General features: G+C 73.0%; 60 protein-coding genes and 2 pseudogenes (2 of these 62 only partly in view). 25 read left to right on the top strand and 37 right to left on the bottom strand.

Annotated elements, in window-relative coordinates; translation table 11 throughout:
* Positions 1-142 carry the 3' portion of a serine hydrolase domain-containing protein gene (locus ABZW30_RS11495; RefSeq protein WP_355670851.1) on the top strand. Its footprint begins 1,157 nt before the window's first position, so the window shows 142 of its 1,299 coding nt (coding positions 1,158-1,299); the start codon falls outside the window, past its left edge; its stop codon occupies positions 140-142.
* A gap of 54 nt (positions 143-196) precedes the next feature.
* Positions 197-715 (top strand): gamma carbonic anhydrase family protein, encoded by a 519-nt coding sequence (locus tag ABZW30_RS11490; RefSeq protein WP_355670850.1) that lies wholly within the window; start codon positions 197-199, stop codon positions 713-715.
* Here the strand turns inward: ABZW30_RS11490 and ABZW30_RS11485 are convergent.
* The gene (locus ABZW30_RS11485) at positions 712-1,905 is read right to left on the bottom strand and encodes an MFS transporter (RefSeq protein ID WP_355670849.1); all 1,194 of its coding nucleotides are present in this window, start codon (positions 1,903-1,905) and stop codon (positions 712-714) included. The genes ABZW30_RS11490 and ABZW30_RS11485 overlap by 4 nt on opposite strands.
* Positions 1,906-2,059: 154 nt before the next feature.
* On the opposite strand from ABZW30_RS11485, the gene ABZW30_RS11480 reads away from it, so the two are divergent.
* From ABZW30_RS11480 to ABZW30_RS11465, 4 genes are all read left to right on the top strand, one after another.
* Positions 2,060-2,296 carry a DUF2277 domain-containing protein gene (locus tag ABZW30_RS11480; protein ID WP_355670848.1) on the top strand — a complete coding sequence of 79 codons (237 nt, stop codon included), beginning with the start codon at positions 2,060-2,062 and terminating at the stop codon, positions 2,294-2,296.
* Between the two features lie 37 nt (positions 2,297-2,333).
* Positions 2,334-2,570, top strand: coding sequence for a DUF6296 family protein (locus ABZW30_RS11475; RefSeq protein ID WP_355670847.1), 237 nt, complete (start codon positions 2,334-2,336; stop codon positions 2,568-2,570).
* A 61-nt stretch (positions 2,571-2,631) separates the two neighbouring features.
* Positions 2,632-2,916 carry a DUF427 domain-containing protein gene (locus tag ABZW30_RS11470; RefSeq protein WP_355670846.1) on the top strand — a complete coding sequence of 95 codons (285 nt, stop codon included), beginning with the start codon at positions 2,632-2,634 and terminating at the stop codon, positions 2,914-2,916.
* Positions 2,917-2,952: 36 nt separating this feature from the next.
* A complete protein-coding gene (locus ABZW30_RS11465) occupies positions 2,953-3,909 on the top strand; it encodes a hypothetical protein (protein WP_355670845.1) in 957 nt (318 codons plus the stop codon).
* Between the two features lie 19 nt (positions 3,910-3,928).
* Here ABZW30_RS11465 and ABZW30_RS11460 read toward each other — a convergent pair whose 3' ends face one another.
* The 7 genes and pseudogenes from ABZW30_RS11460 to ABZW30_RS11430 all read right to left on the bottom strand — a co-directional run bounded on the left by ABZW30_RS11460 (position 3,929) and on the right by ABZW30_RS11430 (position 7,834).
* Complete coding sequence (locus ABZW30_RS11460; protein ID WP_355670844.1) at positions 3,929-4,267, bottom strand: hypothetical protein; 339 nt, start codon at positions 4,265-4,267, stop codon at positions 3,929-3,931.
* A gap of 103 nt (positions 4,268-4,370) precedes the next feature.
* A complete protein-coding gene (locus ABZW30_RS11455) occupies positions 4,371-4,535 on the bottom strand; it encodes a hypothetical protein (protein WP_355670843.1) in 165 nt (54 codons plus the stop codon).
* 149 nt (positions 4,536-4,684) lie between these two features.
* Entirely contained in the window at positions 4,685-5,899 is a 1,215-nt protein-coding gene (locus ABZW30_RS11450) for a cytochrome P450 (RefSeq protein WP_355670842.1), read from the bottom strand.
* An 82-nt stretch (positions 5,900-5,981) separates the two neighbouring features.
* Positions 5,982-6,194, bottom strand: coding sequence for a ferredoxin (locus ABZW30_RS11445; RefSeq protein ID WP_355670841.1), 213 nt, complete (start codon positions 6,192-6,194; stop codon positions 5,982-5,984).
* 196 nt (positions 6,195-6,390) lie between these two features.
* A pseudogene (locus ABZW30_RS11440) lies at positions 6,391-6,681 on the bottom strand (ATP-dependent DNA ligase); the annotation flags it as partial.
* A gap of 37 nt (positions 6,682-6,718) precedes the next feature.
* Positions 6,719-7,375, bottom strand: coding sequence for a DJ-1/PfpI family protein (locus tag ABZW30_RS11435; protein ID WP_355670840.1), 657 nt, complete (start codon positions 7,373-7,375; stop codon positions 6,719-6,721).
* A gap of 228 nt (positions 7,376-7,603) precedes the next feature.
* A complete protein-coding gene (locus tag ABZW30_RS11430) occupies positions 7,604-7,834 on the bottom strand; it encodes a hypothetical protein (protein WP_355670839.1) in 231 nt (76 codons plus the stop codon).
* Positions 7,835-8,052: 218 nt separating this feature from the next.
* Here ABZW30_RS11430 and ABZW30_RS11425 point away from each other — a divergent pair, with 218 nt between their 5' ends.
* The 3 genes from ABZW30_RS11425 to ABZW30_RS11415 all read left to right on the top strand — a co-directional run bounded on the left by ABZW30_RS11425 (position 8,053) and on the right by ABZW30_RS11415 (position 11,440).
* The gene (locus tag ABZW30_RS11425) at positions 8,053-8,532 is read left to right on the top strand and encodes a GNAT family N-acetyltransferase (protein WP_355670838.1); all 480 of its coding nucleotides are present in this window, start codon (positions 8,053-8,055) and stop codon (positions 8,530-8,532) included.
* A gap of 116 nt (positions 8,533-8,648) precedes the next feature.
* Complete coding sequence (locus ABZW30_RS11420) at positions 8,649-9,641, top strand: CAP domain-containing protein (RefSeq protein ID WP_355670837.1); 993 nt, start codon at positions 8,649-8,651, stop codon at positions 9,639-9,641.
* Positions 9,642-9,820: 179 nt separating this feature from the next.
* Positions 9,821-11,440: a sigma-70 family RNA polymerase sigma factor gene (locus ABZW30_RS11415; protein ID WP_355670836.1), complete on the top strand. Its 1,620-nt coding sequence runs from the start codon at positions 9,821-9,823 to the stop codon at positions 11,438-11,440.
* 29 nt (positions 11,441-11,469) lie between these two features.
* Here ABZW30_RS11415 and ABZW30_RS11410 read toward each other — a convergent pair whose 3' ends face one another.
* The 5 genes from ABZW30_RS11410 to ABZW30_RS11390 form a co-directional block, all read right to left on the bottom strand.
* The gene (locus ABZW30_RS11410; protein ID WP_355670835.1) at positions 11,470-11,706 is read right to left on the bottom strand and encodes a hypothetical protein; all 237 of its coding nucleotides are present in this window, start codon (positions 11,704-11,706) and stop codon (positions 11,470-11,472) included.
* An 84-nt stretch (positions 11,707-11,790) separates the two neighbouring features.
* Entirely contained in the window at positions 11,791-12,348 is a 558-nt protein-coding gene (locus tag ABZW30_RS11405; RefSeq protein ID WP_355670834.1) for a L,D-transpeptidase family protein, read from the bottom strand.
* 253 nt (positions 12,349-12,601) lie between these two features.
* On the bottom strand, positions 12,602-13,381 hold the full coding sequence (locus ABZW30_RS11400) for a hypothetical protein (protein ID WP_355670833.1): 780 nt from the start codon (positions 13,379-13,381) through the stop codon (positions 12,602-12,604).
* A complete protein-coding gene (locus tag ABZW30_RS11395; RefSeq protein ID WP_355670832.1) occupies positions 13,368-13,892 on the bottom strand; it encodes a SigE family RNA polymerase sigma factor in 525 nt (174 codons plus the stop codon). The genes ABZW30_RS11400 and ABZW30_RS11395 overlap by 14 nt, the downstream gene beginning before the upstream one ends.
* Positions 13,893-14,272: 380 nt before the next feature.
* Entirely contained in the window at positions 14,273-15,733 is a 1,461-nt protein-coding gene (locus ABZW30_RS11390) for a M1 family metallopeptidase (RefSeq protein ID WP_355670879.1), read from the bottom strand.
* A gap of 406 nt (positions 15,734-16,139) precedes the next feature.
* Here ABZW30_RS11390 and ABZW30_RS11385 point away from each other — a divergent pair, with 406 nt between their 5' ends.
* Entirely contained in the window at positions 16,140-17,045 is a 906-nt protein-coding gene (locus ABZW30_RS11385; RefSeq protein WP_355670831.1) for a carbohydrate kinase, read from the top strand.
* 29 nt (positions 17,046-17,074) lie between these two features.
* Here the strand turns inward: ABZW30_RS11385 and ABZW30_RS11380 are convergent, their stop codons facing one another.
* The gene (locus ABZW30_RS11380; protein WP_355670830.1) at positions 17,075-17,605 is read right to left on the bottom strand and encodes a GNAT family N-acetyltransferase; all 531 of its coding nucleotides are present in this window, start codon (positions 17,603-17,605) and stop codon (positions 17,075-17,077) included.
* 263 nt (positions 17,606-17,868) lie between these two features.
* On the opposite strand from ABZW30_RS11380, the gene ABZW30_RS11375 reads away from it, so the two are divergent.
* On the top strand, positions 17,869-18,780 hold the full coding sequence (locus ABZW30_RS11375; protein WP_355670829.1) for a polysaccharide deacetylase family protein: 912 nt from the start codon (positions 17,869-17,871) through the stop codon (positions 18,778-18,780).
* 21 nt (positions 18,781-18,801) lie between these two features.
* Here the strand turns inward: ABZW30_RS11375 and ABZW30_RS11370 are convergent, their stop codons facing one another.
* The 6 genes and pseudogenes from ABZW30_RS11370 to ABZW30_RS11345 form a co-directional block, all read right to left on the bottom strand.
* Positions 18,802-19,233: a YchJ family metal-binding protein gene (locus ABZW30_RS11370; protein ID WP_355670828.1), complete on the bottom strand. Its 432-nt coding sequence runs from the start codon at positions 19,231-19,233 to the stop codon at positions 18,802-18,804.
* A 78-nt stretch (positions 19,234-19,311) separates the two neighbouring features.
* A complete protein-coding gene (locus ABZW30_RS11365) occupies positions 19,312-19,968 on the bottom strand; it encodes an NAD(P)-binding domain-containing protein (RefSeq protein WP_355670827.1) in 657 nt (218 codons plus the stop codon).
* Between the two features lie 92 nt (positions 19,969-20,060).
* The gene (locus ABZW30_RS11360) at positions 20,061-20,405 is read right to left on the bottom strand and encodes a hypothetical protein (protein ID WP_355670826.1); all 345 of its coding nucleotides are present in this window, start codon (positions 20,403-20,405) and stop codon (positions 20,061-20,063) included.
* Between the two features lie 72 nt (positions 20,406-20,477).
* Entirely contained in the window at positions 20,478-21,263 is a 786-nt protein-coding gene (locus ABZW30_RS11355) for an FAD-dependent monooxygenase (RefSeq protein ID WP_355670825.1), read from the bottom strand.
* A gap of 289 nt (positions 21,264-21,552) precedes the next feature.
* Positions 21,553-22,023 (bottom strand): annotated as a pseudogene (locus ABZW30_RS11350) (FAD-dependent monooxygenase); the annotation flags it as partial.
* Positions 22,024-22,050: 27 nt separating this feature from the next.
* A complete protein-coding gene (locus tag ABZW30_RS11345) occupies positions 22,051-22,665 on the bottom strand; it encodes a TetR family transcriptional regulator (RefSeq protein ID WP_355670824.1) in 615 nt (204 codons plus the stop codon).
* Positions 22,666-22,868: 203 nt separating this feature from the next.
* Here ABZW30_RS11345 and ABZW30_RS11340 point away from each other — a divergent pair, with 203 nt between their 5' ends.
* Positions 22,869-23,273, top strand: a complete 405-nt coding sequence (locus tag ABZW30_RS11340) for a hypothetical protein (RefSeq protein ID WP_355670823.1) — start codon at positions 22,869-22,871, stop codon at positions 23,271-23,273.
* A gap of 74 nt (positions 23,274-23,347) precedes the next feature.
* On the opposite strand, the gene ABZW30_RS11335 is transcribed toward ABZW30_RS11340, so the two are convergent.
* Entirely contained in the window at positions 23,348-24,970 is a 1,623-nt protein-coding gene (locus tag ABZW30_RS11335) for a cytochrome bc complex cytochrome b subunit (protein WP_355670878.1), read from the bottom strand.
* Positions 24,971-25,377: 407 nt separating this feature from the next.
* Between ABZW30_RS11335 and ABZW30_RS11330 the strand changes: the two genes are divergently transcribed.
* From ABZW30_RS11330 to efeB, 3 genes are all read left to right on the top strand, one after another.
* Positions 25,378-25,695 carry a hypothetical protein gene (locus ABZW30_RS11330; protein WP_355670822.1) on the top strand — a complete coding sequence of 106 codons (318 nt, stop codon included), beginning with the start codon at positions 25,378-25,380 and terminating at the stop codon, positions 25,693-25,695.
* 239 nt (positions 25,696-25,934) lie between these two features.
* Complete coding sequence (efeU, locus tag ABZW30_RS11325; protein WP_355670821.1) at positions 25,935-28,013, top strand: iron uptake transporter permease EfeU; 2,079 nt, start codon at positions 25,935-25,937, stop codon at positions 28,011-28,013.
* Entirely contained in the window at positions 28,013-29,338 is a 1,326-nt protein-coding gene (gene efeB / locus ABZW30_RS11320; RefSeq protein ID WP_355670820.1) for an iron uptake transporter deferrochelatase/peroxidase subunit, read from the top strand. The genes efeU and efeB overlap by 1 nt, the downstream gene beginning before the upstream one ends.
* Positions 29,339-29,440: 102 nt before the next feature.
* Here efeB and ABZW30_RS11315 read toward each other — a convergent pair whose 3' ends face one another.
* Both ABZW30_RS11315 and ABZW30_RS11310 read right to left on the bottom strand, forming a co-directional pair.
* Positions 29,441-30,826, bottom strand: coding sequence for an ATP-binding protein (locus ABZW30_RS11315; RefSeq protein ID WP_355670819.1), 1,386 nt, complete (start codon positions 30,824-30,826; stop codon positions 29,441-29,443).
* On the bottom strand, positions 30,823-31,503 hold the full coding sequence (locus ABZW30_RS11310; RefSeq protein ID WP_355670818.1) for a response regulator transcription factor: 681 nt from the start codon (positions 31,501-31,503) through the stop codon (positions 30,823-30,825). The genes ABZW30_RS11315 and ABZW30_RS11310 overlap by 4 nt, the downstream gene beginning before the upstream one ends.
* Positions 31,504-31,666: 163 nt before the next feature.
* On the opposite strand from ABZW30_RS11310, the gene ABZW30_RS11305 reads away from it, so the two are divergent.
* On the top strand, positions 31,667-33,130 hold the full coding sequence (locus ABZW30_RS11305) for a glutamate synthase subunit beta (RefSeq protein WP_355670817.1): 1,464 nt from the start codon (positions 31,667-31,669) through the stop codon (positions 33,128-33,130).
* Between the two features lie 69 nt (positions 33,131-33,199).
* Here the strand turns inward: ABZW30_RS11305 and ABZW30_RS11300 are convergent, their stop codons facing one another.
* From ABZW30_RS11300 to ABZW30_RS11290, 3 genes are all read right to left on the bottom strand, one after another.
* The gene (locus ABZW30_RS11300; protein ID WP_355670816.1) at positions 33,200-33,766 is read right to left on the bottom strand and encodes a hypothetical protein; all 567 of its coding nucleotides are present in this window, start codon (positions 33,764-33,766) and stop codon (positions 33,200-33,202) included.
* A gap of 215 nt (positions 33,767-33,981) precedes the next feature.
* Positions 33,982-35,448, bottom strand: coding sequence for a hypothetical protein (locus ABZW30_RS11295; protein WP_355670815.1), 1,467 nt, complete (start codon positions 35,446-35,448; stop codon positions 33,982-33,984).
* Positions 35,449-35,864: 416 nt separating this feature from the next.
* Entirely contained in the window at positions 35,865-37,184 is a 1,320-nt protein-coding gene (locus ABZW30_RS11290) for an MFS transporter (protein WP_355670814.1), read from the bottom strand.
* A gap of 171 nt (positions 37,185-37,355) precedes the next feature.
* Here ABZW30_RS11290 and ABZW30_RS11285 point away from each other — a divergent pair, with 171 nt between their 5' ends.
* The 3 genes from ABZW30_RS11285 to ABZW30_RS11275 all read left to right on the top strand — a co-directional run bounded on the left by ABZW30_RS11285 (position 37,356) and on the right by ABZW30_RS11275 (position 38,995).
* Positions 37,356-38,075, top strand: a complete 720-nt coding sequence (locus ABZW30_RS11285) for a TetR/AcrR family transcriptional regulator C-terminal domain-containing protein (RefSeq protein ID WP_355670813.1) — start codon at positions 37,356-37,358, stop codon at positions 38,073-38,075.
* A 5-nt stretch (positions 38,076-38,080) separates the two neighbouring features.
* A complete protein-coding gene (locus ABZW30_RS11280) occupies positions 38,081-38,593 on the top strand; it encodes an isochorismatase family protein (protein ID WP_355670812.1) in 513 nt (170 codons plus the stop codon).
* A 201-nt stretch (positions 38,594-38,794) separates the two neighbouring features.
* The gene (locus ABZW30_RS11275; RefSeq protein ID WP_355670811.1) at positions 38,795-38,995 is read left to right on the top strand and encodes a hypothetical protein; all 201 of its coding nucleotides are present in this window, start codon (positions 38,795-38,797) and stop codon (positions 38,993-38,995) included.
* A 32-nt stretch (positions 38,996-39,027) separates the two neighbouring features.
* On the opposite strand, the gene ABZW30_RS11270 is transcribed toward ABZW30_RS11275, so the two are convergent.
* From ABZW30_RS11270 to murQ, 6 genes are all read right to left on the bottom strand, one after another.
* Positions 39,028-40,002 (bottom strand): IS630 family transposase, encoded by a 975-nt coding sequence (locus ABZW30_RS11270; RefSeq protein WP_355670810.1) that lies wholly within the window; start codon positions 40,000-40,002, stop codon positions 39,028-39,030.
* Between the two features lie 203 nt (positions 40,003-40,205).
* Complete coding sequence (locus ABZW30_RS11265) at positions 40,206-41,117, bottom strand: SDR family oxidoreductase (protein WP_355670809.1); 912 nt, start codon at positions 41,115-41,117, stop codon at positions 40,206-40,208.
* The gene (locus tag ABZW30_RS11260; RefSeq protein ID WP_355670877.1) at positions 41,114-41,677 is read right to left on the bottom strand and encodes a TetR/AcrR family transcriptional regulator; all 564 of its coding nucleotides are present in this window, start codon (positions 41,675-41,677) and stop codon (positions 41,114-41,116) included. The genes ABZW30_RS11265 and ABZW30_RS11260 overlap by 4 nt, the downstream gene beginning before the upstream one ends.
* Positions 41,678-42,085: 408 nt before the next feature.
* Entirely contained in the window at positions 42,086-42,994 is a 909-nt protein-coding gene (locus ABZW30_RS11255; RefSeq protein WP_355670808.1) for a hypothetical protein, read from the bottom strand.
* Positions 42,991-44,007, bottom strand: coding sequence for an SPFH domain-containing protein (locus tag ABZW30_RS11250; protein ID WP_355670807.1), 1,017 nt, complete (start codon positions 44,005-44,007; stop codon positions 42,991-42,993). The genes ABZW30_RS11255 and ABZW30_RS11250 overlap by 4 nt, the downstream gene beginning before the upstream one ends.
* A 497-nt stretch (positions 44,008-44,504) precedes the next feature.
* Entirely contained in the window at positions 44,505-45,410 is a 906-nt protein-coding gene (murQ, locus tag ABZW30_RS11245; protein WP_355670806.1) for an N-acetylmuramic acid 6-phosphate etherase, read from the bottom strand.
* A 67-nt stretch (positions 45,411-45,477) separates the two neighbouring features.
* On the opposite strand from murQ, the gene ABZW30_RS11240 reads away from it, so the two are divergent.
* Positions 45,478-46,101, top strand: coding sequence for an endonuclease (locus ABZW30_RS11240; protein WP_355670805.1), 624 nt, complete (start codon positions 45,478-45,480; stop codon positions 46,099-46,101).
* A 73-nt stretch (positions 46,102-46,174) separates the two neighbouring features.
* On the opposite strand, the gene ABZW30_RS11235 is transcribed toward ABZW30_RS11240, so the two are convergent.
* A complete protein-coding gene (locus ABZW30_RS11235) occupies positions 46,175-46,855 on the bottom strand; it encodes a DUF6445 family protein (RefSeq protein ID WP_355670804.1) in 681 nt (226 codons plus the stop codon).
* Positions 46,856-46,939: 84 nt separating this feature from the next.
* Positions 46,940-47,656: a helix-turn-helix domain-containing protein gene (locus ABZW30_RS11230; protein WP_355670803.1), complete on the bottom strand. Its 717-nt coding sequence runs from the start codon at positions 47,654-47,656 to the stop codon at positions 46,940-46,942.
* A gap of 126 nt (positions 47,657-47,782) precedes the next feature.
* Here ABZW30_RS11230 and ABZW30_RS11225 point away from each other — a divergent pair, with 126 nt between their 5' ends.
* The 4 genes from ABZW30_RS11225 to ABZW30_RS11210 all read left to right on the top strand — a co-directional run bounded on the left by ABZW30_RS11225 (position 47,783) and on the right by ABZW30_RS11210 (position 51,003).
* Positions 47,783-49,267, top strand: coding sequence for a DHA2 family efflux MFS transporter permease subunit (locus ABZW30_RS11225; RefSeq protein ID WP_355670802.1), 1,485 nt, complete (start codon positions 47,783-47,785; stop codon positions 49,265-49,267).
* 101 nt (positions 49,268-49,368) lie between these two features.
* Positions 49,369-50,298, top strand: coding sequence for a mycothiol conjugate amidase Mca (gene mca / locus ABZW30_RS11220; protein WP_355670801.1), 930 nt, complete (start codon positions 49,369-49,371; stop codon positions 50,296-50,298).
* A gap of 136 nt (positions 50,299-50,434) precedes the next feature.
* Positions 50,435-50,704 (top strand): PaaI family thioesterase, encoded by a 270-nt coding sequence (locus tag ABZW30_RS11215; protein ID WP_355670800.1) that lies wholly within the window; start codon positions 50,435-50,437, stop codon positions 50,702-50,704.
* A complete protein-coding gene (locus tag ABZW30_RS11210) occupies positions 50,701-51,003 on the top strand; it encodes a PaaI family thioesterase (RefSeq protein ID WP_355670799.1) in 303 nt (100 codons plus the stop codon). Before ABZW30_RS11215 ends, ABZW30_RS11210 begins: the two co-directional genes overlap by 4 nt.
* Before the next feature lie 72 nt (positions 51,004-51,075).
* Here ABZW30_RS11210 and ABZW30_RS11205 read toward each other — a convergent pair whose 3' ends face one another.
* From ABZW30_RS11205 to ABZW30_RS11195, 3 genes are all read right to left on the bottom strand, one after another.
* The gene (locus ABZW30_RS11205) at positions 51,076-52,074 is read right to left on the bottom strand and encodes a YdcF family protein (RefSeq protein ID WP_355670798.1); all 999 of its coding nucleotides are present in this window, start codon (positions 52,072-52,074) and stop codon (positions 51,076-51,078) included.
* Positions 52,075-52,137: 63 nt separating this feature from the next.
* A complete protein-coding gene (pip, locus tag ABZW30_RS11200) occupies positions 52,138-53,100 on the bottom strand; it encodes a prolyl aminopeptidase (protein ID WP_355670797.1) in 963 nt (320 codons plus the stop codon).
* A 64-nt stretch (positions 53,101-53,164) separates the two neighbouring features.
* Positions 53,165-53,863 (bottom strand): TetR/AcrR family transcriptional regulator, encoded by a 699-nt coding sequence (locus ABZW30_RS11195; RefSeq protein ID WP_355670796.1) that lies wholly within the window; start codon positions 53,861-53,863, stop codon positions 53,165-53,167.
* Positions 53,864-53,989: 126 nt separating this feature from the next.
* On the opposite strand from ABZW30_RS11195, the gene ABZW30_RS11190 reads away from it, so the two are divergent.
* On the top strand, positions 53,990-54,175 hold the 5' portion of the coding sequence (locus tag ABZW30_RS11190) for an MFS transporter (protein WP_355670795.1). 1,380 nt of this gene lie beyond the right edge of the window; only the first 186 of its 1,566 coding nucleotides appear in the window; the start codon lies at positions 53,990-53,992; its stop codon lies beyond the right edge, outside the window.

The following is a 54,175-nucleotide window of genomic DNA, read 5'->3' as shown; positions in this document are numbered from 1 at the left end:
CGACATCACGGTCTACGACGTCGCGGACGTGAACGCCGCCAACGCCGCCTGGAACCGGCTGACCGTCACCGCCCTGTGCGGCGCCCAGGCCCCGGCGATGGCCCCCGAGGCCGTACCCGACCTCGCGCGGCCGGCTCCGTGACCGACCCCCTACGCTGACCGCGACAACGGCCGAGCGTCAACAGGAGGACGAGACATGGCAGAGCCGATGATCGCCGCAGTCGGGGGCAAGGTGCCCGCCGTCGATCCGAGCGCCTTCCTCGCGCCCAATGCCGTCGTGGTCGGGGACGTGACGGTGGGCCCCGGCGCGAGCATCTGGTACGGGGCGGTGCTGCGCGGCGACGCCGAGTCGATCACCGTCGGCGCGGGCAGCAACATCCAGGACAACTGCACCCTGCACGCCGACCCCGGCTTCCCGCTGGTGGTCGGCGAGCGGATCTCGGTCGGCCACAACGCGGTGCTGCACGGCTGCACGGTCGAGGACGAGTCCCTGGTCGGGATGAACGCCACGGTGCTCAACGGTGCCCGGATCGGCGCCGGTTCGCTGGTCGCCGCGGGCGCGGTGGTGCCGCAGGGCATGACCGTCCCGCCCGGCTCGCTGGTCGCCGGCGTCCCGGCCAAGGTGCGGCGGGAGCTTACCGAGGAGGAGCGGGCGGGCATCAAGCTCAACGGCGAGGGCTACCTGCTGCTGGCCGACGCCCACAAGGAGATCTAGACGGTCGCCATCGCGGCGGCGGCCGGCTCGGGAACCGGGGGCACCGGCCGGCGCGGGTCGGCCGCCCAGGCGAGGACCGCGATCGCCGCGCCGGAGGCGGCCAGGCCCGCGCCCACCAGGGTCGGCGAGGTCCAGCCGAACCCGGCGTCCAGAGCCAGCCCGCCGAAGTAGGCACCCTGGGCGTTGGCCAGGTTGAAGGCGCCCTGCACCGTCGCCGAGGCCAGCGTGGGCGCGCTGCGCGCCTTCTGCAGCACCAGGGTCTGCACCGCCGGGACGATCGCGAAGCCGAACAGCCCGATCAGCACCACCGTGACCGCGGCCGACCAGCGGGCGTGCGCGGTCACCGCGAACAGCGCGAGCGTCGCCGAGAGCAACACGAAGGCCGCGCAGACCGTCGGGCGCAGCGCCCGGTCGGCGGCGAACCCGCCGAGCACGTTGCCGATCGTCATGCCCGCCCCGAACAGCGCCAGCACCAGGGTCACCGAGCCGGCCGCGTACCCGGAGACCTCCGTGAGCAGCGGCGCGATATAGGTGTAGCAGGCGAACATGCCGCCGCAGCCGAAGACCACGGTGGCCAGCGCCAGCCAGAGCTGCCCGCTGCGGAAGGCCCGCAGCTCGTGCCGGAGCCCGACCTGGCCGGGGGAGGGGAGGGCCGGCACCAGCCGGGCGATGGCGAGCGTCCCGGCGGCGGCGATCAGCACCACCACCAGCATGGTCGCCCGCCAGCCCAGGTGCTGGCCGAGCAGGGTGGCGGCCGGGACGCCGACGATGTTGGCGACGGTCAGCCCGGAGAACATCACCGCCACCGCCCGGGCCCGGCGGTCCGGCGCCACCAGCTCGGCGGCAGCCACCGCCCCGGCCCCGAAGAAGGCGCCGTGCGGCAGCCCGGTGATCAGCCGGGCGGCGGCCAGCGTCCAGAAGTCCGGCGCCACCGCGCACAGCAGGTTGCCGGTCGCGAACAGCGCGGCCAGCGCCACCAGCACCGCCTTGCGCGGCTTTCCGGCGGCCAGTGCGGTGAGCAGCGGCGCGCCGACCACGACCCCCAGCGCGTAGGCAGAGATCAGCCAGCCGGCCTGCGGGACGGAGACGTGGAGGCTGTCGGCGACCTGGGGGAGCAGCCCCATGGCGGCGAACTCGGTGGTGCCGATGGCGAACGCGGTGACGGCCAGCGCGAACAGCGCGAGAGGCAAGGGAGCGACTCCGGGGTGATGCCCGCGCCGGGTACGGGCGCGCGGCGGGGCGATTCGTTCGTCCGGCATCCTAATCCGGCCGGATGACGCCCCTGTGAGGCGGATGTGACGAAAGGGGGTCGCCGACGCGGCGCCCGCGCGCGAGACTGGGGGCATGTGCCGCAACATCAAGACACTGCGACCGCCCGTGACGCCCGACGCCGACGAGGACGACTTCCGCGCCGCCGCGCTGCAGTACGTCCGCAAGGTGTCCGGGTTCCGCGCCCCGGCGGCGCACAACCGCGAGGCCTTCGACCGGGCCGTGGAGGCGGTGGTCGAGGCCACCGCCCGGCTGCTCGCCGAGCTGGAGGTCCGCGGCTCGCACGCCCGGACCGTCGAGGCCACCGCCTAGCAGTCCACGGGGGGCCGACAGGGAGCAGGAGCCGGTGATGAAGCCCGTCGACCGTTACGCCCTCACCTTCCCCGGTACCCCGGGCACCCACGCCCCGCAGGACGTGGTCGAGGTCACCCGCACCGACGCGAGGGGCCCGGGTGGTCATCCCGTGTACGAGGACGCCAGCGGGATCATCCGGGCCGAGATCAGCGACGCGAGCGAGGTCCGGATGCTCGCCAGCGGCGGCCACCAGAGCCATCACCAGCCGGTCCACGCCGAGCCGTTGCCGTAGGGGGTGTCCGGGTTTCCCCGAACCTCCCGGTGCGTGATCGGCCGTGGGGCACAATCGCGGTATGACCACAGCGAGTTGGCAGGGAGTCGTCGTCGCCGAGAGCGAGGACACCATCGTCGTCGAGGGCAACCACTACTTTCCGGCCGAGTCGGTCCGGGCCGAGTTCCTCCGGCCCTCCGGGACCACCACGGTGTGCGGGTGGAAGGGCACCGCCGGCTACCACACCTTGGAGGTGGCCGGGCGGACCAACCCGGACGCCGCTTGGTTCTACGCCGACCCGAAGCCCGAGGCCGAGCACGTGCGCGGCCGGGTGGCGTTCTGGCGCGGGGTGGAGATCACCGAGTAGCGCGTACCGGCTGGGCGGAGGGGGTACCGGAACTGCATGGCAGTCTTCCGCAAGCCGGGCCGTTCGAAGCAGCCGGGCCGTTCGAAGCAGCCGGGCCGTTCGAAGCGGCCGGGCCGTTCGAAGCCCGCCCCGGAGACCGTCACCGCCGCCGGCACCGCTCGCTCCGCCGGCCCGGCGGCCCCCGGGGCCGGCCTGGCCGAGGAGCTCGCAGTGCTGGTCGAGCAAGCCGAGGGGCCCCTCGGGGACCGGCAGGTCGCCGAGTACCGCGCCGGGCGCGGCCGGGGCCGGGCCCTGGTGGCGAAGGTGGCGCGGCGGCTCGCCAAGGGCGGCCTGGTCGCCGCCAGGGGAGCGGTGCTCGGCGGCAAGGCCCTCACCGAGCAGTTGATGCGGATCGCCCCCAGGATCCCGGTCCGTGACCTCGCCGCTCTGCGGGCCCAGCACCCGGGCGCGGCCGACCCGGAGCAACTGGCCGACCTGCTGGTCGCCGGCGCCACCCGCGCTTCTGGCGCGCTCGGCGCGGGCGTCGGCGCGGCGGCGATGCTGCCGGTGCCGCCCGCGCTGCCGGTGGAGATCGCGGCCGAGACGTTGGCCGTGGCGGCCGTGGAGGTCAAACTGATCGCCGAGCTGCACGAGGTCTACGGCGTCCCGGCGCCGGGCGGCACCGCCCAGCGGGCCGGGGCCTATCTGGGCGCCTGGGCCAGCCGCCGGGGGATCGACGCGACGCTGTTGGTCCGGCCCGCCGGCTTCGCGGCGCTCGCGCTCGGCGCCGAGGTGCGCCAGCGGGTGCGCCGCCGGCTCACCCGCAGTTGGCTGCGCCGACTGCCGTCGGTGGTCCCGCTGCTGTTCGGCGTGGGCATCGGAGCGACCGTCAACCGGCGCGACACCGGGCGGCTGGCCAACCAGGTCCGCGCGGACCTGCGCACACGCCCGCCGGCCGACCGCGGCTACTGGGCCGCGGCCGGGCCGGCGGTCGAGGGCGAGGTCATCCGCTAGCGGGCCCCTGGTGGACGTGCTAGCCGGTGGGTGACGGCGGGGCCATCGCTCCGCGCCCCGCCTTGACGCCGTTCACCATCGCCTGGTGGATCGCCCGCGCGGTGGTCTCGTCCGCCGCGGGCACCGGGCTGCCGGAGACCGTGTACCAGTCCAGCGCGCCGGTGTACTGGACGGTCAGCCGCGCCTCGCCGTCCACCCACGTGGTGTGCACGGTGAGGTCGCCGGAGATCGGGCCGACCTCGGTGGTGGAGACCCCGCCGGGGCCGCTGATGATCGACTGGGTGGTCCAGGTCGCCCATGGGGTGCGCGGATCCACGCCAGGCCGGGCCTGTCGACCGGTTCGATCGTGTTCGGTCATGCGCTTATCCTCCCCCGCCGGTGAACCGCCGCCCGGGCAGCGACACCTGCGGTCGCAGAGACCGCCCGGTTCCGCCGGGCGGTCGATTCGGTGTGGCGGACGGTCAGCCGGTGGAGCCGGGTTCGTCCAGCATGGGGTCGCCCTCCGCCTGGGAGGTGTCCTGCGCGTGCAGGTTCTGCATCGAGGTGATGCCCTCCTCGGGGTCGGCGGCGCGGACGTCCTCCTCGCGGTCGCTGCTCACTTCGGAGCGTTCGCTCATGTCGGTCATCGCGGGCTCCGTCTCCTCAGCCGGCCCGACGCGCCAAACCGGAAGCGCGACAGGGCCGGGTCTGTCCTCGCCCTTCCAGCCTGCCCCCGCCCCGGCGCTGGGGCCAGCCGAGTGACCTGCCGGGCCGCTCGCACCTCGACGGCACGGGCTCACCAGGTCACGGGCAGCGACCGCATCCCGTAGATGAACGAGTCGGTGCGAAACTCCCGCTCGCCTTCGGTGACCGCCAGTCGCAGACCGGGCAGTCGGCGGAACAGGCTCTCCAGGGCGATCTGGAGCTCGGCGCGGGCCAGCGGCTGGCCCAGGCACTGGTGTACGCCGAAGCCGAAGGCCATGTGCCGCCGGGCGTCCCGATCCAGGTCCAGTTCGTCCGTCGGCCGCCGGTCGACGCCGCCGAACACCTCCGCGTCCCGATTGGCGGTGGAGAGCATCGCGATCACGCCCTCTCCGGCCCTGATCGTCTCGCCGCCCAGCTCCACGTCCTCCAGCGCCACCCGGGGCAGCCCGGTGTGCACGATGGTCAGCAGGCGCAGCAGCTCCTCCACCGCGCCGGGCAGCGCGGCCGGGTCGGCCAGCCTGGCGATCTGCTCGGGCTGCTCCAGCAGCAGGGCGGTGGAGAGCGAGATCATGTTCGCGGTCGTCTCGTGCCCGGCGACCAGCAGCAGGACCCCCGTGCTGGCGACGTCGTCCAGGGTCAGGTCGTCCCGGACGACGAGCCGGCTGAGGATGTCGTCCTCCGGCCGCGCCCGTTTGCGGGCCGCCAGATCGCGCAGGTAGTCCAGGATCTCGTCCTGGGCCGCGGTGAGCTGCTCCAGGGTGCTCTTGTTGTTCAGCAGTGTCCGGCTCAGCGCCTGGAAGCGGTCGCGGTCGTCGTACGGCACACCGAGCAGCAGGCAGATCACCAGCGAGGGCACCGGCAGCGCGAACTCGGCGACCAGGTCGGCCTCGGTCCGGCCCGCGGTCATCGCGTCCAGCGCCTCGTCCACGATCCGCTGGATACCCGGGCGCAGCGCCGCCACCCGCTTGACCAGGAAGTCCCCGGTGACCATCCGGCGCAGCCGGGCGTGTTCCGGGTCGTCGAGCCGCAGGAAGCTCGGGTTGGCGGCGATCAACTCCCGGCGGCCGGGGACCAGCAGCGGGAAGGTCGGGTGGCGCACGTCCGAGCTGAACCGGCGGTCGGACAGGATGGTGCGGACCTCGGCGTAGCCGGTGGCCAGCCAGCAGGACTCGCCGCCGGGCAGGTGGGCGCGGGTGAGCGGGGCGGTGGCGGCGGCGTCGGTGTACGCGGGCGGCGGGCCGAACGGGCAGCCGCTGGAGTGCGGGGCCGGGATGGGGACGGCCCGGGTGGTGGGCGTGCTGGTCAAGGCGGGGTCTCCTTGCGTCGCGGTGTCCTCGGGTGGGGGTGTGGTGACGTGTCGTCAAGTCGACGTATCGATAAGGGAATTGTCAGTCGTCGGCGGGCTCGCCCTCGGTGACGGTGATCGCACCGCCCGGACAGAGCTCGGCGGCCAGTCTGACGTCGGCGAACTGGTCGGGCCGGATGTCGGCCTGACGGAGTCTCACCAGACTGTCCCCGTCGTCCTGGTCGAAGACCTCGGGGACGTTCATGACGCACATCCCGGAGCTGCAGCAGCGGCTCCGGTCGACGCTCACCTGCATGGTCGGGCACCTCTCGCCAGTGCGCCGCCGGCTGCCCGGCGGCCGCCTCTCGTTGTCATTGCCAACCTAACCGCCGCTACTCCCTCCACGGAGGGTGCGGTGGTCGGATCGCCGGGAATGGCCGATTCGCCCCCGTCCCGGCTTCCTTGCCGCGCGGCAGGTTTGAAATTGACGTTACTCCGCCAAACGGCGTTCGTCACAGCCCCTCGGCGGCGGCGAGTCCTCGGACGGTGGCCACGGTGTCGGCCTCGGCGGCGCGCTCGTCCGGCCGGTGGCGCACCACTCGGGCGAACCGCAGCGCCGGACCGGCAGGGTGGCGGGGGTTGTGCTGGAGACCGTCGAAGGCGATCCCGACGACCGGTTCCGGACGGACCCGCACCGCCCGGTCGTCCCGCTCAGTCTCCCGGGCCAACAGCTCGCCCGTCTGCCAGGCGAGCGTCTCGTCGGTCAGACCCTTGTACGTCTTGCCGGGCATCACCCACTCGCCCGGGCCCGGCTCACCCGCCCGCTGCCCACACCCGGCATCACCGTGCGGATCCCGGATCCGACGCTGACGCGTCCCGTCGGGCCGCCAGGTAGTCCTTCGCCTCCTGGGGCGCCTTCCCGTACGAGCCGGAGTCGAAGGGCGGCTGGGGGTCGTACTCGATGGCGAGCTGGAAGGCCTCGGCGGCGACCCTTCCCTCGACGAGTTCGGCCAGGCGAAGGGCCATGTCGATGCCCGACGACACGCCGGCGGCGGTGATGATGCCGCCGGGCTGCTCCACGACGCGCCGTGCCGTGTACCTCGCGCCGAACGACTCCAGGAGATCGACGGCTCCCCAGTGGGTGGTGGCTTCCAGGCCGTCGAGGAGGCCGGCCGCGGCCAGCAGCAGCGAGCCGGTGCAGACCGATGTGGTCCACCGCGTGGTGGCGTGGATGCGACGGATCCAGTCGAGCAGCGGCTCCTCGGCAAGGAGGCGGCGGGTCCCCGGACCGCCCGGCACCACCAGGATGTCGGCCTCCCCGACGTCCTGGAAGGGAGCCGTCGCGAGGAGGCGGAGCCGCCGCTCGCCATCGGCACGCGCGCCCGGGGCGGCGGCGGCGAAGACGACGTCGGCGTGGGGCAGCATCCGGAGGACCTCGTAGGGCCCGACGACGTCGAGTGCGGTGAACCCGTCGAAGAGCGGGATGACGATACGCACGGGCGTGCCTTTCAGGGGGTGTGCGCAAAGAAGTGCCTGCGGTACTCATGGCGGCGCGGGAGGCGAGAGCGGGGTCGCCGAGGTCGGCGTCGGGGTGGTCGGCGATCCAGTCGAGGATGTCGCGCACCGGCGCCCGGTCGGGGTGTCGGGTCGTCGGCCCGGTGCTGAACCGGGCCTGTCTTCAGGGGCGTTGGACGAACATCGCCAGCTGAAGGGCGAGGTCCCCCGTCAGAAGTCCTCGTCGCGCACCAGCCGCAGGGCGGGCCTCCCGGTCCCCCGCTCCGCTTCCGCCTCCTCCTCGGCCCGGAGGAGTTCCGCCTCCCGGGCGCCCATCGCGCGGAACCGGGCCTTGCGCTCCTCGTCGGCTTCCTCGGTGCCCGGGTAGAGCACCACGTAGCGGCCGCCCTCCCCGTCCTCCCATGCGTAGCTGCGGTACTGCGTCGTCGGCTCGTCCGCCACGGTGAATCTCCGGTCGTCGCCCTCGGGGTGACCCACCGTAGGCGATGCGCGCGGACCGGGGAAGGCACGTCACTCGTCCGTGGCAGCCCGGTCCGGCCGTGGGGAAGCCGCCGGAGTGGCGTACGGGCCCCCCGGTGCTGGCCGCCGTGGTGATCGGCGCCGGTCCGACGGGGCGTCATGCTGGGGCTCCTCAGCCCACCCGATCGAGGGAGACCGAGTTGAACACCACCGCCGTGCACCGTTGGACCGTCGGCGTGCCGGAGGCCGGCGACTATCCGGCCTGGCGCGAACTCTTCCGTGGCTACTGTGAGTTCTACCGGGTGCCGATGCCGGAGGAGAAGGCCGAGCTGGTGTGGTCCTGGTTGACCGACCCGGCGCGCGAGTTGGAGGGCCTGCTGGTCCGGGACACGGACGGGACGCCGGTCGGGCTCGCGCACTTCCGGCCCTTCTCCAGGCCGCTGCACGGCGCGGTCGGCGGGTTTCTGGACGACCTGTTCGTCGCCCCCGGGGTGCGCGGCGGCGGCGCGGTGGACCTGCTGCTGGCCCGGCTGCGGGAGATCGCCGCCGAGCGCGGCTGGAACACCGTGCGCTGGATCACCGCCGACGACAACCACCGGGCACGCGGCAAGTACGACCAGGTCGCCGTCCGGACCATGTTCGTCACCTACGACATGGCCCCGGAGACCACGGCCCGCTGAGTCCGGGGCCGGGTTGACGGACATTCGTTCGGACTTTCTGTTATCGGCCCTCCGCCGGGAGGTCTCCCAGGTGTCGGCACCCGACCCCGCCGACCCGGACAGAAAGCAGTGGCCGCGTGAACAGCGACGACAGGACGACGATCATCCCGGCGACCGGCGGCGCCGAGGGCCGCCCGAGCGGTCGGGCCGCCGCTCGGCGGGCCGCCAAGCGACACCATGGTCGCGGCCGTCGGACACGAAGGCGCGGCGGGTTGGTGCCGCTCACCACGGTCGTCGCCGCCGTGGCCGGGACGGGGCTGCTCGCCGCGCTGGCCGGAGCGGGGTACGCGGCGTACGGCGGCAAGCAGAGCGACCGGGACCTCGCCGGGCAGGCGGTCGCCGCCGACTCGCTGATCGCGGCCGAGCTCGGTACGCACGAGGGCATCCAGGTGCCGGGCGCCGGGGGCGCGGTCCCCGCGCCCGGGGGCGGCGTGCCGGGCAGCCCGTCGGCCACCGACGCTTCGGCCGTCCCGAGCGCGACGGCCAGCCCGACGGCCACCGCCACGGCCTCCCCGACCGCCCAGCCCACCGCGACGCCGACCGCGACCGCCCAGCCCACCAGCACCGCCAAGGCCGGCCCGACCGCGACCCGCACCGCGGCGAGCACCGCCGGGACCGCCGCCGCGGCCACCGCCCAGCGGGCCCTCGCCAGTTCGGCGCCCACCGCGGTCGGCGGCGGCCCGTCCTCCTCCTACGCCCAGCAGGTCGTGGACCTGGTCAACGCCGAGCGGGCCAAGGCCGGCTGCGACCCGGTCACCGCCGAGCCGCGGCTGGCCAGCGCGGCCCAGTCGCACAGCGACGACATGGCCGACCGTAACTACTTCGACCACGCCAGCCCCGAGGGCTACCACGCCGACCACCGGATCGAGGCCACCGGCTACCGCTGGAGCACCTGGGGCGAGAACATAGCCCGCGGCCAGAAGGACCCGGCGGCCGTGATGGACGCCTGGATGAACAGCCCCGGCCACCGCGCCAACATCCTGAACTGCGCGTTCAAGCAGCTCGGGGTGGGTGTGCGGACCGGTTCCGGTGGCCCGTGGTGGACCCAGGTGTTCGCCGCCCCGGCCTGATCGCCCCCGGCGACGGCCCCCACGACGGCCCCGGCACCGCCACCGGGGGAGGCTCCGGCGCCGACCCCCGACCGGGCCGATTTTCCGATTCCGCGCACATTGTTGTTATCTGATCACTCCCCACGGGTCTCCGAGGAGGCAGCGGCGGACGGACAACACGGCAAGACGGAGTGCGGACCATGAACGCTGATGTGCAGAACAGGGCCGGGACGACCCTGGTACTCGCGGCGCAGGCAGGCGACCGGCAAGCCCAGGAGGCGCTGGTCGCCGCCTGGCTGCCGCTCGTCTACAACGTGGCCGGTCGTGCCCTCGGCGGCCACGCCGATGTGGACGACGTGGCCCAGGAGACGATGATCCGCGCCCTCGACGGTCTGGACGGGCTCCGCGACCCGGAGTCCTTCCGGTCCTGGCTGGTCGCGATCACCATGAACCAGGTGCGCCGCCGCCATGCCGCCGGGCAGCAACAGCCCACCGTCGGCGGCCTGGACGAGACCTGGGAAGTCCCGGACCCCAGGGCCGACTTCACCGATCTGACCATCCTGCGCCTCGGCCTCTCCGGCCAACGCCGCGAGGTGGCCGAGGCCACCCGCTGGCTGGACCCGGACGACCGCGAGCTGCTCTCCCTGTGGTGGCTGGAGGCCGGCGGCGAACTCACCCGCGCCGAGCTCGCCGAGGCGCTCGACCTGCCCGCGCAGCACACCGCCGTCCGCGTCCAGCGGATGAAGAAGCAGCTCGAAGTCGGCCGGATGGTGGTCCGCGCCCTCAGCGCCTACCCGCGCTGCCCGGGACTCGCCGAGACCACCATCGGGTTCGACGGCACCCCGAACTCGGTCTGGCGCAAGCGCATAGCCCGGCACATCCGCAGCTGCGCCTCCTGTGACGGCCTCGGTCGCGACCTCTTCCCCGCGGAGGGGCTGCTGGCCGGTCTCGTCCTGGTCCCGATCCCGCTGGACTCGCCCGTCCTGCTGCACTTCCAGCACACGGCGGCCACCGTCGCGACGACCGCCGCACACTCGGCCGCCGCCGGAAGCGGCGGTGCGGGGGCGGGCAGTGCGGGAGCCGGTGGGGGCACGGGAGCGGGCGGCGGTACGGCCGGCGGCTCCGGCACGCACGGCGGTTGGGCCGGCACCGCCGCCCGCAAGGCCGTCCTGGCGAGCGGCGCGGCCGCCGCGGTGGCCGTCACCACTCTTGCCCTGGTCTGGCCGAACCACAGCGACCCGCCGAGCATCGCCGCACCCGAACCCAGCACCCCGGCCGCCGCCCTGGCGGCCCTGCCTGCCCTGGTCGCGACGCCGACGGTCAGCCCGACGCCCACGCCGACGCCCACCGAGACCCCGACACCCACGGAGACCCCGACGCCCACGCCCACGCCCACGCCGACCGCGACCCGGCCGACCACTGCCGCGCCGTCACCCAACCCGGAGCGGCAGCTGGTGGACCTGGTGAACGCCGAACGCGCCAAGGCGGGTTGCGCCCCGCTGCGGATCGACCCCCGGCTGCACAGCGCGGCCCAGAAGCACGCCGACGACATGGCCGCCCGCAACTTCTTCGACCACGTCAACCCCGACGGTGTCCACGCGGACGCCCGGATCACCGCCGCCGGCTACCGCTGGTCCCAGTGGGGCGAGAACCTCGACCGGGGCCCGACCGCCCCGGCGAGCGTCTTCTCCCGCTGGATGGACGGCGGCATCCACCAGTCCAACATGCTCGACTGCGGCTTCAAGGACGTCGGTGTCGGCGTGGCCATTAGTCCCGCCGGTACCCTGTGGACCCAGGACCTCGGCGCCCCGCTGTCCTGACCCACCTCTTGCCTGACCGGCCCCGACTACTACGCGGGCGTGACCGGGACGAGCCCGTCCGCCGACCCGGTCACGAACCCGGTGGGGTGACCGACCACGCCGCCCGCGTCCCCGACCTGCCCGGGCAGCGCGTCCGGCGCGCTGGTCAGCGGAGCAGGCAGGCCCTCCTGACCGCCGATGGCACTGGCGTGCGCACTCGGCGCGGTGAGGGAGGCCACGACACCCACGGCGAGCGAGGCGACGGCGAGCATGCTGCGCTTCTTCATGGCCGGTCCAACGACACTGCGCCACAAGGGTTACGGGTGGTTCCGGATCCACCGGTTCACCCGACTCGCACGGCGCAGGCCCCCTCAGCGCGCCAGCGCTTCGCCGTCCCCCATCACCACCACCGGGTGCAGCGCCGGATCCAGCGCCAGCAGCAGTTCGCGCATGAGGTCCTCGCTCATGCTCACGCAGCCGTGGGTCGGCCCGCCGTGGTCGACGTGCAGCCAGATGCCGCCGCCGTACGCGCCACCGCGCGGGCGGCGCGGGTCGAGTGGGGAGGACCCGGGGACGCGGTTGTAGTCGACGGCGACGACGTAGTCGAAGGACCCGGCGAGCGGCTCGTCCTCGAACCCGGTGCCGGAGATCGAGAAGGCGCCGGAGCGGCTGTACGGCAGCCGGCTGCCCGGGTCGGGCCGGCTGCCGCCCGCGTCGCTGAGGGTGAACACCCCGACGGGGCTACGCAGGTCGTTCGCGTGGTGGTCGGTGGTCCAGCCGCGCAAGGCGTTGCGGGTCGGCCAGGTGGGCCCGGCGAGCCAGCCGTCACCGTCGTTGCGGTAGAGGACGGCGTGACCGGTGGAGGAGTCGGGACCGTCACCGGTGACGACCAGCGCCTGCCGTGCCGCGGGCGGAATCGATTCCGCCAACTTCGCTCCGACACCCGGTAGTCGGCGTGGGAGCTCGGGCGGCGCCGGCCGCGCCGCCACGACCGGTGGCGGGGTGGGGGGCGACGGCGCGGCGGCGGAGGGCGCGGCCCGCGCGTCGAGGGCCGGGCCGGACGGCGGGCCTGCGGGCGCGCAGCCCGTCAGGAGAAGCGCCGCCAACCCCACGAGGGCGTGACGGGGTAGGGACATGGCGAATCCGTTTCGTCGACGAGTGGTCAGGAGGAGGGGTGGAAGGTCAGCGGGCGACCCGGATCGATTCGAGTACCTGCTGCACCTGCTGCAGCGTCCGGTCCGAGGGCACCCGGACACAGGCCGTCAGCTCGATCCGCACGGTGGTGTTCCGGAGGGAGACGCCCCGGTGGCCGACGAGCTCCCGGCTGCCGTTCTGGCTGGCGCAGTCCTTGTCGATTGCGATGTCGACCATGCCCGCGCTCTCCCCGTTGGCCGTCCCGACCGAGTCCGCAAACCCGACCTTCTTCACGGTGAGGAGGGCCCGGTCCGAGGTCAGCGCTCCGATCGGCGGGCAGAAGACGGCCTCCTGGGGACAGGGGACCTTCGTGTCGAACTGCCGGTTGGCCAGGTAGCCGAGGTGGTCGCTCGGGCCGTCCACGCCCGAGACCTGTACGTACCAGCCCGGCGGCAGGGCCGCGGTGAGACCTTCGGCCTGCGGGAAGCGCACGAGGCTCCCGGCCTGCGTGGGCGAGACGGACGGCGTCGGCGCGTTCGAGGGCGAAGAGGTGCCCGCCGGGCGCTCCGCTGCCGGCCCGACCGCGCCCCGGTCCGGCGCCGGGGCGATCGCCGGCGCGGCGGCCAGCACAGCGGCGAGCAGCCCGCCGGTGAGGCCGAGTCCGAGCCCGGTGGCCCGCCGCCGTCGCCTGCTCCGGTCGGCGCGTTCGAGCACCCGCTCCATCCGGTCCTCCGGCGTGGCCAGGGCGGGGACGGCCCGGTGCAGCAGGACGCGCAGCTCCTCCTCCTCGGTCTCCCGGCCGCCGCGCCTCGGTTCAGACCAGCTCACGGCTTCCCCCGTCCAGCAGCAGTTCCCGGGCCGGGAGCCGTCCGCGCAGGGAGGCCAGGGCCCGGTGCGTCTGGCTCTTCACCGTGCCGGTGGTGCAGCGCAGCACCTCGGCGGTCTCCTCCACACTGAGGTCCTCGAAGAAGCGCAGCACCACCACGGCGCGCTGACGCGGCGGCAGTGCCCGGACCGCCTCGGCGACCACCTGGCCGAGCACCACCCCCTCGAAGGGGTCGGCGGCCGCCGGCGGCGGCTCCGGCAGTTCGCCGTGCGGTAGTTCCCCGGTCCAGCGCCGCCGCCACCAGGAGACGTGGCAGTTGACCAGCACCTTCCGCAGATAGGCCTCGGGCCGGTCGGGCGCGATCCGCTCCCAGCGGGGCCAGACCTTGGCCAGCGCGGTCTGCAGCAGGTCCTCGGCCTGGTGCGGGTCGCCGGTCAGCAGCCAGGCCGTGCGCAACAGTTTCGGACTGCAGGCGGCGACGAACTCTGCGAAGTCCGGTGTTGCGTCCCTCATCCTGCTGCCGTCCCCGCCATGGTCCCCGCACCGTTCCTGTCAGCCGTGGCGGCCGGTTGGGCCGCGTCCTCGATGGTGTCGTTCTCACGGCTGCTGAACGCGGTGGGCGGCGGTGCGGGTTGCCTGCATACGGCGGATATTTTCTCACGGCGGGCAGACGGGCGGACGGGCAGGCGGGCAGGGTGGGCAGGCGCGAGGGTGGCGGGCCGCAGACCTTGGACGGCCCGCGAGCCGGCCGGGACTCGGCCGGGCGGCGGGCGGGCCGTGGGAACCACCATGGCCCGCCCGGCCCCGACCGGTCAGGGGCGCGCGGGGAGCGCCCGGACGCACTTCCCCGCGCGACCGGGCGGGCGAAAGCCATCAGACCGTTCGAAAGCAGATCAGAGCGTCCCCGACCCCTGCGCCGCCTCGGTTTCGAGCCGCCGGGCGGCGGCGGGCGGCGTCGAGGACACCGGTCCCACCGTCCAGTCCGGGTGCCCCGGCATCGGCGGCGTACGCAGCCCGTACAGCCAATCGGTGAGGAACCCGCCGAGGTCCTGCCCCGACACCGCGGAGGCCGTGCGGACGTAGTCCTCGGTGGTCGCGGTGCCGTACCGGTGCTCGCGCAGGAAGGTGCGCTCGATCCGGTCGAAGGTGTCCGCGCCGACCTTCTCCCGCAGCGCGAACAGCACCAGCGCGCCGCCGGTGTAGCGCTGGTTGTCGAAGAGGTGGTCGGCGGTGGGGGAGGCGACCGCCCCGGCGTCGTGCCGCCACTGGTCTCCGAGGCCGTACAGGTAGCGCATCCGGTCCGCCAGGGTGGTGTAGCCCCAGGCGTCCGGCCAGCCGCGCTCGTAGCGGTAGGTGAGGCCGTAGAAGTCGGCGTGCCCCTCGTTGAGCCACAGGTCGGCCCAGGTCGCGGGGGAGACGCTGTCGCCGAACCAGGAGTGCACCAGCTCGTGCATCATGTGCGAGCCGATCGCCGACTCGCTCTGGCGCAGGAAGTTCGGCTTGTAGAGGGTGAGGGTCTGGGTTTCCAGGCCGGTGAAGGCGAAGGCCGCCGGGTCGTCGGTGTTGGCGGGCATCAGGCCGTAGGACTCGAACGGGAACGCTCCCAAGTGCTGTTCGGCCCAGCTGAGTTGGTCGGCAGTGAGGTTCAGGGCCGGTTCCAGCCCGGCGGCTCGGGCGGTCGGGACGACATCGCGCAGCGGCAGCCCGTGCGGGCCGGTGCGCTCCCGGACGGTGTAGTCGCCGACCGAGACCTGGACCAGCTCGGTGGCCATCGGCTCGCGGGAGACGTACCGCCGGGTGGTACGGCCGTCGCCCAGCCGCTCGGTATCCGCCAACTCCCCGTTGGCCACGCCCAGCAGGCTGTCCGGCGCGGTCACCGCGATGGTGAAGCGGGCCTTGTCGCTGGGGTGGTCATTGCACGGGAACACGGTGTGGGCGGTGGCCGGCTGGCCGGCCACCGCGAAGCCGTCCGGGGTCGGGACCCAGCCGGTGTGCGGCAGCTTGGCGCGAGGGTCGGCCGTGTACTCGACGGTCAGCCGCACGGTGGTGCCGCGGGGCAGCCGCTTCGCCGGGGTGACGGTCAGCTTCTCGTCGTGGGTGGTGAACTCGGCCGGCCGCCCGTCGACCCGGACGGCCCGCACCTTCAGGCCGAGCGCGTCCAGCGACAGGTCGGCGAGCGTCCGGGACGTCCGGGCGGTGATCACCGCGGTGGCGTCCACCGTGCGGGTGTCGGCCCGGTACTCGAACGCGAGGTCGTACGCGAGCGCCCGGTAGCCGGTGTTGCCGAGCGAGGGGAAGACCGGATCGCCCAGCCCGTCCGCGGCGGTGGCCGACGGGACACTGGCGGACAGCAGCGCCGCGCTGAGCGCGAGCGTCAGGGCGAGACCGGCACGGGGCCTGAGCAGGGTGATCACCGCACTTCGGGAGCCGAACGATCGGGGCCGTGCAGCGGTACGCGCGCGACGCACCGGACACGGATGCTAGTGGACCGTCCGGCCCGCGCGGCCGGGACCGGCCCGGATCGTGACGCCACCCGGACATCCCCCGGACGGCTCAGCGCGATGGCGGGGCGCCCGGACGGGGTCTAGCGTTCGAAGTGCTCCGCCCCCTGACGGACGGGGCCACGGCCGTCGGAGAACCTGGCCAGGTCCGGCGGCCGTACTCCATGCCCTGGCGGCTCCCGGAAGCACCCCGTAGGCGGCCGCACCCCTTAGGCTGGCGCCCGAGACGACGCCCGCGTACCGGATGCCAGGAGCCGCAGTGACCAGCCCTGATTCACACGTTCTGGTGATCGGCGAGTGCGTCGCCGACATCGTCCGCACGGACGGGGCCCCGGACGTCGTGCACCCCGGCGGAAGTCCCGCGAACCTCGCCTACGGCCTGGCCCGGCTGGGCCGGCCCGCCGCGCTGCTCACCGAACTGGGGGCGGACGACAACGGGCGGCTGATCCGCGAACACCTGGAGTCCGTCGGGGTGGAGGTCCGGGCCGCCGAGGTGGCGCGGACGCCCTCGGCGGTGGTCCGGCTGGACGGGCAGGGGCGGGCGCGGTACACCTTCGACATCGGCTGGACCCTCCCGCGGACCGACCTCGCCACCGCCCCCGGGGCGATCCACCTCGGCTCGATCGGCGCGGTCACCGAACCGGGCGCGGCCTCGGTGCTGGCCCTGGTGGAACGGTGGCGCGGCCGGGCGCAGGTCAGCTACGACCCGAACGTGCGCCCCGCGCTGATGGGCGAGCGGGCGGAGGCCGTCCGCCGGGTCGAGCGCTGCGTGGCGCTGAGCGACCTGGTCAAGGCCAGCGACGAGGACCTGGCCTGGCTCTACCCGGGCGAGCCCGCGGAGGCCGCCGCCGAGCGCTGGCTCACCCTCGGTCCCGCCCTGGTCGCCGTCACCCTCGGCGCCGAGGGCGCCTTCGCCCTCAGCTCCGACGGCGGCCGCGAGCAGGCGCCGGCCGTCCCGGTCCCGGTCGCGGACACCGTCGGCGCCGGGGACTCCTTCATGGCCGCCCTCCTGCACGCCCGCGCCTGCGGCACCGACCTGGCCGGCTGCCTCGCCCAGGCCGTAACGGCCGCCGCCCTCACCGTCTCCCGCCCCGGCGCCAACCCGCCCTCGGCCGCCGAACTGGAGGCGGCCCTGGACTGCTGCTCGGAGGCGGGTGCGCGGTAGGCCCGGCCGTCGGTGAGGAGTCAACTCGGCTACTGCACAGCCACGGTGAGGTCCTTGCCGTACCAGACCTGGGCGTACGGCCCGCTGTTGTAGGCGGGGATCTCCCGGTAGCCGTTCCGCAGGTACAGCGCGCGGGCTTCGACCAGGTCGAGGCGGGTGTCGAGGATGATCCGGCCGGCGCCCATGGTGCGGGCGGCCTCGTCGACGGCGGCGAGGAGGCGGGCGCCGCCGCCGGTGCCGCGGACGGTGGCGCGGACGAAGACGCGGGTGAGCTCCACCGTGGTGGCGTCGTAACGGCGCAGGCCGGCGCAGGAGTGGGCGGTGCCGTTGTAGCGGCCGAGCAGGAAGAGGCCGGTCGGCGCGGCGAGGTCGTCGCTGGGGGAGTGGGCGAGGCCGGTCTCCAGCTCCTCCGGGGTGCAATCCCGGCCGAGGTGGAGGCGGTAGTAGCGGTTGGCCACGTCGTAGTAGTACTCGCGCAGCAGCTCCAGGGCCTCGGGTGTGGTCACGTCGGCCGTGGCGACGGCCCAGAGGTCGGGGCGGCGGGGCGCGTTGTTCGTCATGCGCGCATGATCCGTTCCCGGTCGCCGGCGCCGCAAAGGGTTTTCGTCCCGGGTCCGGCTGCTTCGGCAAAGGAACGGCAAGGCGACCGGTGCGCCGTTGCCCCGGACGGGTGATGGGGGGATTGGCGGTGGTGCGCGACGGGGGAGCACTTGCAGCTATGAACGGACCATCAGTTTGTCGCACTAGCGCAGGTCTGAGGGGGAGTCAGGGGAAGCGGGGCGGTGCGCGGGCCGGCCTGCTGGCCGCCGTCTGCCTCTCCGCCGTGGTCGCCGGCTGCGCCGGGCCCGCCGCCCCCGCCCAGCCGAAGGCGGCCCCGGCCGGGGCGGGTTCGGTACCCGCTGCCGGAGCCGCCACAGCGGGCCGAGGGGCGGCCGGCCCGCCCGCCGCGCCGCACCCGCTGCCGGGGCTGGCCCACCAGGAGGAGGAGACCAGCGGCGAGGTGGTGGCCCGCCGGGAGTCGGTCGCCCGCGCCGCTCTGGAGACCGCACAGCGCTGGGGCCTGGACCGCCCGCCGCTGAAGGCACCGCCCCGCCCGGCGACCAGGGTCGCGCTCACCCCGGTGCAGGGCGTCAAGCTGAAGGACGGCCGCCCGCCCGTGGTGTTCCGGGTGCCGACCGACGACAAGGTGGTCTTCCTGACCGTCGACGACGGCTTTGAGAAGGACCCGGCGTTCTCCAGGATGGCCGGGGAACTGGGGATCCCGCTCAGCGCCTTCCTCTCCGACTACCTCGTCCGCGACAACTACGGCTACTACCGGGACCTGCACAAGCAGGGCGTGGAGATCAACAACCACACGATCAACCACCGCAACCTCAAGGTCCTCGACTACGAGACCCAGCGCCAGGAGATCTGCAACCAGCAGGACCAGCTGGAGCAGCAGATCGGTGTCCGCCCCCGGCTCTTCCGGCCCCCGTACGGCGAGTACAACGACGACACCCTGCGCGCGGCCGCGTCCTGCGGCGTGCAGGCGGTGCCGATGTGGAACGAGGAGGCCTTCCCGGACCACATGGAGTGGCGCTACGACGACCGGAAGCTGCACCCGGGCGACATCATCCTCACCCACTTCCGGGGCACCGCCGACTGGAAGGCCACCATGCCGGACCTGCTGCGCAAGGTGGTCAACGACGTCACCGCGGCCGGCTTCTCGCTGGGCCGCCTGGACGACTACCTGTAGGCGGCACCCGTCGGCGGAGCCTCAGCCGAGCGAGAGGGCGTCCAGGTACACCCAGGCGCCCTCGTGCCGGACGAACCGGCTGTGCTCGGTGAGCACACCCTCCTCGCCACCCTCGGTCCAGTGCGCCCGGAAGGCGACCGTGCCCTCGGCGTGGAAGGCGCCGCCCTCGGTGGTGGAGACCACCTCCAGCCGGGTCCAGCGCAGCGCCGGGTCGAAGTCCACCTCGGCGGGGCGGGTGTCCGGGTGCCAGGTGCGCAGCAGGTAGGCCTCGTCCTGGGCGGCGAAGGCGCTGAACCGGGAGCGCATCAGCGACTCGGCGGTGGTGGCCGCCGCCTGGCCGCGGTGCAGTCGGCCGCAACAGTCGCCGTAGGCGGCGGGCAGGCCGCACGGGCACGGGGAGGAGGGCAGCAGCCGGGGAGCGGCGGTGCGGGGCGCGGAACGACGTCGGGACATGTGGTCCATTGTCCCCCACCGCCGGAACGCTTCCGCCGGGCCCGCCCCCTCGCCGGACGAGGGGGCGGGCCCGCCGGTCTACTTGCCCCGCTGGAAGGAGTAGTTGAACTCGGCGCTGCCGAAGTGGCCCATCATCCGGAGCCAGAACGGCATCATCATCTCGGTCGCCCGGGCGCCGGAGATGTCCCCGAGGTCGACGATCCACTCGGCGGGCCAGCCGAACTCGCCCAGCAGCGCGACCGTCTCGGCCTTGGCGGTCGCGTCGTTCCCGGCGATGAACAGGTTGTGCTCACCGGCCAGCCGGCCCGGGTCGACCATCAGGTCGCAGTTCAGCGTGTTGAGCGCCTTCACCACCCGGGCCCCGGGGAACTCGCGCTGGATCTGCTCGCCGACGCTGTCGGTGTTCACCGGGTCGAGGGTCACCGCGCCGTCGGGGCCGAACACCAGCGGGTTGGAGACGTCGATCAGCAGCTTCCCGGCCAGCTGCTCGGCCCCGGCCGCGCGCAGCGCCGCGAGCGAGACCGTCCCGCCGGTGGCGTTCAGCACCACCTCGCCGAAGGCCGCGGCCTCGGCGAAGGTCCCGGTGTGTCCGTCGGGGCCGGCCTGCTGGGCCCAGGCCAGCCCCTTCTCGTTGTCCTTGCCGCGCGAGCCCAGTGTCACCCGGTGGCCGAGCGAGACCAGCTTGCTGCCCAGGGTCTGCCCGACCGTGCCCGTGCCGATGATTCCGATGCGCACAGTGTCCCCGTCGTTTCGAAGTCGTCCGCTCCTCCTGGAACGGCCGCGACGACGATAGTTGAGTTTTCGTCAGAAGTGCGGGGCCGTCCGGGTCACGTTCCCGCTTCGATGCCGAACATCGCGACCACCAGCGCGGGCATCGGGAGCATCGCGGCCGCCGGCCGCGCTCTGGGCAGCAGATAGGCCACCGGCCACTGGAGGGCGGTCAGGCAGGCCAGGGCGAGCAGTGAGTGGTCCGCCAGCGCCGGCCGGGCGTGGGTCGCGGGGCAGGGGCCCGGCCCGTAACAGGAATCGGTCATCATCTCGGGGAGGCCCCGGAGGACCCCGGCCGGCAACAGCAGGACCAGGTACACCGCGGTGGCGTTCTGCGGCACCGTCCACCACTCGCCGCGGGCGGCAGCGGTCGGGCGGCCGGTGGTGCATGCGAATCGGTTCATGCCGTCCGTGCTCCGGCCGCACCGACCTGCCCCGGCAGAGGTGGTGTACTCAGTCCGCCCGGGTACGGGTACTCAGACGCGCGGCTCGCCGAACCAGGTGCGCAGCGCCCGTTCCAGTCCGGCCTGGTCCGGCTCGCCGGCCGCCGACACCCAGGCGACGTACCCGTCCGGGCGCAGCAGCAGCGCCCCGGCGGGCGGTTCGGCGCACTCCGCCGCCACCACGTCCACCCGGTCTTTCCATCCGGCCGCCCGGTTCGTCAGGCCGAGCGAGCCGCCGGTGAGGTCGAGCAGCAATGCCCGTCCGCCGCGGGTGAGTTCGGCGAGCCGGACCGCGCCGTCGGCGGTGGTCAGCGCGAGTTCCGGGGCGAAGCCGCCGGCTGCGGGGTGCGGGCAGCCGGTGTCGTAGCGGATGTCACTGCCCGCCATCAGGGCGGCGATCCGGGCGAGGTTGTCCTCGTGCGAGAGCAGTTCGCCGACCAGGGCACGCAGCGCGGTGGTCCCGTGGCCGGGGGCCATCAGCGCGATCTGGGCCTGGGAGTGCATGAACACCCGCTCGCCGATCGGGTGGCGCTCGCGGTGGTAGCTGTCCAGTAGGCCGGGCGGGGCCCAGCCTTGGAGCTCGGCGGCCAGCTTCCAGGCGAGGTCGGCGGCGTCCTGCAGGCCGAGGTTGAGGCCGGGTCCGCCGGTCGCGGCGTGCACGTGGGCGGCGTCGCCGACCAATAGGACGCGGCCGTCGCGGTAGCGCTCGGCGAGCCGGGTGTTGTGGCCGACGGTGCGGCGCGGGGTGAACGGTCCTGCGGTACGGGCCGGGGCGAGGGGCAGGTCGGCGCCGGTCACCCGGCGCACGCTGGCGCGCATTTCGTCCAGGGTGAGCGGGGTCCGCTCGTCCACCGGGGGGGCGGCCCCACTCCATGGTGGCGATCATGACGGCGTCAGGGTCGAAGGGGGCGATGACGATCACGCCGTGGTCGGTGCGGGTGTGGGTGTACGTGCGGAACGGGGTCGGGCAGCCGGGCAGCAGCACCTCGCTGTTGTCGGTGGTGCGGAGCCCCTCGGGAGGCAGCACGTGCGCGACGCGGGAGACCGGGTCGGACGAGGTGACGCCGGGGAAGCCGATTCCGGCGAGCTTGCGGACGGTGCTGCGGCCGCCGTCCGCGCCGACCAGGTAGCGGGTGCGCAACTGCCCGGCGCCGTCGGGGCCGTGGACGTCGACGGTCACCCCGGTCGCGTCCTGTCCGAAGTCGGTGACCTCGCAGCCGCGACGCACGGTGATGCCCAGTTCGCGGGCGCGCTCCTCCAGGACCTCCTCGATCCGGTGCTGGGGCACGGGCACGGCGTGCAGCGGGTTCCGGTCGAGCCGGTGCAGTTCCAGCGGGAAGGCGCCGAACACGAAGCGTGGCACGGGCTGCGGTGCGCCCGGGACGCCGCTGAGCTGCCGGTGCAGGCCGCGGTGGTCGAGCAGCCCGAGCACCTGGCCGACCAGGCCGTTGGCCTTCTGTTCGCCCGAGCGCGCGGGCAGCCGGTCCAGCACCACCGGCCGGACCCCGGCCAGCGCCAGTTCGCCGGCCAGGAACAGTCCGACCGGGCCGGCACCGACGATGACGACATCGTTGATCATTTCAGATCCACCTCGGATACGGTGAGTTCACCGGGATGGCGGATCGGGCAGCCCGGCCGCCAGCTGCCGCAGCGCCTCGGCGAACAGCGGCTGGAACGGCACCACCGGGTCGGCGGCCAGGTAGTGCTCGTTGGCGACCTGCAGCGCGGAGAGCGCGGCCGAGGCGACCAGCTTCGGGTAGAGGTCCCGGTCGGCGTCGGTCCCGGTCCGGGCGGCCACCGCCGCCGCCAGCTCGGCCCGGATCGCCGCGCCGCCGCGGAACAACTCGGCCTGGAGCGACGGCTCGCGCAGCAGCAGCCGCACGGCGGCGGTCCATCGCGGGTCGGGCTCGTCGGGCGCGCCGTCGTACGGTGCGACGAGGGCGTGGGCCAGCGCCTCCCACAACGGCTCCTCCGCCGGACGGGCCCGCAGTGCCTCGGTGGCCTGCAGGATCCGGTCGCGGTGCCGGAAGACGATCGCCTCGGCCTTGCTGGAGAAGTAGTTGTTGTAGGTGCGCGGGGACACCCCGGCCGCGGCCGCGATGTCCTCCACTCGGACGTTCTCCAGCCCCCGTTCCACCGCCAGGCACAGCGCCGCCCGGCTCAGTGCCTCCCGCGTCGCGGCCTTCTTCCGTTCCCGTAGACCGGGCCGCCCGTTCGTCATGGGCTCCACTGTCCCGGAAAAACTGCGTGTCACGCAATAGTGCGTGGCGCGCAAGTTTCTCCCCGCCGGACGGGCCATGGCGAGCCGCCCGCCACCTGCGGTTTGTCGCTGGTAGTAGTTGCCTGGTTGCGGAGCGACCCGATCGGGAGCCCATCCCCGCAGGTTTTCCGGCGGGACGACTCGACAGGACTTGAGGAGCGGCCATGGGTGGCAGACAGCGTCCGCCGAGAGCGCGGAGCCCTCGCCAGGGCAGGCCCGCCGACGACGTCGGCGGCCGGGTGAACCCCCGGGTGGAGATCGCCCGGATCGAGGGCTTCCTCGCCTGGGAGGCGGAGGTCGCGGCGGCCGGACGGGACGCCAGGGCCTTCGCCGCGCAGTTCCCCTGGCTGCCGGACGCGGAACGGGAGAGCCTCGAACAGGCCTACGCCGCCGACCGGCTGCGCTACGCCGAGGAGGTGGTGGACCGCGCCGTCGACCGCTGCCGCCGACTGGCCACCCGCTACCGCGCCGAGTGCCGCCGGATCTGCGCCCGCTGGGCGGCGCTCTGCCTCACCGTCACCCTGGCGGCCGCGCTGTTCGCCGTCGTCCCCGCCGCTCTGCGGGGCTGAGCGGCCCAGGACGCGCCGAGGGCCCGCTGTGCCGTTTCCGGCGCAGCGGGCCCTCGCTGACTTCGGTGCGGGGATCAGTGGTGGCCGTGGCCGCTGCTGATCTCCTCGTGCTCCTCGACGGTCGGCTTGGGGATCTGGCTGCCCTCGCCGAAGAAGCCGCGGGACAGCTTGGCGCGGGTGCGGGTCCACAGTCCGGCCTTGCGGGCCACGCCGTTCTCGTCCACCTCGGGCTCCAGGACGACCGGCTCGGGCTGGTCGTGCGCGGTGAGGGTGTACATCCGGCCCTGCGGCAGCGGTGCGTGCACCTCGATGTACTCACCGTGCTGCAGCCGCTGGATGACACCGGTCTCCCGGCCGTGCAGCACCTTCTCCTTGTCCCGCCGCTGCAGGCCCAGGCACCACCGCTTGGTGATCACGAAGACGACCACCGGTACGGCGAAGAAGCCGGCCCGCACGAAGTAGGTGATCGTGTTGATCGACAGGCGGAAGTGGGTGGCGAGCAGGTCGTTGCCGCCACCGGCCAGCAGCACCAGGTACAGGCCCATCCAGGCCGCGCCGTAAGCCGTGCGGACCGGGGCGTTGCGCGGGCGGTCGGCCATGTGGTGCTCGCCGCGGTCCCCGGTGACCCAGGCTTCGATGAACGGGTAGCCCCAGAGGAGCACCAGCACGGTCGGGAAGATGATCAGCGGGATGAACACCCCGAGGTTCAGGGTGTGGCCGCCCCAGACGCTGATCTCCCAGCCGGGCATGACGCGGATCAGGCCCTCGGAGAAGCCCATGTACCAGTCCGGCTGGGCGTCCGTGGACACCTGGTCGGGCCGGTACGGGCCGTACGCCCAGATCGGGTTGACCGTGGCGATCGCCGCCATGAACGCGACCACCCCGAAGACCAGGAAGAAGAAGCCGCCCGCCTTGGCCATGTAGACCGGCATCAGCGGCATGCCGACCACGTTCTTGTTGGTGCGGCCGGGTCCGGCGAACTGGGTGTGCTTGTGGTAGAAGACCAGGATCAGGTGCGCCGCGAGCAGGCCCACCATGATTCCCGGGATCAGCAGGATGTGCACGGTGAACAGCCGCGGCACGATGAGGACGCCCGGGAACTGCCCGCCGAACATGAACATCTGGATGTACGTGCCGACGATCGGCACGGCCAGGATCGCGCCCTCCATGAACCGGATGCCGGTGCCGGAGAGCAGGTCGTCCGGCAGCGAGTAGCCCATGAAGCCGTCGAACATGCCGAGGAACAGCAGCAGCGCGCCGAAGACCCAGTTGATCTCGCGCGGCTTGCGGAACGCGCCGGTGAAGAAGACACGCATCATGTGCGTCAGCATCGCGGCGACGAACACGATCGCCGACCAGTGGTGGATCTGGCGGATCAGCAGGCCGCCGCGGATGTCGAAGCTGATGTCGATGGTCGAGGCGTAGGCCTGGGACATCTGGATGCCCCTGAGCGGGACGTAGGAGCCCTCGTAGACGACCTCGCCCATGCTCGGCTGGAAGAACAAGGTCAGCCAGACGCCGGTCAGGATGATGATGACGAAGGTGTAGAGCGCGATCTCGCCCAGCATGAAGGACCAGTGGTCGGGGAAGATCTTGCGCAGGTTGGACTTGGCCAGGGAGTAGATGCCGAGCCGGCCGTCGGTCCAGTCGGCCAGGGCCTCGGCCTTGTTGGCGGGCTTGGCGCGCGTGCTGGTCACCGGTCCCGGCTGCGACTGCTGGTCGGCTCTCACGACGGGCTCCCCGGCATTCCCGGCGTGCCGTGGTGGAGGCCCGCCGGCGGGAGCCCCGCCCGGCGAAGTGTTGTGATCATGGGACCTCTCGATACGGGCCCGCCGGTCGGACCGGCGCGCGGACCAGGTGTTCCGCTGGACCCGTTGCTCAGGGTGATGGAGCGCTTACTCTGTCATGCTGTCGGCAGGGGGCCGACTGTGCACGTCCATCGGTCCGTCCGGCCGCTCGTGTCGGGCCGGACGGGGGTTCCTGACGCCCGATCGGCTGGCCCCGGTCGGCCCAGCGGGCGTCGATGCTGCGCCCGGGTGCAGCTGAACCGTTTCGGCGCGCGCCGCGTCCGGGAGTCGCGCGGGCCGGGGCCTACGCTGCGCCAATGGTGGATCACCGTGAACTCTTCGAGGACGTCACCGAGGCCCTGGCCCGCGCCGGGTTCGACACCGGGTCGGGCCCCTCACCGCTGTCGATCGGCCACCACCCCGAGGGCGTGGTACTCGGCTGGTCGCCGGGTGTCGCGCCGGACGGGCCGCCCTCCGGGGAGGCGCGAGCGGCGGTGAGCGGCGCGGCCGCGCTCGTCCTGCGCGAGCGCGGCTTCCTGGTCGCCGAGACGGGGGAGGGGGAACTGCTGGTGCGCTGCGCCGAACCGGTGACGGTCCCTCCGGAGCCGGAGGCGCCCGAGCAGTGGTGGGGGTGACGCCGGTCTCCCTCTGCCCCTGTGACCGGCAGAGTTGACGGTCGCATGGACGTTCCCATACCGAACCCTTACCGGAAGCAGGGGTGCGGTTGACCATGACGGCTCTAAGGTTTGCCTAAGCTAAGCGAAGCGCCCCGGACCTCGGTGTCCGGGGCGTTCGCCGTGCCGTTCCGCCGTCACCACGGCGGCGCGCCGAGGACAGGTACAACCCGGGGCGGCCCGGGGGAGGAGCCCGCTGCATGTGGGATGAGGCGTTTCCCAGCTTTCTGATCGGGCTACGCGAAGGCCTGGAAGCGGGCCTGATCGTGTCGATCCTGGTCGCCACTCTGGTGAGGGCCGGTCAGAAGGGCCGACTGCCCCAGGTGTGGACGGGCGTCGCGGCGGCCGTCGCCCTCAGCCTCAGCTTCGGCGCGGTGCTCACCTTCACCGCCGCCAACCTCTCCGGCCACGCCCAGGAGGCGTTCGGCGGGGTGCTGAGCCTGATCGCGGTCGGCTTCGTCACCGCGATGGTGTTCTGGATGCGCCGCTCGGCGCGCACCCTCTCCGCCGACCTGAAGGAGAAGGTCCAGGCCTCGCTGGCGATGGGCGCCGGCGCGCTGGTGCTCACCAGCTTCCTCGCGGTCGCCCGCGAGGGCCTGGAGACCTCGCTCTTCCTGTGGACCAACGTCCGCACCGCCGGGGAGTCCACCGGCCCGCTGATCGGCGCCGCCGTCGGCCTGCTGCTCTCCACCGGCATGTGCTGGGGCCTGTACCGCCGGGCGCTGAAGATGAACCTCACCCGGTTCTTCACCATCACCGGGGCTGGTCTGATCATCGTCGCGGCGGGCGTGCTCGGCTACGGCCTGCGCGACCTGCAGGAGTCCGGGCTGGTCGGCGGTGCCGGCAGCTACGCCTTCGATCTGAGCGGCCACCTGGACGCCTCCTCCTGGTACGCCACGCTGGTCCAGGGCACCCTCAACCTGACCGTCACCATGACGGTCCTCCAGGTCGTCGGCTACATCGCGTACCTGAGCATCGTGATGACCCTGTTCATCGAGGGCATCCGCGGCGGCAAGGCGGCCCCGGCCCCGGCGGCCGCCGAGAAGACCGCGAGTGCCGAGGCCGAGGCGGACGCGGAGCAGACGAAGACGGACGCGGAGCAGGCCGAGCCGGTACGCGCAGGCCGTCCGCGCTGGGTGGTGCCCACCGCGCTGGTCGCCGTCCCGGTCGTGGTGGCCGGCGTCGTGATCGCCGCCGGGGACGGCAAGCAGGACAGCACCGCCACCGTCTCGGTCTCCGAGCAGGAGTGCGGCAAGGGCTTCGCCGACCCGCAGCCGGGCCAGCAGGTGTTCCAGATGCACAACACCGGAGACAAGGTCTCCGAGGTCTACCTGGTCAACCCGGGCACCGGCGCCGTCTACGGCGAGATCGAGGGGCTGGCCCCCGGCACCACCCGCGCGCTGACCGCCACCATCGGGTCCGGCGACTACGCCTGGCGCTGCGTGCCCACCGGCGGGAAGGCCGTCACCTCCGCCGCCGTGCACGTCAGCGGCGGCACCGAGGTCAAGGCCGTCAAGCCGGTCACGGAGGACGACCTCAAGGCCCCGCTGGACAGCTACAAGGACTACGTCGTCAAGGGCCTCGCGACCCTGATGACGCAGACCCAGAAGATCCAGACCGACGTGCACGCCGGCGACCTCAACGCCGCCAAGGCCGACTGGCTCACCGCCCACCTGCAGTACGCCTCGCTCGGCGCCGCCTACGGCACCTTCGCCGACCTCGACAAGAAGATCGACGGCCGCGCCGACGGCTTCGCCGACAAGGCCGGGGACAAGGACTTCACCGGCTTCCTGCGCCTGGAGTACGGCCTCTGGCACGGCCAGTCCGCCGCCGACCTGACGCCGGTCGCCGACGAGCTCGCCCAGAACGTCGCCAAGCTGGTGCACGACTTCCCCACCCAGGACTTCGACCCGGGCGACCTGCCGCTGCGCGCCCACGAGATCCTGGAGAACACCCTGCAGTTCGAGCTGACCGGCGACACCGACATGGGCAGCGGCACCAACCTGGCCACCGCCCAGGCCAATCTGGCCGGCACCCAGGAGCTGCTGACCCTGTTGCAGCCGCTGCTCGACGAGCGCGACCCGCAGGTGCTGGTCCGGGTCAACGCCGGGATGAAGCGGGTCGGCGACCTGGTCGCCGCCGCCCGCACCGCCGACGGCTGGACCCCGCTGGACAAGCTGCCCGCCGACAGCCGGCGCCAGCTGAACGGTGCCACCGGCGAGCTGCTCGAAGACCTCTCGCCCATCCCCGCACTCCTTGAGATCCGGAAGGCCGCCTGATGACCGACCAGACCGCAGCCACCGGGTCCTGCCCCTTCCCGCACGCCGCCCAGGCCGCCCAGGCCGCCGAGCAGGGCGGCTGCCCGGCCGGACCGGCCCGGCGCAGCTTCGTGCGGGCCGCGCTCGGTGCGAGTGCCGGGGCCGCCGTGCTCGCCGGCGGGGGCTTCACCCTCGGCGCCGGCCAGGCCGTCGCCGGGGACAGCCACCAGTCGAAGACCGGGGCCGTCCCGTTCCACGGCGACCACCAGGCCGGCATCACCACCCCGGCCCCGGGCTACGCCGCCTTCATCTCCTGCCAGGTGATCGCCCAGGACCGCAAGGGCCTGGAGGACCTGTTCAAGACCCTGACCGAGCGGATCCGGTTCCTCGCCGCCGGCGGCACCCCGCCGGACCTCGGCGTCGGCGCGCCGCCGTCCGACAGCGGCATCCTCGGCCCGACGGTGCCCACCGACAACCTGACCGTCACGGTCGCCGTCGGCGCCTCGCTGTTCGACGACCGCTACGGGCTGGCCAAGGCCAAGCCGGTCAAGCTGACGCCGATGAAGACCTTCCCCAACGACAACCTGCAGGCCGCCGAACTGCACGGCGACCTCTCGCTGCAGATCTGCGCGGACCGGCAGGACACCGTGCTGCACGCGCTGCGCGACATCACCCGGCACACCCGCGGCGCGCTGCAGATCCTCTGGCGGATCGACGGCTTCCAGAACCAGTCCCGCCCGGACGGCGCCCAGCGCAACCTGCTCGGCTTCAAGGACGGCATCGTCAACCCGGACACCACCTCCTCCCGGGAGATGGACCGGCTGATCTGGGTCACCGACGGGATGGGCGAGCCCGCCTGGGCGACCGGCGGCAGCTACCAGGTGATCCGGATCATCCGGATGCTGATCGAGTTCTGGGACCGCGTCACGCTCACCGAGCAGGAGAAGATGTTCGGCCGCCGCCGCGACACCGGCGCGCCGCTGGACGGCCACCAGGAGACCGACGCGCCGGACTACGGCAAGGACCCGGACGGCAAGGCGATACCGCTCAACGCGCACATCCGCCTCGCCAACCCGCGCACCGCCGACACCGACACCTCGCGCATCCTGCGCCGCGGCTTCAACTACGACCGAGGCATCGACAGGGCCGGCAACCTGGACATGGGCCTGGTGTTCTGCTGCTACCAGCAGGACGTGGTGCGGCAGTTCGAGGCCACCCAGACCCGGCTGATCGACGAGCCGCTGGTGGACTACATATCGCCGACCGGCGGCGGGTACTTCTTCGTCCTGCCGGGCGTGAAGGACGACGCCGACTGGCTCGGGCGAGGGCTGCTGGCCGCCGTCTGATCCCGACGTCGCTGAGGGTGTGTCCGACGATTCCCGCCGGGCGCGAAAGGTCGGACACACCCCGGGGCCCGGTGCTCCGACGCACCGGGCCCGTTCGCGTGGTCAGCCGCCCATGGTGAAGCCGATCACCGCGCCGCCGCCCTCGCGGTTGGCGGCGAAGGCGGTGCCGCCGTGCGACTGGGCCACCTCGGCCACGATGGCCAGGCCGAGGCCCGAACCGGGCAGGCTGCGCGCGGCGGTGGCCCGGTAGAAGCGGTCGAAGACCCGGTCGAGGTCGGCCGCGTCGATGCCCGGGCCCCGGTCGCGCACCTCGACCCGCGGGCCGCACACCACCAGCTCGATCGGGGACGTTCCGGCCGGGTCGAACTTGGCGGCGTTGTCCAGCAGATTGCCCACCGCGCGGGCCAGCGCGTCCGGGCGGGCGGTGACGGTGGTGTCGTCCGCGTCCACGGTGATCTCCCGGTCGCTGCGCCGCCGCGCCTGCACGGCGGCCGCATGGGCCAGCTCCGCCAGCACCACCTCGACCGGTTCCTCGTCCGCCTTGCGGTCCGCGGCGAGCGCCACCAGCTCCTCCACCAGCAGGGTCAACTCCCGTGCCTCCTCGGCGAGATCGGCCATCAGTGCGGCTCGTTCCGCGGGCGGCAGCCGGTCCAGGGCGGGCAGCACCGAGAGGTTGGTACGCAGGCTGGTCAGCGGGGTGCGCAGCTCGTGCCCGGCGTCCTGGACCAGTCGGCGCTGGTTCTCCTTGGCGGTGGCGAGTCGGACCAGCATCCGGTCGAAGGCGCGGCCGAGCCGGCCCACCTCGTCCGTCCCGGCGGCGGGCACCGGGACGTCCAGCCGGCCGCTGGCGGCGACCAGTTCGGCCGCGTCGGTGAGCCGGACCAGCCGACCGCTGATCCGCCGGGCGAGCAGCCAGCCGGCCGCCCCGGCGATCAGTACGACGGCGGCCACCACGGCCACCATCTGCTTGCGCAGTTTTTCCAACAGCTCCTCGATGTCGCCGAGTTGCTGCACGATCTGGACCGCGCCCCGGCCGCCGCCGAGCGATACCACGCCCACCCGGCAGGTGTTGCCGCCGAGGTGGCGTACGTCGGTCAGCGTCCGGGCGGGGGCGTCGGCGCGGGCGAGTTCGCGGTCGGCGGCCGTGGTCGGGAGGTCGAGGTGGGCGGTGCCCGACAGGACGGTCCCGTCGGCGTTCAGCGCCTGAGCGGTGACCCGGATCGGGTGCAGCAGTTGCTCGCTCAGCCCGCTCGGGCCGCTGAAGTCCCCCGGGTTCAGCTTCTCGCGCTCGACCTGGCCGCTCACCGCCCGGACGGCCGAGGTGAAGTCGTCCGTCTCGTCGTCGCGGATCAGGTGGGCGGCGGCGCGGTAGCCGAGCGTGCCGATCACCACCGCGACCAGGGCGGCCATCGCGGCGAAGGCCAGCGCGAGGGTGGTGCGCAGGCCCGGGCGCGGCAGTCGGGGGCGCGGGCGCGCGGGGCCGCTCACGACTCGCGCAGCGTGTAGCCGACGCCGCGGACGGTGTGGATCAGCGGGGCGAGACCGGGGCGGTCGAGCTTGCGGCGAAGGTAGCCGATGAACACCGCGAGGTTCTTGGAGCCGGGGCCGAAGTCGTAGCCCCAGATCCGCTCGTACAGGGTGGTCTGGTCGAGCACGGCGCCGGCGTGCCGGGTCAGCAGCTCCAGCAGGTCGAACTCGGTGCGGGACAGCTCCAGCTCCTCCCCGGCGCGCCAGGCCCGGCGGGCGGGGGGATCGACCCGGAGGTCGGCCACGGTCAGCACGTCCTCGGCGGGACCGGGCGGCCGGCGGCGCAGCAGGGCCCGCAGCCGGGCGAACAGCTCGTCCACGTCGAAGGGTTTGACCAGGTAGTCGTCGGCCCCGGCGTCCAGTCCGGCGATCCGGTCCGGGACCTCGACCCGGGCGGTGAGCATCAGCACCGGGGTGCGGTCGCCGCCCGCGCGCAGTCGGCGGCAGACCTCCAGGCCGTCGGGCTCGGGCATCATCACGTCGAGTACCAGGACGTCCGGGCGCTGCTCGGCGAGAACGGCGAGGGTCTGGGTGCCGTCCGCCGCTATCCGCACCCGGTAGCCCTCCAGCGTCAGGGCGCGGGCGAGCGAGTCGCGGATGGCGCGGTCGTCCTCGGCGATCAGCACGGTGTGGGTCATGGGGAGATTCTCCCTGGTGTGCGCACGGCAGTTGCGGGCGGGGCGCGGGGTTCTTCGGCCGACGGCTTTCCTGTGCTGCTTCCTGGGCGTACGGTGGCCACACGGTGGCGCGCCGCCGGGTGGGCCGCCGGGTCCGTGTCGGCACGCCCTGCCGGAGGCCGCGATGGCAGACCGGATGGCCTTCCTCACCACCCCGCGAGCGGAGCGGGCGCGGCGGGACGCGCAGGAGCGGCTGGGGGACTGGCGGGAGGTGTACCGGCCGGGGGCGCTGCTGCCGGTGGTGGGCGGACAGGCGGCGCGGTGCATGGACTGCGGGCTGCCGTTCTGCCACGCCGCCTGCCCACTGGGGAACCTGGTGCCGGAGTGGAACCGGCTGGTGGCGGAGGATGACTGGCGGGCGGCGGCCGCGCGGCTGCTGGCGACCAACAACTTCCCGGAGTTCACCGGGCGGCTCTGTCCGGCGCCGTGCGAGAGCGCCTGCGTGCTGGCGATCGACGGGGCCGCGGTGGCGATCAAGAACGTCGAGCTGGCGATCGCCGACCGGGCCTGGGAGCAGGGCTGGGACCGCCCGCAGCCGCCCGAGCGGCGGGGCCCGGAGCGGCGGGTCGCGGTGGTCGGTTCGGGGCCGGCCGGGCTGGCCGCCGCCCAGCAGCTGACCCGGGCCGGGCACGCGACCACGGTGTACGAGCGGGCCGACCGCCCGGGTGGCCTGCTGCGCTACGGGATACCGCCGTTCCGGCTGGAGAAGCACCGATTGGAGCGACGGCTCGACCAGCTGCGGGCCGAGGGCACGGCGTTCCGCACCGGGGTGCGGGTGGGGCGGGACGTCACCGGTGAGCAGCTGCGGGCCGGGTACGACGCGGTGGTGGTCGCGGTGGGCGCCGCGGCCTGCCGGGAGTTGGCGGTGCCCGGGCGCGGGATGCCCGGGGTTCACCCGGCGATGGAGTACCTGACCTGGGCGAACCGGGTGGACGAGGGGGACTGCGCGGCCTCGCCGCTGTCCGCGGAGGGGCGGCAGGTGGTGATCGTCGGCGGCGGGGACACCGCGGCCGACTGCCTGGGGACGGCGCTGCGCCAGCGCGCGGCCGCGGTCACCCAGCTGGACATCAACCCGCGCCCGCCGGAGCGCCGCGCGGCCGGGCAGCCCTGGCCGGTCCACCCCAAGGTGTACCGGGAGACCACCTCGCACGAGGAGTCGGAATCGGGTGCCCGGGTGTTCGCGGCGGCCACGGTCGGCTTCGAGCCGGGGCCGGACGGACGGCTGGCGGGCGTGCACTTCGCCGAGGCCGAGCCGGGCGACCGCAGCGCCCGGGCGGGCACCGAGCGGATCCTTCCGGCGCAGCTCGCGCTGCTCGCGCTGGGCTTCACCGGGCCGGAGCCGGACCAGCCGCTGTTCGCCCAACTCGGGCTGGCCGTCGGGCCGGACGGCGCGCTGGAGCGGGACGACGGGTTCGGCACGGGTGTCGACGGCGTGTTCGTCGCGGGGGACGCCGGGCGCGGCCAGTCGCTGATCGTCTGGGCGATCGCCGAGGGGCGGGCGACGGCCGCGGCGGTGGACCGCTATCTGCGCGGTCGTACCGAACTCCCGTCGCCGATCAGCGCCTCGGCGCGGGCGCTCACGCTGTGAGGGCGTGGGCGCCGGCGCCGGACGGTCTTCTGATCGGCTTTCCGACCGGCTTTCTGATCGGCTCTCCGATCAGCCGAGGCCGAGGACGGAGAGCGCGGTGGTCCAGTCGGTGGCGATGGCCTGCTGGGCGGGCACCAGGTCCACCTGGTGGTTGCAGACGGCGCGGTAGAGCTTGTACTCCACGGTGTCCTTGTCGGTGGAGGACTGGCCGCTCGTGCCGGTGGCGTAGCGCGGCTCCGGCCACAGGTTGTTCGGGTCGGTGGGGTTGCCGCCGAGGGAGAGCGGGATGAAGTGGTCCTCCTCGTAGTCCGCCGTGTTGGTGTCCTCGTAGCCGTACTGGGCGATCTGCTGGACCTTCAGGCGGTTGGTGTACGTGCTGGAGGGGCGGATCGAGGTGCTGTAGCCCGGGACGCAGATGGTGGAGTCGATGGTGTCCTGGGTGACGTCCGGGTTGGTGGCGCCGGGGGTGCAGGCCGGGTCGGGCAGCGGGAGGTAGGCCTGCGAGCAGGTCACGTCCAGGGCGGCGCGGGTGTGCGAGGCGGGGGCGGCGGCGTGCGCGGTGCCGGCGGTGGCGAGGGCGGCCGCGGCGAGCACGACGGTCGCGACGGCGGGGGCGATGCGGTGGGCGCGAAGCATGTGGGGAGCTCCCTGACACAGGCTCGGCACGGATGTGCCGGGCGGTGTGTCCATGCCACCACCTGTGGGTCTATGCGGGTAGACAGGGAATGGTGAATAGTTGACAAAGCGTCAGTCAACGACGTCGGGGCAAGTGTTCGCTTGACGCGCCCCCAACAGCTGGGTGTGCGGGTCCTGCCGGCCCCCGGCGTCGGGCTCGACGCCGGGGGCCCGTGTCAGTGGCGCGGCAGGTGGCGGACGAAGACGTCCGGGACCTTGTTGGTGTCGCCCTGGACGAGGGTGCCGTCGTCCGCGCTGAACACCACCGTGGCCCCGTGGGCGTCGACGTACGGGGCGAACGAGGCGCCGGCGCTCTGCGCGCCGTCGCCCGCGATGCTGACCCGCTCGGTGCGGCCGGTCCAAAGGTCGCGCCGGAAGACGTCGGAGACACCGTTGGTGTCGCCCGGCACCAGGTTGGCGGCCGTGGAGTCGAAGTACACCCAGCGGTCGTCCGCGGTCATCCGGCCGTTGTAGGAGTCCCCGGTGGTCTTCGTCCCGGGCAGGCCGACGCTGACCAGGGTCTCGGTGCCCTCCTCCAGGTCGCGGACGTACACCTCGAAGTGCCGCTCCCACCAGTTGTCGCCGTGCTGGACCCAGGTCGAGTAGGTCGCGTACCGGCCGTCCGGGCTGAGCGAGGGGGAGTCCGCCCCGCGCCAGCCGCCCTTCTCGTCCGTGCTGGCCATGGTGGTCTCCTCGGCGCGCAGGTCGCGGACGTACACCGGGTAGAGGTGCGGTTTGAGGATCCCCGGGCGGTCGTCGGTCGTGAAGGCGTCGCGGACGAACTGCTCGTCGGACTCCTGGGCGGCCTCGGCGGTGAGCTTGGCGGCGGCGTCCGGGGAGAGGGCCCCGGGCTTGTCCGGGCTGGTGATGTTGGTCGCCTTGGAGATGAAGGCGACGCTCCCGCCGTCGGCGCTGATCACGGGGGCGGCGGAGGAACCGTTCGCCTCCTTGCCGTCCGCGCCGATGCTGACCAGTCGGTTCTTCCCGGTCCACAGGTCGTGGACGTAGATGTTGGCACCCTGCCAGGTGACCGTGTCCGGGGCCAGGTCGGTGCGGTTGGACTGGAAGGCGAGGTAGCGGCCGTCCCAGCTGAGCGACGGGTGGCCGGAGGACTTGCCGGGCTGCGGCTTGCCCGGATCCTCACCGACGGAGACCAGAGTGGTCTCGCCGGTCCAGCGGTCGTGGACGTAGACGTCGTCGAAGCCGAGGTCGGCGCCGGGCACCAGGTTGGTGGCGTCGGAGCTGAAGGCGACGTAGCGGCCGTTGCCGCTGATGGTGGCCTCGAAGGAGGCCCCGTTGGCCTGGGCGCCGTGCGGGCCGGTGTCGACCCGCTCGGTGCGGCCGGTCCGCAGGTCGCGGACGAAGACGTCGGACTTGCCGTTGGTGTCGCCGGGCACCAGGTTGGTGGCGTTCGAGGTGAAGACGGCGTACCGGCCGTCGGCGCTCAGACCGGCGGCGAGTGAGGCGCCGTCGGGCTGTGCCTGGCCGAGGCCGACGGACACCCGCTCGGTGTCGGACTTCCGGTGCGGGTCTGCCTGGGCGGCCTGTGTGGTGGTGAGCGCGAGTGCGGCGGCCGCGCCGAGTGCGCAGACGGCGCGCAGTGGGCGCCGCGACGGGCGGGCGGTGGTGCGTGTGCGGGTCATCTGGTCCCTCCCCTGGGAACGGCCGACCGCGTCCGCGTCGACGGCGACGCCCGGTGGCGTCGAGGACTGGTGGCGTCGAGGACTGGTTGCGTCGAACTCCCCGGCGGTCGGCTCGGGGTGAGCCAACCTCCGGGCGGTGTGGATGGTCAACGGCGGTGGGCCGGGAGGGGCGCATTCGCGTCAGGCGGCTCGTCGGCCGGATCGGGTACGGGCGGCCTTCGCGGTCCGGGCCGCGGTGGTGGGGTGACGGGGCGGCGGGGCTGGTCGGCGGGGCGCGGTGCCCGGGGGAGGGCGTGCCGGATCGCCGCCCTGGCGGACGTCGACCGTGTCGCCCGGTGCGGCACCGGCGATCCGCGCCGGCTCGGCGGGTCGGTCGCGCGGCACCGCTTCCTGCTCCCGGCGGGCTGAACCGGCGGTCACGTGCTGGGCTCCGGGGTCGACTGCTGCGGGTGCTGCGGGTGCTGCGGGTGCTGCGGGTGCTGCGGGTGCTGCGGGTGCTCGCGCTGGTCGTAGCGCCAGAGCGCGGGGAGCGCTGCCGACAGGACGGCGCCGCTGCCCAGGCAGAGCAGACCGCCGGTGCGCAGCGCGGCCCGGATGCCCTGGCGGGCGGCGAGGCCGCCGGCCCGCAGGTCGCCCAGGGCGGGCCCGGCGGAGCCGATCAGCATCTCCAGACCCGCGGCGCGGCCTCGGAGTTCGTCCGGAATGGACTGGTTCCAGATGGCGCTGCGGAAGGTGTCGCCGATCCAGTGGCCGCCGCCCGCGACGATCAGGCAGAGCAGTACGGCCCACAGGCCCGGGGCGAAGGCGGCCGCGGCGGTGGCCGCGCCGACCAGGGAGGCGGAGAGCAGGACCAGCCGCCCGTGTCGGTGCACCCGCTCGGTCCAGCCGCCGGTGGCGGCCGCGATCAGGCTGCCGGCCGCGGACGCCGAGTAGAGCAGGCCGAGCGCCCAGACCGCGTCCAACTCCTCGGCCAGGAACGGGAAGAGTGCGGTGGGCAGGGCGAAGACGGTGGCCGCGAGGTCGGCCAGGTAGGTGCCGATCAGATCGGGCCGCCGCGCCGCGTAGCGGGCGCCCTCGGTGAACTCGCGCAGCCGGGGCGCCTCGGCGTCGCGCTCAGAGGGGATCGGCCGGACCTGGGCGAGCAGGGCGATCGACAGCAGGAAGGTGGCGAGGTCGACCAGGTAGGCCGCCGGGACCCCGGCGGTCGCGATCAGCACCCCGGCGAGGGCCGGCCCGGCCACGCCGCCGATACTCCAGCGCAGCGAGAGCAGCGCCCCGGCCGCCACCAGCTGATCGTGCGGCACCAGTCGGGGGATCATCGCCTCGACCGAGGGCTGCTGCAGGCCCTGGATGGCCGCCGCCAGTCCGGCGGCGAGGTAGAGCGGCCAGACGGCGGGTGTGCCGAGCAGCGCGTTGGCCAGCAGCAGGGCGCTGAGCGCGGCCAGCGCGACCTCGGTGAGCAGGGCGACGGTGCGGCGGTCGGCGCGGTCGGCGAGCACGCCGCCGTAGAGGCCGAACACGATGGTGGGTGCGAGTTCGACCGCGCCCACCGCGCCCACGGCGAGCGGGGAGTCGGTGAGGTGGGCGATCTGCAGCGGGATCGCGGTCATGGTGAAGATCGAGCCGAGCAGGGTGACCGTGCCGGAGGTCCAGGTCAGCCGGAAGTCCCGGGAGGACCGCCAGGGGGCGGTGTTCGGCAGCAGTCGGGACCAGACGCGGTCCGTTCCTGAGGTCATGAGGGGGTTGGTCCCTTCGTGGCCGTCGTTCTCGTGACGGCGTCCTTGGCGATGGTGCGCGGGACCTGTCGCTGAGTGTGATCGTCAGGTCCTTATCACTGATAAAGTCCGGCTTGGAACTTAGCGGCGATAAGGTGGGTCTCGCAAGCGGATAACCGGGAGGCCGAGCGGATGGCACTGCAACGCGACGAGGTGGTGCGCACCGCGCTGCGCGTGCTCAACGAGGAGGGCATCGACGGGCTCAGCACCCGGCGGCTCGCCCGGGAGCTCGGCGTGCAGTCACCGGCGCTGTACTGGCACTTCAAGAACAAGCGGGAACTGCTCGACCTGATGGCGGAGGCGATGCTCGCCGAGGCCCTCCCGCCCGACCGTGAGTCGGACCCGGAGCACTGGCCCGAGTGGATCGCCGCCGACGCCCGGGCCAAGCGCAACGCCCTGCTCGCCTACCGTGACGGTGCCCGGGTGCACGCCGGCACGCTGCCCACCGAAGACGAACTTCCGGCGGTCGAGGCCCAGTTGGGCGCCCTGTGCCGGGCCGGACTGCGCCCGCGCACCGCGCTGCGGCTGCTGCTGACCGTCGACCGGTACATCATGGGCTGGGTCACCGAGGAGCAGGCCTGGCGGCAGGACGCCGCAGAGCGCGCCCGGCCGCCCTTCCCGGACGAGGCGCTGCGCGAACTGCCGCTGCTGAGCGAGGCGGTGGACGTACTGCGGATGACCAACCACGACGCCGACTTCGAGTACGGGCTGCGGGTGCTGATCGAGGGGTTCCGGGCCGAGATCGCGCGTGAGGCGTCGGGTTCGCCTGAGAGTGCGGGTGCAGGTGCGCCTGAGGGTGCGGGCGCGGGTTCTCGTGAGGATGTGACCGGTGCCGGGCATCGGCTAGCGTGAGCGCCATGACCACCCTTGACCCCCGTACCACCGCCCTGGTCCTGATCGACCTGATGGACCGGATCGTCGCCAACCCGCTCGCGCCGCACACCGGTTCGGAGGTGGTGGCGGCCTCGCTGGAGCTCGCCAAGGCCTTCCGCGCCGCCGGTGCCCCCGTCGTCGCGGTGCGCGTCGAGCGGCCCGGCGTGGCCGAGCAGCCGCCCGGCAGCGAGCTGTCGGCCGAGGTCGAGGCGGCGGCCGACGAGGTCGTGGTGAAGCGCACCATCGGCGCCTTCCAGGGCACCGGGCTGCACGAACTGCTCCAGGCGCGCGGCGTGGAGACGCTGGTGTTCACCGGGATCGCCACCAACCTCGGCGTGGAGTCCAGCGCCCGCGCGGCCGCCGACCACGGCTACCGGCTGGTGTTCGTCGAGGACGCGATGACCGGGCTGACGGAGGCGGAGCACCGGGCCTCGGTGGAGCTCGACTTCCCGCGGCTGGGCGAGGTCGTGGCGGCCGCCGACCTTCAGCTGGGCTAAGGCGTGGCTGCGGGCGGCCTGCGGCTGGGCTAAGTGGTTGGCCGCGTAAGTCCTTCGGGGGTTTGACCACGCTGGTGCAACGGCGCCGCGCCGCGCGTCGTTTCCTTGCGCTTCCTAGGCCTCGCGTGATCAGGAACGGGCGTCACGCCAGTTACAGAAGTCCTGACGTGCAAGCGCCGACCGACCGTATGATGATCGATCGTGAAGGCCAGGAGGGTGTGCGGCGAGTGGCGCATCGAGATCATTCGAGAGAACCACGCGTCGGAAGAACCCGGCCCGGGAGTGACCCTGATACGCATCACGCGCGGTGGCTCTGTGCTGGGTGACGCGCGGACCATCAACATGGTGAAGGCCGTCCTGGCCCGGCACGGTGGCCCGGAAATCGCCGAGTTCGGCGAGTAGTGGGCGGCAAGAGCCCCTCGTATCTCCGTCGGTTAAAGGTCGGGGGCGGTGAGGTGGAGCTGGCAGGCGCAGTCGAGGGCGTCCTCGGGGGTGCCAGCACCGAGAAGCCCCAGTCCGAGTTTAAGGCCCGTGCGGCAGCTGCCTGATGACGTACCAAACTGGGAGGAGCCGTTGTCGACGACCCAGAACACCCGCTTCGCGCTGGCGTAGGGTTCCTGGCTCATGACCTGGGTGACCAGGGCCATGAACGGGTCGATGCCGGTACGTGCCCCGGTGCGGCCGAACACCTTCGCGCGCTGGACGTCGTAGGCGGCCAGGTAGGCCAGGGCGCCGCCGCGGCCGTAGGTGTGGTTCACCCGCATGGCCCTCGCCTGCCCCGGTGCGAGGGTGGGATGGCAGCGGCAGCGGGCCTGGATGGAGGTCTTCTCGTCCGCACTGATGACGTATTCGTCCGCACTGAGGGGCGTGCCGTTGAAAGTGCGGACGTACAAGTCCAGCACGCGCTCGGCCTTGCGGCGGAAGTCTGGGTCGGCGATGAAGATCCAGGAGCGGTGCTGCCAAGGCTTGATCGCGTCCCTGGTGAGCCAGCGGCGTACGGTGGACGCCGACAGGGCCGGGACGATGCGGCGGGCGACGGCCTCGCGCGCCAGTTCCGGGCACGACCACCGCGACAGCGGCGTGCCGGTCTCGGCGGGCAGTCGGCAGGCCAGGGCTTTGACCTGCGCGGTCTGCAGAGTGGTGAAGGATGCGGGTCGGCCCGGGCGCTTACGGTCGGTGAGCCCGGGCAGGCCCTGCTCGGCGAACCGTCTCCGCCAGGTCCGTACGGTGTCCAAGTGAACCCCGGTCTCGTGGGCGATGCGCGCGTTGGCCTGTCCCCGCGCCGCCAACAGCACGATGCGTGCTCGTATCCGAGACTGATGGGGTGTCTTGTGACCCCAGGCTGCCTTCTTCAGCCGGTGCCGCTGGGAGGCGGTCAGGGATATCGGGCAGGCGGCGGCAACGGGCATGCAGGCGGGCCGATCGGGGAGAAGTGGATCACGGTCGCCCCTTGTCGGCTCTGCCTGACCGCCTTGGCTGTCGGTCCGGAAGCCTCGTTCAGAACCGCTGCGGTGTCAGCCCGCTTCAGCCACAGTGCCCGAGACCCGCGCTACGGCGGAGACCGACGAGGAGACTTCGGTACAGAACCACGCCGGCGCGTTGCGCCGTGGCGTCACAGAGGGTCTCCCAGCGGCCCATGGTCCTCCTCCAAGGAGTTGGCCCAGTGGGCGGCGAAGTCCGGTTGTGTGCCGTCGGCATCGGTGAACCCGTACTCCTTGTAAAGGTCCCAGGTGGCCAGGGCTCGCCCGCTCTTGGCCATGATGTCGGGGTCGGCGGCCAGCGCGGCAACCGCACGCCCCAGGTAGGCGGGGGTTTCGGAGTGGGCGAAGTTCGGGTCCTTGGCCGCACCGTCCCGCCAGTTGGCCTCGGTCACTCCGAAGTGCTCCAGCATGGCCTCCGAGCGCAGGAAGCCCGGTGTGATAGCAACGGCCGCGATGCCGTGCGCCTTCAGCTCGGCGGCCTGCGCGACGGCGAGGCGGATCACCGCGGACTTCGCGAGGTCGTAGAAGAACGAGCCGCGATAGCGGGCGGTGTTTCCGTCGGTGACCTCCACGACCAGACCGCTCCTGCGGGCGACCATCAACGGAAGTGCGAACCGGCTGGTGATCACGTGGGTCTCCACCGCCCGCCGCAGCAGCCGAAGTCCGGTATCGAGGTCCTGCTCCCACAACGGGTGCGCCCAGTCCGTCAGCTGGTCCCCACCCCATACGGAGTTGACCAGGACATCGAGCCGCCCGTCCTGTTCGGCCGCGATCCGGTCAACCAGGGCACGGACTTCCTCCGGGCGACTGTGATCGGTGCGGACAGGGATGCCGAGGCCGCCGGCGGCGGTGATCTTCTCGGCGGTCTCCTCGATGGTTTCCGGGCGGTCCAGGTCGGAGCGTGCGGCCATGGTGCTGCGACCGGTGACGTACACCGTCGCGCCGGCCGCCCCGAGCTCGCCGGCGATACCCCGCCCGCCGCCCCGGGTACCGCCCGCGACCAGGGCCACCTTCCCCGCCAACGGCCGTGTGGCGTTCATCATGATTCCTCCAGATCGTGGCTGCGACGGGGCGGGATGTGCGGGGCCAGTACGTTGTCGAGCTCTTGCCGGAGCCGCCGCGCGAGGGTGTCTTGGCGATCGAGCGCCCATGTGAGGCCCGCACCGGCGGTGATCGCCTGGACGGACCCAGCCAACGCTGCGACATCCGTCCCGTCTCGGAGCTCGCCTGCGAAGACAGCCTCCGCCAGCAGTGACCGGATCACCCGACCCTGGGCCTGGTGAACGGCCAAGGCATGCTCGTAAAGCTGCGGATCCGCGAGGTCCGTACACAGGAACGCCAGATGGTTCGCGAAGCTCTCAGGCGTGGCCATCGGAGCCATGGACTCCACCACCAGCGCCGCCATCGCCCCGAGCACCGATTCGTGCTCCTCCCGCACCCGCCCGTGCAGCACGTCCGCGTCCTTCGCGGACTGCTCGGCGAGTGCCACAAGCAGGCCGTGCTTGGATCCGAACCGCTGCACGAGGGTGCCGGGCACCAGCCCGACCTCGCGAGCCACGGCAGCCAGCGTCAGCCCTGCAGGACCCACCCGACCGAGCTCCAGCGTGAGCCGATCGCGCTCGCCGCGAGCGGCGGACGCGCCGCTGCCCGTGCCCCGGGGCCGCCCCCGGGGGGCGCCGGCCCAAGCTCGAACCAGACCAGGCGACGGTTCGCAGCAGCGCTACCGCGGCCGGAAGAAGATCACCGACCTGTTCGGTGTACCTCGCTCACGGCGTACGGGCACTTCGACCGGGAGAAGACCGTGCCGCGCCGGCCGAAGAAGGCCGTTGCCGCGAGTGCGACCGGCGACATGGCTTCGCGCCCCACATACCCGTCGCCCTCGGTATCTGTTCGGAAGGCACACCCGGCATCGGCTCCAGTCAACCCCCGAAGGACTTCCAAGCTCGACCACTAAGGCGTGGCCGCGGGCGGCCTGCGGCCGGGTCAGGGCCGGCCCCTCGTGGACCCAGGCTCACCCCGACAGGCGCAGCCGGGTCGTGGAGACGCCCAGGCGCACGCTCTGACCCCAGACGAGTTCCAAGGCGTCCGCCTCGATCCCGTCGCCGAAGGCGACCAGATGCTCGGACTCGACGGTGAGCACCAACTGCCGCCCGCCCTCCAGCACGCCGTGCACACGGCTGGTGCCGGTGCCGGGGGAAGGCCACGCCTCGCGGACGAACCAGGCCAGTGCCGGTGCGCCCGGGGCGGGCAGGGTGACGGGGCCGCCGCGCTCCAGCCAGGCCGAGCGGCACCAGCCGGTGGCGCCCGTACCGGTACCGATCAGGACACCCGAGGACGCCTGGGCCTCCGCTGACCCGGCGCCGTCGGGTGCTCCCTCCACCCCCAGACGGTAGCGCGCCGTCTGGTGGCCGGGCTGCCCGACGTACACCTCGTTCAGCGCGAGCAGCCGCTGGCCGTCGTCCGCGACGGCCTCGACCATCGTGCGCTCCTCCAACGGCCCGTCGCCGTGCGCGACCGCCCGCAGCAACGCGGGCAGGGCGTCCACACGGTGACGCACCAGCACACCGGGGTCGCGGCCGGGGTCGGCATCCACGCCGATCACCGGCTGACCGTCCAGGTACTTGGCGACGTTGGCCACCAACCCGTCCTGGCCGACCACGGCCACCACGTCCCCGGGCTCGAAGAGGAAACGCGGGAGGTCCGCCCGCTCGACCCGGCTGCGCCGCCAGTCCAAGGGGACGGCGGCCGCCGCCTCGGCGAGCGCCGTCGTCTGCCGACGGTGGCGCTGCTCGACCTCCTCCGCCGAGCGGCCCCGGGAGGAGAGGAAGAACGCGACCTGCCCGGGGGTGCCGTGACGGCACACCAACTCCTCGTACTCGGTGCGCCGGTGCACCAGCACCACCCGCGGAGCGGTGGTCACCGCTGCGCTCCGGGGGCGCCGGGGGTGCCGAGGCGGGCCAGCAGACCGGTGAGCACATCCGGGGTGAGGGTCACGCTGTCGATCCGCGGCAGGTGCTCCGCCAGTCGCATCAGTGCCAGTGCCCGCAGCACCGCCGAATCGGCCTGCTGGTGGGCCGCCAGCCAGGCGGCCTCCGCCGCCGCCCGGGCGTCACCGAGTTCGCGGGCGGCCTGGGCCTCGGCGGCGGTCAGCCGGGTGCGGCGCTGCGCCTCGGCCTCGGTGGCGACCCGGTCGGCGGCGGCCTCCTCCTCCGCCTGGAGTCGGCGGTTGGCGCCCTGTTGGGCGAGCAACTGTTCTTCGCGGCGGGCGAGTTCGATGCGGTTGGCGAGCTCGTTCTCGGCGATGCCGCGTTCGTGCTCGACGGCCACCGCGCGACGCTCGAAGGTCGCGCGGTCGGCCTCCTGCTGCACCAGCTCGCGGGCGGGGGTGCGCAGTGCCCGCTCGACTTCCGGCTCGGGCCGCAGCGCCACCACCCGGACGGCGATCACGGCGAGCCCGGTTTCGGCGATCCGAGGCTCGTTGGTGAGGCCTTCGGCCATCCGCTCGCGCACCGTTCTCACCCCGTCCGCGAGGGCGGTGGCGAGCGGGGTGCGGGCGAGCAGGCCGAGGGCGTGCTGCTGGGCGGTCTCGGTGAGCAGGGTGGCGAGCTGGTCGAGCGGGGCTGCGCGCCAGTTCCCGGTGCCGGGGTCGATCCCGAAGTCGACCCTGGTGGCGGCAGTGGCCGGGTCGGTGATCCGGTAGGTGAGCGTCGCCTGGACGGTGAGGTCCTGGAAGTCCGAGGTGCGGGCGTGGAAGAGCATGGCGAGTTCCCGGTCGTCCACCGGCACCTCGGAGATCGCCGCGGTCAGCGGCCGGAACCAGAACGCCAGCCCGGCCCCGTCGTGGGCGACCCGGCCCCGCCGCAGGTGGCGGATGTGCGCGGTGGGAACGGCGCGCAGGTGGTGCAGCCCGAATCGTCTGGTGATGTCGGCCATCGGAAACCCCTTTTCGTCATGCCGACGATATTGGGGCATCTCCATTCTCGTCAAGGTGACGAAAATTGGGTGATGGAGGGCGGGCCGCGGTCCCGGCAGGCCGGTGACGACCATCCGAGCGAAGAAGGCGCTCCTCACCGCCGCCAGCGCGCCCGCGTCCGCGGCGAGGACATCCGCTGGAGCGCCCGCCCCCTCGCCGCGGCAACCTGGTCGAACCGGCGAGACCCTGTGCCAGGCGAGTTGTGGCATGACCTCGGACGCGATCCATCAGTGCGACCGGAGGGTGTCACCGGCATTGGCCGGTGGGGGAATCCGGCTTCCCGCGATGGGGCGCCCCCGGCCGGAGGCTGGGGGAGGGCACGGGCGCAGGGCGGGGGCACGACGGTCTCCGACCCGAACGCCTCTCCACCTGGCCTGAATTCCGGATGCCGGCAGCACCCTCGACGGGCGGCGGCGCCGTACGACACCGCCGTCAACGTCGTTTGGAAGGAGGGCTCCTATCTGCGCGCCAGGTTCAGGGCGTCGCGCAGTCGTCCGTCCGAGGACGTGAGCAGTCGGGCGGCGGTGGGCGCGTCCACGTCGGCGAGCAGGACCAGGATCGCGTCCTTGGTCCGGCCGTCGGTTGCCGTCAGGGCCTGACGGACCGCGTCCTGGTCGGCGCCGGTGGCCTCGGCGACGATCCGTCGGGCGCGCTCGCGCAGCTTGGCGTTGGTGGCCCGGAGGTCGACCATCAGATTTCCGTACGTCCGGCCGAGGCGGACCATCACGGCGGTGGACAGCAGGTTGAGCACCAGCTTCTGCGCCGTTCCCGCCTTCAGGCGGGTGGACCCTGCCAGCACCTCGGGGCCGACCTCCACCTCGATCCCCAGCTCGGCTGCGGCCACCAGCGCCGAGCCCCGGTTGCAGGCCAGCCCGACGGTCAGCGCCCCGGCCGCCCGCGCGGCGCGGACCGCCGCCAGCGGGTAGGGCGTACGGCCCGAGGCGGAGACGCCGACCAGGGTGTCGACCGGGGCGAGACCGAGCGCGGTCACGTCGGCCTCGGCGAGGTCGGTACGGTCCTCGGCGCCCTCCGCGGCCTCCGTCACGGCTGTCCGGCCGCCCGCGATCAGGCCGATGACCAGGGCCGAATCGGTGCCGAAGGTGGGCGGGCACTCGGCGGCGTCCAGTACCCCGAGCCGCCCGGCCGTCCCCGCCCCGGCGTAGACCAGCCGTCCGCCGCGCACCATCCGGGCGGCCACGGCGTCCACCACGGCGGCGATCCGCGTCAACTCCCCGGCGACGACGGTGGGGACGGTCCGGTCCTCGGCGTTCATCAGGCGGAGCAGGTCGAGGGTGGACAGCTGGTCGATCCCGGCCCACTCGGGGCGGACCGTCTCGGTCGGGGGCGCGGCGTCGGGGTTCATGCGGCGAGCGTCCCCAGGTGCGTGCGACCTCAACCCGGGCCAGCGTGGAGGGGAGGAGGTGGTGGCGATGACGCTGGGCGTCCCGGAGCTGCTCGCCCGGTACGGCCGCACCTATGCGGAGGAAGCCGGGATCATCCTGCGCGACGAGCCCTCGCCGCTGTACCGGCTGCTGGTGCTGACCGTGCTCTGCTCGGTGCGGATCAGTGCCGGAACGGCCACGGCGGCGGCGCGGGAGCTTTCGGCCGTCGGCCTGCGGACGCCCGCGGCGATGCTCGGTGCCCGCCGGCGCACGCTGATCGAGGCTCTCGGCCGGGCCCACTACGTGCGGTACGACGAGAGCACCGCCACGGCGCTGGGGAGAGGTGCGGAACTGCTGCTCGACCGCTGGCACGGGGATCTCCGGCGGCTCCGCGAGGAAGCCGGGGGCGAGGCCGGGCGGATCGGCGAGCTGCTACGGGAGTTCCCGCGGATCGGGCCGGTCGGGTCCGAGATCTTCCGGCGCGAGGTCCAGGCGGTCTGGCCCTCCCTGCGGCCGTACTTCGACGAACGAGCGCTGGGGGAGGCACGGGCGCTCGGCCTGCCGGGGAGCCCGGAGGGCTTGGCGGCGCTGGTCGCACCGGAGGAGCCGGCCCGGCTGGCGGCGGCGCTGACGCGGGCGAGTCTGGCGCACGTCGGGGCTGCGGGCGCCTGACCGGGCCTCCGCCGGGCCTCCGCCGGGTCACCCGTCAGGCGCCACCCGTCAGGATCATCTGTCAGGCCGTCCGTCAGGCCATCCAGAAGAACACCGCGGTCATCCGGCGGTCCGCCAGCTCGCCGCCGTAGTAACTCGTGGCGCTGTGGATCAAGTTGGCGTGGTAGAGGAGCAGCTGGTTGTAGCGGTTGGGAACGCGGACGTCCTCGGTGAAGTGGTCGGCGGGCACGTGGCGGGTGCCGAGTGCCTCGACCAGATTGTTGTGCGGGGCGTTGACCAGGTTCCCGCCGAGGCGGCCGCCGGGGAACTGCTGGCGGTAGAAGCTGGTGCCGGCGTCCTTGGGCGCGTCCGGGCTGAGGTAGAGCACGGCGGCGTAGCGGCAGAGCGCGCGGGAGTCGGTGTGTGGGCGGGACTCCGACTCCCCGGCGCCGACGACCTGGACGCAGTTGTGGTTGAGCGTGCCGCCGCCCGGGGTGCTCTGCACCCACAGCCGGGAGGCTCCGGTGGCCTTGCGGACCAGACCCTCGACCCGCGCCAGCTCGTCGGGCTCCAGGCCCGGCATGGTGCGCACGCCCGGCCAGGTCTCGGGGCGGTACGGGTAGCCCTCGGTCCAGTCGCCGCGGGCCAGGACGCGCTCACGGACGGCGTCCGGGTCGGGTAGGACGTTGTCCAGGACCCAGTAGTCCCGGCCGCGAGTGGGCTTGCGGTAAGGCAGGACCGGCAGGGCGGTGGGCCTGATGGGCTGTGAGGGCATGGGCCGACCATAGGGGCGGGGGCCGTCAACCTTCTGCCGTGAACAGGTCAACCTTTCGTCAAGTGCGGTGTTGGTGCGGGGTCTTCATCGCCGCGTCGCGACCCGAGGGGCGGGGCCGGTGGACGGCGCGGGGGCCGCCTGGTCCGCACGGACGGCGTAGCTGCCGAGGGCGCCCTCCAATCGGTCGAAGGCGCGGGCGGCCCAGGGGTGTACGGCGGCGGCGATGGCGGTGTGCTCCGCGCCGGCCAGGGTGCGGCGGAACACCTCGGTGAACACCGCCCGGTCGACGGCGGCGAGCAGGGCGGCGGCGACGCGGCTCTCGAAGTCGACGCCCTCGGGATTGCCCGGGGTCGCGTGCACGGCTTCGGCCAGTGCCTCGGCGAGCGCGGTCTCGCCCTGTTCGTTCAGTTCGCGCAGCCGGGCGCCCAGGGCCGGGCTCTCGGCGATCGTGCGGGCGAAGTCCTGGCCGGAGAAGCCGAGCCGCGGGTCGTGCCGGTCGAGCGCGGCCAGGCAGTCGCGGCGCAGCGCGGCGAGGGCGGACTCGCCGGGGGCGCGCCCGGCGACGGTGTGGGCGAGTCGGAGGACGAGCTCCTCGTGGAGGTCGAAGAAGAGGTCCTCCTTGCGCGGGAAGTGGTTGGTGACGGTCATCTTGGCGACGCCCGCGGCGGTCGCGACCTCGGCGATGGTCGTCCGGTCGAAGCCCTGCTCGATGAAGAGCCTGGTCGCGGCGTGCGAGATCGCCTCGCGGGTGCGGCGCTTGTTGAGCTCGCGCAGGTTCGGCGTGGTCCCGGTGTCGGTCATGGCAGGAGCCTAGCGCAGTTCGATGGGTCGAGCACAGAAATTATGCTTGACCTAATCGCTGGGTTCGTCCTAAGTTCTTCCCGTCGGCCGGAGCGGTCGACGGAGGGGCGACCCAGGGGAGGGCTCATGACCACATCGGTCACCACGCAGGTCACGGCAAAGGGCGGGACGAAGGGCAGGACGAAGGGCGGGCGCGGGGCGGCTCCGGCGCAGCGGCCGGAGCCGTTGCCGCCGGGCCTGTTGAAGATGGGCGCGGTCCTCGCGCTGGGCCCGATCCTGGCCCTGCTGGACACCACGATCGTCAACGTCGGCATCGACTCCGTCGCCCGTGATCTGCACAGCTCGATGGCGGCGGTCCAATGGGTGGCCACGGGGTACCTGTTGGCGATATCGCTGACCATGCCGCTCTCCGGCTGGGCCGTCGGCCGGTTCGGCGCCCGGCGGGCCTGGCTCGGCTCGGTCGTCCTGTTCGTGCTGGGATCCGCGCTGTGCGGCCTGGCCTGGTCGACGGTCAGCCTGATCGCCTTCCGGGTGCTGCAGGGCATCGGCGGCGCGATGATCCAGCCACTGGGGCAGACGATCATGGTGCAGGTGGCCGGTCGGTCCCGGCTCGCGCGGGTGATGGGCGCCATGCTGCTCCCGATCAGCCTGGCCCCGGTCCTCGGGCCGATCCTCGGCGGGCTGGTGCTTGAGCACTTGGACTGGCGCTGGATGTTCCTGCTGAACGTGCCCGTCGGGCTGCTCACCCTGCTGCTGGCGGCCCGGTGGCTCCCGGCCGAGGCTCCGTCCGAACTTCCGAAGCCCCGGCTGGACGTCACCGGTCTGGTGCTGCTGTCGCCGGGTCTGACGGCGCTGGTCTACGGGCTCTCCACGATCGGCGAGGGCGGTGCGGTCGGCCCGGTGGCGGTCGCGGTGGGTGCGGTGCTGCTGGTGGCCTACGGTCGGCACGCGCTGCGGGTGGGGCGTCACGGAGTCCGGGCGCCGCTGATCGACTTGAGGCTTTTCGTTCGGCGCGGCTTCGCGGTGGCGACGGCGAACAGCTTCCTGCAGGGCGCCGCACTGTACAGCTCGATGTTCCTGGTCCCGCTCTACTACCAGCAGGTCGAGCACGCCGGGGCGGTGGAGGCCGGGCTGCTGCTCGCGCCGCAGGCACTCGGCACGGCGGTCACCTCGCTGCTGGCCGGCCGAATAGCCGACCGCCTCGCGCCGCGCCCGCTGATCCTGCTCGGCATCGGCTGCTCGCTGCTCGGCACCTTTGCCTTCACCCAGCTGGGCGCGGGCCCCGGCCCGGCCGACTGGCTGCTCGTCGGCTCGCTGGCCCTGCGCGGGGCGGGTATGGGGATCATCCTGATCCCCGGTATGGCGGCGGTGTACGGGAGCGTTGACAAGGCCCAGGTGCCGGCGGCCGCCGGTGCGGTCAACGTGCTCAACCGGCTGGGCGGGGCGCTCGGCACGGCGGTGCTGACGCTGGCCCTCCAGCAGGCGCAGGCCGGGCACCCCGGCCACCCGGGTGCGGCCTTCGGCGCGACCTTCTGGTGGGTGCTGGCCCTGTCGGCGCTCGCTATCGCACCGGCCCTGCTCTACCCGGGCGCCGCCCGTAAGGCACACTGACCGGCCGTCGGCCAATGATCATCCACCAGTTCCCGCCGATTCCCGTCGGCTCTCATCAGTGCCCAAGCTCCCATCGGGTGCTATCGACCACGGAGGTACTCATGTTCACCAAGCACCCCGGCGGCCTGCGCCTACTCACCCTGCACGCCCACCCCGACGACGAGTCCAGCAAGGGCGCGGCCACCCTCGCCCGGTACGTCGCCGAGGGGGTGGACGTCCTGGTCGCCACCTGTACCGGCGGCGAGCGCGGCTCGGTGCTCAACCCGGCCATGGACCGGCCCGAGGTCCGGGACAACCTCACCCGGATCCGGCGCGAGGAGATGGCTGCGGCTCGTGAAATCCTCGGCGTGCGGCAGCAGTTCCTCGGCTTCGTCGACTCCGGGATGCCGGGCCCGGACGAGCCGCTGCCGGAGGGTTGCTTCGCCGCCCAGCCGGTGGAGGCCGCCGCGGCCCCGCTGGTCGCCCTGATCCGGGAGTTCCGCCCGCATGTGGTGATCACCTACGACGAGACCGGCGGGTACCCGCACCCGGACCATGTGATGACCCACCAGGTCACCGTCGAAGCCTTCGAGGCCGCCGCCGACCCGAAGCGCTACCCCGAGGCGGGCGAGCCCTGGCAGGCGGCCAAGCTCTACTACCACCTGGTGCTCTCCCGGGCCTGGTTCCAGACCCTGCACGAGGCCATGACGGAGCGCGGAGTCCCGTCGGCCATGGGCGAACTGCTCGCCGGCTGGCCCGACACCCCGCCCGCTCTCGCGACCACCACCCGAATCGCCTGCTCCGAGAAGTTCGCCATACGGGACGCGGCGATGCTGGCGCACGCCACCCAGGTTGAGCCGGGCGTCGCGTTCATGGCCCACTCCCGGGACATCGAGAGCGAGGTCTGGCCGACGGAGGACTACCACCTGGCTCGGAGCTTCGTCGGCGAAGCCGGGGCGGGCGGGGCCGCGGAGGCCGGGAGCGAGTCGGTCGGGGTCGAGACCGATCTGTTCGCGGGGCTGCGAGCAGGATCGGGGGAGGGGGCGGAATGAGCGAGGATTGAAACCGCGGGCGGACGGCCTTGCGCCGGACGGGACTTGAGTCGGGACTTCGAACAGGGCAAGTGATCTTATGACGAATCATCAGCCTGCCCACGGAGAGCAGCAGCCCCCAGTCGTCGGTCAGGAGATGCGCATCCGTACCCACAGCTGGACGGCCGGTCCGCCGATCTCTGAGCACCCGCATCTGAGCGGGGAGGAGTTCCTGGTGCAGTGGATCGCCGGACGAATCCCGGAGCCCTCGATCTGCAGCACCATGGGTTTCCATCTGGTCGACGTGAAGCCGGGCACGGCGGTGTTCGAAGGGGAGCTGGGCGATCACCTGTTCAACCCGATGAACACCGTGTACGGCGGATACCTGGCGACCCTGCTCGACTCGGCGCTCGGCTGCGCCGTATGAGCAAGCTGCCGGCCGGGATTGGCTACACCACCACGCAGTTGAACGTCCACATGCTGCGCCCGCTGTTCGCCGACTCGGGGCTGCTGCGCTGCGAGGGCGTGGTGCTCCATCTGGGCCGGACGATCGCGACCGCGGAGGCCAGGGTGGTCGGTGCGGAGAACGGCAAGCTCTACGCCCACGCCACCACCACCTGCGCGATCCTGACGCCCCGGCCGGCGGGCCCTCCGCTGAACCGTCGGGCCCCGACCGCTGCGGCGACTGCCGCAACGACCGGGGCCCGAGCCGCCCAGGCCCGCTGAGCCGGAGCCCGTCGAGCCGGAACCGGCTGAGCCGGAGCCCCCGAGCGTCGAGGGCCCCGACACCTGAGGCGCTCAGAGCGCCGCCAGCACCCCGCAGAGCGCAAGGAGGCCGCAGATCCCGAAGTTGATCAGCTTGTGCGAGAGGAACACCGCCGCGAACTCGCGGATGGTCGCGCTCGGCCAGTAGTACCGGGCGGTGGGCGAGCCGAACACATGCCCGTTGACGCCCGTCTTGCGGGCGATCAGGGCCGCCCGGAAGGCGTGGAAATTGTTGGTCACCACGACGCAGTGGTAGTCGGGCTTGGCCCGCTCCATGATGGCCTTGCTGAAGAGCAGGTTCTCCTCGGTGGTGCGCGAGCGGTCCTCCCGCTCTATGTGCCCCTCCGGGAAGCCGCGTTCGACCAGGTAGTTCGCCATCGCATGGGACTCCGGCAGCTTCTCGTCCGGCCCCTGGCCGCCCGAGGTGATCAGCACCGGCGGGTTGCCGCGCGCGGCCTGCTTCTCGTACACCTCGCGGCCCCGGGTGAGCCGGCTGGCCAGCAGTGGCGGGACGCGCTCGCCGCCGATCAGTCCGGAGCCGAGGACCACGACGAAGTCCACGTCCCGGTGCGGTCGGTGGCGGCCGTAGAGGAAGGCGTAGCCGACGAAGCAGACGAACAGGAAGGAGATGTAGCCGACCACCAGCACGGCGGTGCCCGCCAGGATGCCCAACCGGGGGGAGCGGGTGGCGACGGCGGCGAACAGCAGCGCGATGACGGCGATGATGCCCAGTCCGGCGAGCAGGGACAGCAGGTTGGCCGGTCGTCTGCCCTCCTTGCGGATCATGGTCACGCCGTTGGCGAGCAGGAACCAGACCAGGGCCACCGTTCCGAGCGTCGGCAGCAGGATGATCGCCACCGCCGTGAGTTCGGCCACCAGCGTGGGGGCTTTGCGGAGTTCGGCGAGCAGAGCGAGGGAGAGGAGCGAGACGGCGATGCCGAGCAGGACGGCATTGCTGAACTGACGACGGTCGCGAAGTACCCCGATCCCGAACAACAGGAAGAACAGGGCGGCTGGGGCGTAGGCGATCATGGGTCGTATCGTAGAGCTGGATCGCTTGCGCGAACGGACCGGTCGCCCCGGGGGCATTCGCTCTCAGGCGAAGCGGTCGACGGCCGCGAGGACCGCCTCCGCCATCCGCGGGCTGCCGGTGTGTCCGGCTTCGTCGACGACCGTCAGGTTGGCGTCCGGCCAGGCCTTGGCCAGCTGCCAGGCGGTTCGCAGCGGCCCGCCGAGATCGAGCCGTCCGTGGATCAGTTCACCAGGGATGCCGGCAAGCCGTCCGGCGTCGCGCAGCAGTTGGCCGTCCGTAAGGAAGGCCCGGTGCGAGAAGTAGTGCGCCGTGATGCGGGTGAAGGCCATCAGGGCGTCTGACGGGCGGTCGGTGTAGGCGTTCGGCTTGCCCAGCACCTCGTGTGCGATGACTGCGTCCTCCCAGGTGGCCCAGGCCTGGGCGGCGGCCCGACGGGCGCTCTCCTCCGGGCTGTTGAGCAATCGGCTGTAGGCGGCGAGCAGGTCGAACACGTCGCCGTCGCGGTCGGCGGCGGGCAGGAAGTCGCGGAACTCCTCCCAGGGGCCCGGCAGGAAGCGGCCGACGCCCTGGTAGAGCCACTCGGTCTCCTCGGGGCGGGTCATGGTCACCCCGCAGATCACGATCGCGGAGACCCGCTCGGGGTGGGCTTGCGCGTACGCCAGGATCAGGGTGGAGCCCCACGAACCGCCGTACAGCAGCCACTTGTCGACACCCAGGTGCTCGCGCAGCCGCTCCAGGTCGGCGACCAGGTGCGCGGTGGTGTTGTACTCCAGCCCGGTCGACGGGTCGGCGGCGTGCGGCAGGCTGCGTCCGCAACCGCGCTGGTCGTACTGGACGACGCGGTAGCGCTCGGGGTCGAAGTAGCGCCGGGAGCCGGGATGGTGGCCGGAGCCCGGTCCGCCGTGCACCACGACAGCCGGCTTGCCCGCCGGGTTGCCGGAGGTGTTCCAGTGGATCCGCTGCTCGTCGCCGACGTCCAACAGGCCCTGTGCGTACGGCTCGTCGTGGGCATACGGCTCGGGCATCGGTAACTCCTCCGTGGACGTTCAGGCGGGGTGCCGAGCGAGCCTACCCGCTGACAGATCCCGGTCACCGCCGCTCCGGCGGTAGTAGGGCCGCCAGTCCATCGAGGATGCGTTCGACGCAGAACTCGAAGCGGGCGTCGAGGTTCGGCTCGGTGAGGTCGCCCGCCAGTGCCACCAGGTTGGGGAAGTCCTCGACGGGTAGGGCGCGGAAGCGATCCCGGACCTCGGCGGCGACGTCCAGCCGGCTGGCGCCGTCGGCCTGGGCGGCCGACATCGGCGACTGCTCCTGCAGGACGAAGCCCTGGACGAAGGAGCTCAGCAGGTAGGTGGTCAGGGCGGCGTGCGCGTCGGAGAATCCGGCCTCGCGCAAGCGGTCCAGCTGGTCGTCGAGCAGCCCGAACAGGTGTGGACCCGGGGCGAGGCGGCCGGCGACGACCTTGGCGGCGTCGCGGTTGTCGTGCAGCAGTCGGCGGTAGCGCCAGCAGTACCCGCGCATCTGCACCCGCCAGTCGCCCTCGCGCGGCGGGGGCTCGGCCAAGGCCATGATCGCGTCGTTGAGCAGGTCGAGCAGCTCTTCCTTGTTGCGGACGTGCCAGTAGAGCGAGGCGGCCTTGACGCCGACCTCGGCGGCGACCTTGCGCATCGACAGGCCGGCCAGGCCGTCCCGTTCCAGTACGCGAAGCGCCGCCTGGGCGAGGGCTTCCCTGGTCAGGGCAGGTGTCCCGGTGTTGTGCCCCGGCGTGGCGCTGTCGTTCTCCGGCATGGCTGTGCGGACGCCTCCCAGCGGTGTCGTGAAAATCCCGCTTGCAATCTAACACCGTTAGGGGCACGCTGTGGCTGCCAAATCACCCCTAACACCGTTAGGGGCCACTGGACCGGGAGGGATTCCATGAAGGAGTCGAGCGCCCGCCGCAAACGGCTCGCGCTGCTCACGCTCTGCGTCACCATGTTCATGTCCATGCTGGACAACGTCATCGTCAACAACGCCCTGCCCCGGATCGGGCAGGACCTGGACGCCGGGATCAGCGGTCTGCAGTGGGTCGCCGAGGGCTACAGCCTGGTCTACGCGGCCCTG

This window comes from Kitasatospora sp. NPDC004669 (genome assembly GCF_040609455.1).
GTDB lineage: Bacteria > Actinomycetota > Actinomycetes > Streptomycetales > Streptomycetaceae > Kitasatospora.
Note: the sequence above shows the minus strand (reverse complement) of the source record. Positions and strands in the feature narration are given on the sequence as shown.

Coding starts and splice junctions, on each gene's coding strand:
- ABZW30_RS11490 (WP_355670850.1), top strand. CDS start 197: ATGGCAGAGCCGATGATCGCCGCAGTCGGGGGCAAGGTGCCCGCCGTC.
- ABZW30_RS11480 (WP_355670848.1), top strand. CDS start 2,060: ATGTGCCGCAACATCAAGACACTGCGACCGCCCGTGACGCCCGACGCC.
- ABZW30_RS11475 (WP_355670847.1), top strand. CDS start 2,334: ATGAAGCCCGTCGACCGTTACGCCCTCACCTTCCCCGGTACCCCGGGC.
- ABZW30_RS11470 (WP_355670846.1), top strand. CDS start 2,632: ATGACCACAGCGAGTTGGCAGGGAGTCGTCGTCGCCGAGAGCGAGGAC.
- ABZW30_RS11465 (WP_355670845.1), top strand. CDS start 2,953: ATGGCAGTCTTCCGCAAGCCGGGCCGTTCGAAGCAGCCGGGCCGTTCG.
- ABZW30_RS11460 (WP_355670844.1), bottom strand. CDS start 4,267: ATGACCGAACACGATCGAACCGGTCGACAGGCCCGGCCTGGCGTGGAT.
- ABZW30_RS11455 (WP_355670843.1), bottom strand. CDS start 4,535: ATGACCGACATGAGCGAACGCTCCGAAGTGAGCAGCGACCGCGAGGAG.
- ABZW30_RS11445 (WP_355670841.1), bottom strand. CDS start 6,194: ATGCAGGTGAGCGTCGACCGGAGCCGCTGCTGCAGCTCCGGGATGTGC.
- ABZW30_RS11415 (WP_355670836.1), top strand. CDS start 9,821: ATGAACGCTGATGTGCAGAACAGGGCCGGGACGACCCTGGTACTCGCG.
- ABZW30_RS11410 (WP_355670835.1), bottom strand. CDS start 11,706: ATGAAGAAGCGCAGCATGCTCGCCGTCGCCTCGCTCGCCGTGGGTGTC.
- ABZW30_RS11395 (WP_355670832.1), bottom strand. CDS start 13,892: ATGAGGGACGCAACACCGGACTTCGCAGAGTTCGTCGCCGCCTGCAGT.
- ABZW30_RS11380 (WP_355670830.1), bottom strand. CDS start 17,605: ATGACGAACAACGCGCCCCGCCGCCCCGACCTCTGGGCCGTCGCCACG.
- ABZW30_RS11370 (WP_355670828.1), bottom strand. CDS start 19,233: ATGTCCCGACGTCGTTCCGCGCCCCGCACCGCCGCTCCCCGGCTGCTG.
- ABZW30_RS11360 (WP_355670826.1), bottom strand. CDS start 20,405: ATGAACCGATTCGCATGCACCACCGGCCGCCCGACCGCTGCCGCCCGC.
- ABZW30_RS11355 (WP_355670825.1), bottom strand. CDS start 21,263: ATGCGCGCCAGCGTGCGCCGGGTGACCGGCGCCGACCTGCCCCTCGCC.
- ABZW30_RS11345 (WP_355670824.1), bottom strand. CDS start 22,665: ATGACGAACGGGCGGCCCGGTCTACGGGAACGGAAGAAGGCCGCGACG.
- ABZW30_RS11340 (WP_355670823.1), top strand. CDS start 22,869: ATGGGTGGCAGACAGCGTCCGCCGAGAGCGCGGAGCCCTCGCCAGGGC.
- ABZW30_RS11330 (WP_355670822.1), top strand. CDS start 25,378: ATGGTGGATCACCGTGAACTCTTCGAGGACGTCACCGAGGCCCTGGCC.
- efeU (WP_355670821.1), top strand. CDS start 25,935: ATGTGGGATGAGGCGTTTCCCAGCTTTCTGATCGGGCTACGCGAAGGC.
- efeB (WP_355670820.1), top strand. CDS start 28,013: ATGACCGACCAGACCGCAGCCACCGGGTCCTGCCCCTTCCCGCACGCC.
- ABZW30_RS11310 (WP_355670818.1), bottom strand. CDS start 31,503: ATGACCCACACCGTGCTGATCGCCGAGGACGACCGCGCCATCCGCGAC.
- ABZW30_RS11305 (WP_355670817.1), top strand. CDS start 31,667: ATGGCAGACCGGATGGCCTTCCTCACCACCCCGCGAGCGGAGCGGGCG.
- ABZW30_RS11300 (WP_355670816.1), bottom strand. CDS start 33,766: ATGCTTCGCGCCCACCGCATCGCCCCCGCCGTCGCGACCGTCGTGCTC.
- ABZW30_RS11295 (WP_355670815.1), bottom strand. CDS start 35,448: ATGACCCGCACACGCACCACCGCCCGCCCGTCGCGGCGCCCACTGCGC.
- ABZW30_RS11290 (WP_355670814.1), bottom strand. CDS start 37,184: ATGACCTCAGGAACGGACCGCGTCTGGTCCCGACTGCTGCCGAACACC.
- ABZW30_RS11285 (WP_355670813.1), top strand. CDS start 37,356: ATGGCACTGCAACGCGACGAGGTGGTGCGCACCGCGCTGCGCGTGCTC.
- ABZW30_RS11280 (WP_355670812.1), top strand. CDS start 38,081: ATGACCACCCTTGACCCCCGTACCACCGCCCTGGTCCTGATCGACCTG.
- ABZW30_RS11270 (WP_355670810.1), bottom strand. CDS start 40,002: ATGCCCGTTGCCGCCGCCTGCCCGATATCCCTGACCGCCTCCCAGCGG.
- ABZW30_RS11265 (WP_355670809.1), bottom strand. CDS start 41,117: ATGATGAACGCCACACGGCCGTTGGCGGGGAAGGTGGCCCTGGTCGCG.
- ABZW30_RS11250 (WP_355670807.1), bottom strand. CDS start 44,007: ATGGCCGACATCACCAGACGATTCGGGCTGCACCACCTGCGCGCCGTT.
- murQ (WP_355670806.1), bottom strand. CDS start 45,410: ATGAACCCCGACGCCGCGCCCCCGACCGAGACGGTCCGCCCCGAGTGG.
- ABZW30_RS11240 (WP_355670805.1), top strand. CDS start 45,478: ATGACGCTGGGCGTCCCGGAGCTGCTCGCCCGGTACGGCCGCACCTAT.
- ABZW30_RS11235 (WP_355670804.1), bottom strand. CDS start 46,855: ATGCCCTCACAGCCCATCAGGCCCACCGCCCTGCCGGTCCTGCCTTAC.
- ABZW30_RS11230 (WP_355670803.1), bottom strand. CDS start 47,656: ATGACCGACACCGGGACCACGCCGAACCTGCGCGAGCTCAACAAGCGC.
- ABZW30_RS11225 (WP_355670802.1), top strand. CDS start 47,783: ATGACCACATCGGTCACCACGCAGGTCACGGCAAAGGGCGGGACGAAG.
- mca (WP_355670801.1), top strand. CDS start 49,369: ATGTTCACCAAGCACCCCGGCGGCCTGCGCCTACTCACCCTGCACGCC.
- ABZW30_RS11215 (WP_355670800.1), top strand. CDS start 50,435: ATGCGCATCCGTACCCACAGCTGGACGGCCGGTCCGCCGATCTCTGAG.
- ABZW30_RS11210 (WP_355670799.1), top strand. CDS start 50,701: ATGAGCAAGCTGCCGGCCGGGATTGGCTACACCACCACGCAGTTGAAC.
- ABZW30_RS11205 (WP_355670798.1), bottom strand. CDS start 52,074: ATGATCGCCTACGCCCCAGCCGCCCTGTTCTTCCTGTTGTTCGGGATC.
- pip (WP_355670797.1), bottom strand. CDS start 53,100: ATGCCCGAGCCGTATGCCCACGACGAGCCGTACGCACAGGGCCTGTTG.
- ABZW30_RS11195 (WP_355670796.1), bottom strand. CDS start 53,863: ATGCCGGAGAACGACAGCGCCACGCCGGGGCACAACACCGGGACACCT.